This is a genomic window from Polaromonas sp. JS666 (genome assembly GCF_000013865.1).
Classification (GTDB): Bacteria; Pseudomonadota; Gammaproteobacteria; order Burkholderiales; family Burkholderiaceae_C; genus Polaromonas.
Genome location: NC_007948.1, coordinates 1,517,149 through 1,573,263 on the forward strand (window position 1 = coordinate 1,517,149; position 56,115 = coordinate 1,573,263).

Consider the following 56,115-nt stretch of genomic DNA (forward strand, 5'->3'; position numbering starts at 1 on the left):
GGTCGGTCATCAGCGGCGCGCTGCCCTTGTAAGGCACATGGGTCATTTTCAGGCCGGTGGCGCTGTTGAACATGGCCCCGGCAAAGTTGGAGCTGGTGCCGTTGCCGAAACTGCCATAGAGGAACTTGTCCGGATTGGCTTTGGCGGCGGCCACCAGCTGTGGCACGGTGCTCGCCGTGACGGACGGATGGGCCAGCACCGCCAGCGCCACCGAGCCGACCATGCCGATGGGCTCGAAGCCCTTGACCGGGTCGTACGAGAGCTTGGCCTGCAAGGCCGGGTTCAGCGTGAAGGTGGAGTTGGAGCTGACGAGCAGCGTGTAGCCGTCGGGTTTGGCGTTGGCCACGGCGGCCGCGCCAATGGCGGTGCCGGCGCCGGGCTTGTTCTCCACCACCACCGGCTGGCCCAGTTGCTCTTCGAGCTTGCGGGCCAGGAGGCGGGCCAGCACGTCGGCTGCGCCGCCGGCCGGGTAGGGCGCGACCAGCGTAAGAGGCCGCTCGGGGTAGCCCGCCGCGCAGGCCAGCCCGGCAAAGAGGAAGCTGCTGGCGACCAGTGCGCGGCGCAGTGGGTTGAAGAAAGTGCCTGAAGTACCTGGAGCTCTGAACGTGCTTGACATGATGACCTCTCGTAAAAAGAAAAGAAAAGAAAACGATTCAACCTGCAACGGGCAACAGCGCATGGCGTGCCGTAACCACGGCGTCCAGCGCCGCAACGAACTCATCAGCCTCGGCATCGCCGAAGGGCAGCGACAAGGCCACCAGCCCGCGCCGCGCCAGAAAAATGCCGCGCTCCAGCAGATCAAAAAACAGCAGCGCCTTGACGCGGTCGTCGGCACCGGCCAGGTCGGCCGCGTTGCGCAGGGGGCGGTCGGTGGCATGCAGTTGCATGACCGAGCCCAGACCGGTGAACTGCAGGCCCACCGCGTGGCGTTTGAACACGCCATTGAGCCGCTCGCGCAGGCGCTCGCCGCGCTGGTTCAGCGCATCGAGCGCGGCCGGCGTCAGCACCTGCGTGAGGCCCGCCAGGCCGGCGGCCATGGTCAGCGTGTTGTTGTTGAAGGTGCCGGCATGGCCCAGCGCGTCGGCGCGGCGCGGGTCAAAACGCGACATCACGTCCACCCGGCCACCGAACGCGCCAAACGAAAGTCCACCGCCGAAATATTTGCCCAGCGTGGTGAGGTCGGGCTTCAAACCCAGCAAGGCCTGCCGCCCACCGCCGGACAGACGCGAGGTCATGACTTCGTCGAGGATCAGCAAGGCGCCGCATGCATCGGCCAGCGCGCGCAGGCCGTGCAAAAAGGCGGGCTCTGCGGGAATGCAGCCACCCGCGCCCAGCATGGGCTCGACCAGGATGGCCGCCAGCTGCGGGCCATGCGTCTGGACCAGCCCGCGCACGGCGTCCAGGTCGTTGTAGGGCGCGACCACGAAGTCGTGCGGCACGTTCACCGGCGAGCCGCCACCGCCAAACGACAGCACGCCGCCGTGGTAGGCGCCATTGAACACCAGCACCTTGCGCCGGCCGGTGTGGGCGGTGGCGGCCGCCAGCGCCATCAGGTTGGCTTCGGTGCCCGAGTTGGTGAAGCGCAGCAGCGCCATGCCGGGAAAGCGGCGCTGGATTTCATGCGCCAGCGCGGCCTCGCGCGCGGTGTGTGAAGACAGGCTCAGGCCGTCCTGCAACGCGGCCACGATGGCTTGCCGGATCACCGGATTCGAGTGGCCGTAAATGCCTGCCGTGAACTCGCCCAGCGCGTCCAGGTAGCGGTGGCCGTCGGCGTCCCACAGATGGCAGCCTTCGCCCCGCGCCATGTAGAGCGGAAACGGCGTGTAAAACAGCACGCTGCGGGTATTGCCGGCGGGCAGTACGTCGGCCGCCTTACGCAGCAGCCGTTCGCTGCCGGGGTTGCGGGCGCGGTAGCGTGCGGTGGTTTCGGCCAGCGCCGAATCAAGCGCGGTTCCGGTGGCGGAATGCATGGAAGACGTGGACGGCTTGTTCATGGTCGTGATGTCCCGGTGTCAATCAACCTGGCGTTATCAACGCAGGCGGGCCGGTGACAGCGCGGCCGCTTCGACGCCGTGCCGGGCCAGCTCTGCCGGCAGGGCCACGTTGCGCAGCAGGGCATCGGCCAGTGCGCTGGCGCCGGCCGCGCTCTGGATACCGTAGCCGCCCTGGGCCGCCAGCCAGAAAAAGCCGGGGCAGGCGCCATCCCAGCCAATCACCATCTCGCCGTCGGGGACAAACGAGCGCAGCCCGGCCCAGGTGCTGCCGGGACGGCGAATGGTCAGGGTCGAGACGCTTTCGATCTGGTAAATGCCCGTGGCAATGTCCAGCTCTTCGGGCACCACGTCGTGCGCAACCGTCGGGTCGGCATTGGCGGGCGAGCCCAGCAACTGGCCGGCGTCGGGCTTGAAGTAATAGCTCTCGTCCATGCCCACCACGGCCGGCCAGCCGGACACGTCCACGCCCTCGGGCGCCTTGAAGGTGAAGGCGCTGCGCCGGTGCGGCACCAGCCCGATGGGGGCGGCGCCAAACAGGCCCGCCAGCTCGTCGGCCCAGGCGCCGGCGGCATTGACCACGGTGCGTGCCCGCAGCGTCTGGCCGTCGGCAAACTGCAGCGCCCAGCCCTGTCCGTCATGGCTGGCCTGGATCAGGGTGACGCTGGTGCGCAACTCGCCGCCGCGCTGCCGGAAGCCCCGCAAAAAGCCCTGATGCAGTGCATGCACGTCGATGTCCTGGGCACCGGGGTCGTACAGGGCACCGTGCACCATTTCGGGCCGCAGGCAGGGCACGCGCTCCAGGGTGGTACGGGCGTCCAGCACTTCAAGGTCGGGGCAGCTGGCGGCCAGTTCGGCGCGGGTCTGCGCCATCAATGCTTCCTGCCCGGGCGTGGCGAGGTACAGCGCACCCCGGGGCTGCATGAGCGGTGCGGTGGCAAAGCCTTCGGGCGGCTGTTCGTAAAACGTCCGGCTGGCACGGGTCAGCGCCCGCACCATGGGGGGGCCGTAGCTCTCCATGAACATGGCGGCCGAGCGGCCGGTGGAGTGGTAGCCGGGCTGGGCTTCGCGTTCGAGCAGCAGCACACTGCGCTGTCCGGCCAGGCGCCAGGCCAGGGATGCACCGGCGATGCCGGCGCCAAAGATAACAATGTCATATTCTCGCATTTGAGAATTCTCACATGCGAGAATCGTGCCTGTCCAGTGCCATTCATCCATTTTCTGTGTAACCAAGGGAAAACACCATGCCACGCTCCGCCCGAACCCCTGCCGCCGCGCCGGAGGCCGACCGGGTGCAGCTCGGCCTCAGGCTGCGCGAACACCGCAAGGCACGGCGGCTGACGCTCAAGGACCTGTCCGGCCGTTCGGGCGTGGCGCTCTCCACGCTGTCCAAAATGGAGCTGGGCCAGATGTCGGTCAGCTACGAAAAGCTGGCCGCCGTGGCGCGGGCGCTGTCGCTGGATGTGGGGCAGCTGCTGGATGCGCGGGCCGCAGCGCCGGCCGGTGCGGTAACGCCCGTCGTGGTGTGGTCCGAAGCTGACGGGGCACCGGCCTACAGTTCGGGCAATTACGACTACCGCATGCTCGCGACCGGCTTCCCGGGCAAGCGAATGACGCCGCTGCACGGCCGCATCCTGGCGCGCGAGCGGGGCCAGTTTCCTGATTTCATTCGCCACCAGGGGCAGGAATTCGTGACAGTGCTGTCCGGCCGGGTGCGCATCGAGTTCGAGACCGGCGACATCATCGAAGTCGGCCGTCATGAGTCGGCGTATTTCGACAGCGGTGTGGGCCACATCTACCTCTCGCTGGGCCGCGCTGATGCGCAGGTGTTGGTGGTGATGAGTGAATAGCGGACGGTCCGACCCTTGTTGCCATGCGTTGCGCTCCTGCAGAGGCATCAGGCTGACAGCTTCTCCCAGGTCAGGTCAAACTTCAGCAAGTACTTGCGCAGCCGGTCCGCGTCGTTCACCACGCTGCGCTGGGTGCGCGATACATTGAAGAGCGCTCGCCCGGCATCGCTGAGGGAAGCGCTTCTTCGGCAGACATCAATCACAGCCCGAAGTTGCAGCTGTTCAAAATAATCAAGCGTGTCCGCAGCGCTCCCCATCAATTCAGCAAGCGATACGGCAATGCCGCCGGTTTCCTGTGCCGTGGCCTGCCACTGCCAACGTAGCCGCGCTATCTCTGCCTCCACCAGGCCCACGCCGATACGGCCGTTGTCACCCAGCGTGGCAAGACGCGTGATCGATGCGCTCAGGTCCCGGAAATTGCCGGTCCAGATGGCTTCACCTGACTGCGCAAATCGCAGGTACGCTGCGCGTGCCTCGGTGGTCATGCGGGTTTTCCGGCCAAGGTCTTCGGACGCCAGCATGAGCTGGTGGTCCATATTGGGTTCAATATCCTCCCGGCGCTGGCCGAGGCCGGGCATGGTGTAGGTCCACAGGTTGATACGCGCGAACAGGTCTTCGCGGAAGCGCCCGTGCGAGACTTCCGAACGCAAGTCCTTATTGGTGCCGGCGATCAACTGGAAGCTGCTGTCGACCTCCCGGTCGGCGCCGACGGGCAAGAAGCGTTTTTCCTCGACGGCCTTGAGCAGCATGGCCTGTTCGTCCAGGCCCAGTTCGCCGATCTCGTCGAGAAACAGCACGCCCTTGTCGGCGGTGCGCAGCAGGCCGGGGCGGTCGCTTGCCGCGCCGGTGAACGAACCCCTTTTGTGGCCGAACAGCGTGGAGCCCGCGCCGTCGCCGTGTAAGGTCGCGCAGTTCACGTCGACAAAGCTGCCGCTGACCTGGTGGCGCGTCTTTTTGAGCTCAAAGATCCGCCGTGCCAGCATGGACTTGCCTGCGCCGGTGGGCCCGGTCAGCAAAATGGGCGCTTTGCTCTGGACGGCGATGCGTTCTATTTCCTCGATCAGCGAGTTGAAACGCGGGTTGCGTGTGGCGATGCCGCTTTTGAGGAAGGAGACGGCATCCTGTTGCGCGACCGCAAGCCGCGCGTTGATCGCGTCGTAGCGCGAGAGGTCGAGATCAATCAGCTCATAGCTGCCGATGCCCTGGGCCTGCCGGCCCCTGGGCGGCGCCGTTTGCAGCAGCACGCCGGGGATGAAGCGCGCCTCCACCAGCAAAAACAGGCAGATCTGCGCGACGTGGGTGCCGGTCGTGATGTGCGCCCAATACTCTTCGCGTTCGGTGTCGAAGGCGTAAGCGCTGACCCAGTCATACAGCGCGCCATAGACCTCGCCGAAATCCCAGGGATTGGCCAGGTTCATCTCGCTCAGGCGAACCTCGGTGCCGGGCGAGAGCTGAACGACGTCGTCACGAACCCGCTCGGCCAGCGGCTTGTTGCGCAGGTCGTGCATCAGCTCCAGTCGGTCGACGATCAGGTCTTCATGCTGCGCGATCGACACCGTGGGCCGCCACTTCTCCCAGCGCGCCGAACCCAGGCCCGAATCAAGCTGGGTGCCCAGAAAACCCATCACCACTTTCTTCTTCATATTTCTAATGTACTAGCTTCAAAGCTAAAAATCGAGAAATATGAGTGCGGTGATTTGGTTCATCGCTTGCATTGAATGGTAAAAATAATCAATGAAATCAATCATCTATCAAGGGTCTTGGGCGAGCAGCGAAACCCTGGCACGTTGCCTGCAATAAGGAAGGTGTCAGATGAGAAGGTTGTTCGCTTACAAGCTGGGGTTTCCGGGAAATCGGGCCCCACTGGTGCAGGAGGCTCAGGGTTGTCTTGAGTTTCCTGTATGCCGCGGCAACCGATGCGCTGGCACCAAGGCATGTGGTCAAGGGGCGGCTCGGGTAGAGGAGCCGCCCCGTCAGGTTCGATTCCTGATGCCAATGTTCTGTAGCTCAGAAGGTAGAGCACCGTGCTTATCACACGACTGTCGCGGGTTCGAATCCCGCCGAACGCTGACGTAAAAAATCAGCCTGATTGGAAGTAAAGCGTGCCGCGAGTGGGAAAAGTGGATGCAAGTTGCAACGGGAAGCCGCGGCAGTTTGCGGGGCCTGTACCCACCGGCAACAGTTGCCAGTGCGAAGGTACTGCGGCACCGGAAAGCGAAGACGCCGGACGTGACATCGCGAGGTCTCACGACCAGGCCCTTCACCTGAAAGTGCCTGCACCCCAAGTCCGCAGCTGTTGCCGATGCGGACCATGTTTTTGTTGAATGAAAAAAGAATAACGGAAAAGAAAACGGAGAAGAAAAATGTTTGGATTGAAGCAATACAAAGTCAAGAAAAACGAGCGCGGCCTGCTGCTGCGCAACGGCGATTTCGAACGCGTACTGCAGCCCGGGAAACACTGGGCGTACGCCGGCGCTGACCAGGTTCGGGTGGAAACCTTTGCGATGGAGCAAGCGGCTTTCACACACAGCCTGGCGGATTACTTCATGGCCAAGGAGCCGGCTGTCGTTGCCCAGGAGTTTGTGCTGGCCGCGCTGTCGGATTCGCAGGCAGGCCTGCGTTACGAGAACGGCTTGCTGGTGGAAGTACTGGCGCCCGCCACCCGCAAGCTCTACTGGAAGGGCCTGAACGAGGTTCGTGTCGACGTGGTCGATATCGACCAGGGCGTAGCGAACAGCGAAAAGCTGCCCGCCGGCCTGGTGGCGACGCTGGGCCAGACGCAGCTGCGCCAGCGACCGGTGAAGGGGCTGGACGGCGTGCTGCTGGTGCAGGTGCCGGACTTCCATGCCGGCGTGCTGACGCTGGACGGCAAGGTGACCGGGCTGCTCGGCGCCGGCGCGTATGGCTTCTGGCGCTACGGCCGCAAGGTCGAAGTCGAATGCATCGACCTGCGCTCGCAGGCGCTGGAGGTCAGCGGGCAGGAAATCCTCACCCGCGACAAGGTGAGCCTGCGGCTGAACCTGTCGGCCACCTGGCGTTATGAAGATGTGCTGAAGGCGTTTGCCCAGTGGGGCAAGCCGTCGGAGCAGATCTACCGCGAACTGCAGCTGGGTCTGCGCGCGGCCGTAGGGACCCGCACGCTCGACGAGCTGCTGGAGAACAAGGCCGCCCTGGACGACGTCATTGCCGAGCACACCCGTGTCCGGCTGGCGGGCGCTGGCCTGAAGCTGGAAAGCCTGGGCGTGAAAGACATCATCTTGCCCGGCGAGATGAAGACCATCCTGGCGCAGGTGGTGGAAGCCGAGAAGTCTGCCCAGGCCAACGCGATTCGCCGGCGCGAAGAAACCGCGGCAACGCGCTCGCTGCTCAACACGGCGAAGATCATGGAGGACAACCCGATTGTCCTGCGCATGAAGGAACTGGAGACGCTGGAGCGTGTGGCGGAACGGATCGACAAGATATCGGTGTTCGGAGGACTGGAGCAAGTGCTCAACGGGCTGGTGAAGCTGCGTTGAGTGTTGAAAAGATAGGAAAAGGGCGCGCTGGCACGGATGGGAGCGCCACGCCAAAAATGTTGAAATTATCGGCAGGCCGGGTAGTACCGGGCAGGGCGGGACAAGTGGGTTGGCAAGCAAGGTTGAGGATGCAGGTGTTCGCTCCGATGACGGGTGCCCACTGATGTGCGTTTCCAATTGCCGGCTCGACCAGCGGACTCAAAACCCTGGTCGCCCTGTTGATACGGGTTCGAATCCCGCCGCGTCCACAAAAATGGGATTAAAAAAATGAATAACACCTTGAGACGCGAACTCGCAGCTGGATAACTCCGCAAGAGATAGCAGAAACCGTATTTGATCTGATGACTGATTAGGATAAGAAAATGAACTACCAACAACATGACGTCCAAGGCGGCGTGCCCGTGAAGATGTGGACCAATGGCGTGCCGGTCGAGGCTCAGGCGCTCAGGCAGCTTGAGAACTCGGCGCGCCTGCCCATCGTGTTCAGGCACGTGGCCGTGATGCCCGATGTGCACTACGGCCTGGGTGCGACCATTGGCAGCGTGATCCCGACCTTCAAGGCCATCATTCCGGCGGCGGTCGGCGTGGACATCGGCTGCGGCATGATGGCCTGTAAGACCACGCTTCGCGCCGAAGACCTGCCCGACAACCTCGGGCCGCTGCGCTCGGAAATCGAAAAAGCCGTGCCGCACGGTTCCGCACCCAAGACCTACCGCAGGAACGGATCGACGCGGGAGGTCGGCGCCTGGACCAACCCGCCAGGCGCGGCCGATGCGGCCTGGGGCCAGCTGGTGGATGAGTTTGAAGCGCTATGCCTGGACTACCCACGCCTGAAGAACACCAACAACCACCGCCACATGGGAACCCTGGGCGGCGGCAACCACTTCGTCGAGGTGTGCCTCGACGAAAGCGGCGGTGTGTGGATCATGCTGCACAGCGGTTCGCGGGGGGTGGGCAACGCCATCGGTACGCACTTCATCGAACTTGCCAAGAAGGATGCCGAGCTGCACCAGCGCAACCTGCCGGACAAGGACCTGGCTTACCTCGAGGAAGGTTCGCAGTACTTCGGCGACTATGTGCGCGGCGTGGGCTGGGCGCAGAAGTTCGCGCGCCTGAACCGCGAGGTGATGATGCAGGCCGCGATAGGCGCGCTGCGCAAGGTGATCAGCAAGCCCTTCGAGACGCACCTGGAAGCGGTGAATTGCCACCACAACTATGTGCAGAAGGAAACGCACTTTGGGCAAGAGGTGTTTGTGACCCGCAAAGGAGCTGTGAGTGCCAAGGCGGGAGAGCTTGGGATCATTCCCGGGAGCATGGGCGCCAAGAGTTTCATCGTGCGCGGCAAGGGCAATCCGGACAGCTTCATGAGCTGCAGCCACGGGGCCGGCAGGACCATGAGCCGCACCCAGGCCAGAAAGCTGTTCACGGTGGACGACCAGATCAAGGCTACGGAAGGGGTGGAATGCCGCAAGGACGTCGAGGTGATCGACGAGATCCCGATGGCGTACAAGGACATCGATGCCGTGATGCTCGCGCAAAGCGACCTAGTGGAAGTGGTCTACACGCTCAAGCAGGTAGTGTGTGTGAAGGGCTAGCGTGAGACTCTCCCGAGAGGAAGGTTGCCTTGGCTCCCGGTAAGTAAGAACAAAAAAAGAAAGCAAAAAAAATGATTGAACTCGATGGCTCGCAAGGCGAAGGCGGCGGGCAGATTTTGCGCACGGCGCTGGCGCTCAGCCTGGTGACGGGCAAGCCGTTTCGCATGGACAACATCCGCGCCAAACGGCCCAAGCCTGGCCTGATGCGCCAGCATCTGGCCTGTGTGAACGCCGCTATGGCCGTGGGCGGCGGCCCGGGCCATAGCGCTGCCGTCAACGCCGCCGGCCAGCCCGTGCAGATTGGTGAAACTACGCTGCTGTTCACGCCCGGTGAGGTGCGCGCGGGCGACTACGAGTTTGCGGTCGGCTCGGCAGGCAGTTGCACGCTGGTGCTGCAAACCGTGCTGTGGCCGCTGCTGCACGCCAAGGAGGCCTCAACGCTGCTGCTCAGCGGCGGGACGCATAACCCAATGGCGCCGTCGATTTCGTTTCTGACCCTGCTGGCGCCTTATTTCTCCGGCAACGGCGAGGCGCTATTTGACATTGAACTGCGCCGCCACGGCTTTTACCCGGCGGGAGGCGGAGAGGCCCGCGTGCGCTTGCGTCCACCCGCCCAGGGCTTTGCCGCCCTCCACCTCATGGAGCGCGGCGCGCTGCTGGAGGCTTATGCCGAGTGCCTGCATGCGGGCCTGCCCCGAGGCGTGGCTGAGCGGGAACTGGCCGTGCTGCGCAAGGGGCTTGGCTGGGACGAAGACTGCTTGCGCGACCGCGGACTGCGCAGCAACGAGGGGCCGGGCAACGCGCTGCTGGCCGTCCTGCGCTATGAGCACATCACCGAGGTGTTTGCAGCCTATGGCGACAAAGGCATCGGTGCCGAGCAGGTCGCCCGCCGCGTGCTGCAGGAGGTGAGGGACTACCAGACTCACCGGGCGCCGGTGGGGCCGCATCTGGCGGACCAACTGATGATCCCCATGGCCCTGGCGAGCCTGCAGGGAAGGGTGGGACGCTACTGGGCGACGGAACTCACCGAGCACACCCGCACCAACGCGCGGACCATTGAAACCTTTCTGCCGGTGAAGTTTTCATGCGAGCCATTGGATGGCGGTACGGTGATTTCGCTGGAAGGCTGATGCGCTGACCGGAGCGATTCCGGTGGCCCTATTGATTTTGTAGCTGCACAGGCCCTCATGCAAAAGCAGCTCGCCCGCGAGGGCTTTGACCTGCAGGCCTTCCGGAAAAAGCTGGGCGTGCGCGGCGATTCGGGGCTGTACCGCGAGGCCTGATGTCAGGCCTTGATTCAGGCTTTGGCGCCGCCGAAACGCTGCCGCAGCTGCGAGGTCGACCGGGCCAACAGCCCCACGTCCACGCCCACCGCGGTAAAGCGGGTTCCCAGCGAGATGCAGCGCTGGGCAAAGGCCTCGTCGCCCGTCAGGATGCCGGCGGGCTTGCCACATTTCACGATGCGCCGGATGGCTTCTTCGATCCTCGCGACAACGGCGGCGTTGCCCGGCTCGCCGAGGTGACCCATGCTGGCGGCCAGGTCGCCCGGGCCGATGAAGATGCCGTCCACGCCCTCGACGGCCGCAATCGCTTCGATGTTGTCGAGCGCTTCCAGGGTTTCAATCTGCACCAGCAGGCACAGCTCGTCGCGGCAGGTTTGGGCGTAGTTCGGAACACGGCCGAAGCGCGAGGCCCGCGTCAGCGCCGACACGCCGCGCATGCCACCGCCGGGGTAGGTAATGCTCTGCACGGCCCGCCTGGCTTCCTCGGCGTTCTGCACATAGGGGATCAACAGGGTCTGCGCCCCGATATCGAGGTAGCGCTTGATCAGCACCGGGTCGTTCCAGGCGGGCCTGACCACGGCGGAAACCGGGTAGGGCGCGACGGTCTGGAGCTGGGCCAGCACGTTGGTGACGTCACTGGGGGAATGCTCGGTGTCCAGCAGCAGCCATTCAAAGCCGGAACCGGCTAGCAGCTCGACGCCGTAGGGGCTGGAGAGCGTGCACCACAGGCCTATCTGCTGATGGCCGCCCAGCAGCATTTTCTTGAATTGGTTGACTGGCAATTCCATGGTTCCGCCTTGTTGCTTGATGATTGCGCGCGTTGTTGCGACCGGGCGGCGAAGGGATTTCGCGCACCCGACGGCGAGTTTAGAGCGGCTCTTAGCTGAAAGACACGCCGATGGAGCCTAGCGGCCCGAAGTCGGCCTGGATGGTGTCGCCCGCGGCGACCGGCGTGGGCCGCGTGAACGAGCCCGCCAGCAGGATGTGGCCCGCTTGCATCGTGATGCCGTGCAGCGCCAGCTTGTTGGCCAGCCAGACGATGCCCATGGCGGGGTGCCCCATGACGGCGGCGGAAACGCCGGACTCTTCGATGATGCCGTTCTTGGACAGCGTTGCGCTGACCCATCGCAGGTCGACGTCCATGGGTTTGACGACACGCCCGCCCGTCACCATGGCCGCCGCTGCCGCGTTGTCCGCGATCGTGTCGCAAATCGCGCGCGGCACTTCGGTGCGGTAGTCGATGATTTCCAGCGCGGGCGTCACATAGGCCGTGGCGTCCAGCACGTCATAGATGGTGACGTTCTTGCCGCCCAGCGGCCGGCCCAGCACAAAGGCCAGCTCCACTTCCAGGCGCGGCGAATGAAAGCCGCTGGCCGGTATGCGGGCGCCGTCGGTGTACAGCATGTCGTCCATGAGCATGCCGTAGTCCGGCTCCGTCATTTTTGACGCCCTCTGCATCGCGCGTGAGGTCAGGCCTATCTTGTGGCCAACGATGCGCGCGCCCTGCGCCATCTTGCTGTCCGCCCAGAGTTTCTGGATGGCATAGGCGTCTTCAATTTCCATCGCGGGCCAGGTCTGGCTGACCTGGCGTATTGGTTGGCGGGTTCGGCCGGCTTCCAGCAGCGCGTCCGCGGCCTGCCGGTGTTCAGACTCGGTGATCATGTCTCGGGCTTCCTGTTGGTGTTGTTACGGTGGGTGGGCGTCGGCTCAGGCCGCAAAGCGCTGGATGAAGGGCGTTTCGGCTATGCCGTGCTCGTTGACCCAATGGGCCAACTCGTCATGCCGCGGCACCCAGACCTCGTCATGGGCCAGCATGTAGGTCAGCAGCTTGTCCAGCTGCGCCGACATCAGCGGCCGGCCGCCGAAGTTGCCGTGCATGGTGATGTTGATGAGCGAGCCCGACTCCTGGCGGTAGAGGTAGTCGAACATGTCCTTGTAGCAGTGGTACCAGTCGTCCGGCGCGCCGCGCAGCACGCGGTTGTCGGCATAGTCGCTGTGCGGAATCGCCACGATGCGGCCGGACGGCGTCGCCACCTGCTGCGGCTGGTCGATGTCGTTGTAGTCGCCGTGCCAGAGCAGGCCCTCCTGGGTCAGCAGGTCGGCCGTGCGCTCCGTGGTCGCGATGGTGGAGCTCAGCCAGCCGGTGGGGCGCACGCTAGAGACTTCCTGCAGGATGCGCAGGCTCTTCTGGATCAGCGCGCGCTCGTCGGCCTCGTTCAGGCCGGACAGCACCTCGTCTTGCGCATAGTTGTGGCCGCCCAGTTCAAAGCCCGACTTCACGATGTGCCTGACCGTCTCGGGAAACAGCTCCGCCGAGCGCGCGTTCACGCAGACCGTTCCTGACACGCCGTGGCGTTCGGCGATCCGCATCAGCCTGGCAATGCCGGATCGCCCGCCGTAATTGGCCCAGAGAATGCCGGCTCGGTCGATCTCGCCGGCCTTGGGCGGGCTGGTCATGGGCGAATAGGGCGGCGCCTTGCCGACGGACCAGTTCTCCATCAGGAAGGTCAGCACGACGGTCAAGCGGGGAAAGGCGGCGCTGGCCCTGCGGCCTGCGGGGGTGGTGGCTTGGGTTTTCATGTTTTCGTTGGTTTCCTGGTGCAATTCATTCGGGCGTGATGCCGGCTTTCTGGACGATGGACTTGTAGACCTGGGTGCTGTCGGCCAGCAGCCTGGCGAACTCTTCGGGCGAGGCTTCGACGGCGTCATAGCCGTTTTGCTGCAGTTGCGCCTTGACGTCCGGATTGCGGAGGATATTGAGGATGTCGGCATTGAGCCGCTGCACGATGGGTGCGGGAAGGCCGGCTGGCCCCATGACGCCCACCCAGGTGTCGGGCACCGAAAAGCCCGTGAGGCCGCCTTCGGCCAGCGTCGGGATGTTGGGGGCAGATTTGGAGCGGTGGCTTTCCACCACGCCCAGCGCGCGGAGTTTTCCGGCCTGGATGTAAGGCAGGGTGTTGGACAGCACCAGCAGGCCGGCGTCGATCTGTGCGCCGACGACGTCGGTCAGGGCCGGCGCGCCGCCCCGGTAGCCGACGTGCGTCAGCGCGAGTTTTTGCGAACTCGCCAGCAGCAGGCCGGCCAGGTGCTGCGAGGTCCCCGAACCGGAGGTCGCATAGGACAGGCCCTTGGGCGAGGCCTTGGCCGCCGCGACGAAATCGGCCACCGACTTGATCGGCGAGGACGCGGGCACTACCAGCGACTGCGGCGCGGTGGCCACGTGCGAAATGGCGGTGAAGTCCTTGACCGGGTCGTACTTGATCCCCTTGGTAAAGAACTGCACGGTCTGGTGCGGCGGGCCCAGGTTGAGCAGCAGGGTGTAGCCGTCCGGCGCTGCCGCCGCGACATAGGCGGAACCGATGGCGCCGCTCGCGCCGGCGCGGTTTTCAATGATGATGGGCTGGCCCAGCGATTCGGACAGCTTGGGCGCCAGGATGCGCGCCACCGTGTCGGCCGCGCCGCCCGCGGCAAAAGGCGCTATCAGCTTGATGGGCCTGGACGGGTAAGCCGCCTGGGCGGTTGCGGGCGGAACCCAGGCGGCCGACAAGGCCAGCGCCAGGGCGGCGAACTTCAGGCTGTGCGAGAGCAGGCGGCGCCGGCCGGAACCGGGGGGAAGGTGAGGGGTCATTTTGTCTCCAGAAGCAGTCGTTATGGAGTGGATGCTATGCCCCGCCTTTATTGCTGTCCAATGCATAATAAAGTCATTGGCTATACCAGAAAGGTATTCATGGACTTGCGCCAACTGTCCTACTTCGTGGCCGTGGCCGAAGAGCTGAGCTTTAGCCGCGCCGCCTCGCGCGTACACATTTCACAGCCGCCCCTGAGCCGCCAGATCGCCAAGCTCGAACAGGAACTGGGGGCGGTTTTGCTGATCCGTTCCTCGCATGAGGTGGCCCTGACGCAGGCGGGCCAGGCGCTGCTGGAGGAAGCCCGCCGCCTGCTGGCGCTGGCGGCGGGCATTCCCGAGGTCGTCGGCCGCGCCAGCCGCGGAGAAACCGGCTCGCTGCGCATCGGGTTTGTGGGCTCCACCATTTACACCTCGGTGCCTGCCCTGTTAAGCCAATACCGGCAGATCTATCCGCATGTGGCGGTGTCCGTGCAGCAGCTCACGGTGGCCCGGCAAACCGTCATGCTCAAAAACAGCGAGATCGACGTCGGCATCATTCGCCAGGCCGTCACCGAGCCCTGGCTGGCCACGCGCAGCCTGTTCAAGGAAGGCTTCATGGCCGCGCTGCCGGTGCATCACCGGCTGGCGGGGCAGGACAGGGTCATGCTGCAGTCGCTGGCGGAGGACGACTTCGTATTCTTCAGCCGCAGCGAGGCGCCGGCGATCCACGAACAGCTGCGCAAGATGTGCGAGGCCGCGGGCTTTTCACCGCGCATCGTGCAAGAGGCCTACCCGATGTCGACCGTGGTGGGTCTGGTGGCGGCCGGCGTCGGGATTGCCATCGTCCCCGAGTCGATGCAAAGGCTGCAGATGCAGAATGTTTTATACCGGGCCCTGCGCGGGACCCGGGCGAAAACCGAGTTCTTCCTGGCTTGGCATGTCGGCAACACGTCTCAAACCTTGCGGGGTTTCCTCGACATGAAGATGTGAGCAGGAATATCGGCAGGGCGGCCAAGCGCCGCCAGCACATGCTCGGGCGTGGCCGGTGCCTGCAGCACGACGGTCCGGTCCGGCCGGACTGAAGCGATCGCATCGCGCAAGGCCTCATACACGCTGATCGCCAGCATCAGCGGCGGCTCGCCCACAGCCTTGCTGCCAAACACGTTGTCTTCGCGGTTGGGTTCGGGCCACAGTGCGATGTTGAAGTGCTCCGGAATGTCGCCCGTGGTCGGGATTTTGTAGGTGCTGGGCGCATGGGTGCTGAGCTGGCCTTTGTCGCTCCACACCAGTTGCTCCGTCGTCAGCCAGCCCATGCCTTGCACAAAACCGCCTTCGATCTGCCCGATATCGATCGCCGGGTTGATGCTGGTGCCCACGTCGTGCAGGATGTCGACTTTTAGCACGCGGCTTTCGCCGGTCAGGGTGTCGATGGCGACTTCGGTGCACGCCGCGCCGTAGGCGAAGTAGTAAAACGGCCGGCCGGTCAGCGTGGTTTTGTCGTAATGGATTTTTGGCGTGCGGTAAAAGCCGTCGCTCCAGAGCTGGATGCGGTTGGCATGCGCGAGCTTGGCCACCTCGGTGAACGCACGCGTGCGGGCCGGTGTCGTGACTTCGCCGCCCGCAAAACGTACCGCCCCCACATCGCAGCGGTCCAGCCCGGCCACCAGCTGCGCCAGATTGTCTCGCACCTGGCGGGCGGCATACTGCGCCGCCCTGGCATTGAGGTCGGTGCCGGCGGATGCGGCGGTGGCGGAGGCGTTGGGGATTTTGCTCGTGTCGCTCGCTGTGGCCAGCACCTGCTCAAACGCCACGCCGAGTTCGTCGGCCACGATTTGCGCCACCTTGGTGTTCAGGCCCTGGCCCATCTCGGTGCCGCCGTGGTTCACCTGCACGCTGCCGTCGGTGTACACATGCACCAGCGCGCCGGCCTGGTTGAACAGGGTGGCGGTGAACGAGATGCCGAACTTGACGGGCGTGATGGCGATGCCGCGCTTGATCACCGGGCTTTGCGCATTCCATGCGGCCATGGCTTCACGCCGCTGGCGATAGTGCGCAGTCTGCTCCAGCCTGGACAGCAGGGGTTGCAGGATGTTGTCTTCGACCTGCATGCCGTAGTGGGTTGTGTCCCGGCGCCTTTCGGGCGTGGTGTCGGTCTTCGGCGCGACGACCTCGTCGCTGTACAGGTTGCGCTTGCGCACATCGAGCGGATCCAGCCCCAGCGTCCGGGCAATGTCACCCAGGATAGTTTCGATTGCGATCATGCCTTGCGGCCCGCCAAAACCGCGAAACGCCGTGTTGCTCTGCATATTGGTCTTGCAGCGGCAGGACGTGATCGTCACGTCTTCGAGAAAGTAGGCGTTGTCGGCGTGAAAAATCGCGCGGTCAGCCACCGGGCCGCTGAGGTCGGCGCTGAAGCCGCAGTTCACGGCCATCATGAGCTTGAGGCCGCACAGGCGGCCGCTGTCGTCAAAGCCCACCGTGTAGTCATAGGCAAACGGATGGCGTTTGCCGGTGACCAGGAAGTCGTCGTCGCGGTCCATGCGCAGCTTGACTGGCCGCCCGAGTTTGTGGGCCGCAAGCGCTGCCCACACGGCCATGTGGCCGCTTTGGGTTTCCTTGCCGCCAAACCCGCCGCCCATGCGGCGGCACTCGACGCGCACGGCGTGGCTGTCAATGCCCAGCGCGTGCGACACCCAGTGCTGGGCTTCGCCGGGGTGCTGCGTGCTGGAATAAATCAGCCACTGGTTTTGCTCTTGCGGCAACGCGTAGGCCACCTGGCCTTCGAGATAAAAATGCTCCTGCCCACCCACCTCGAAGGAGCCGCTGAGGGTGTGCGGCGCCGCTGCCAGCGCGGCCTCGGCATTGCCGCGTTTGACGACCACGGGCGGCAAGACAAAGCTTTGTGCTGCCAGCGCGTCCCGGACCTTGAGCACCGGCGGCAGCGCTTCTATGGTGAGTTGAACCTTGCGCGCCGCGCGACGGGCCTGCATCACGGTGTCGGCCGCGACCACGCCGATCACCTGGCCGATGTGCTCGACCTTGGTCGTCGCCAGCACGGGCTCGTCTTGCCCAAACGTGGGGAGCAGCGGGTTGCCCGGGATGTCGCCGGCCAGCACCACACCGCGCACGCCGGGCATGGCCAGCGCGGCGCTGGCATCGACACCCAGCAGCTTGCCGTGGGCCACGGTCGACAGGATGGGCGCCGCAAACAGCGTGCCCTTGACCTCGGGAATGTCATCGACATACATGGCTGCACCGGCCACCTGCGCGCGGGCACTTTCGTGAAAGTGCGGGCGTCCGGCGGCCGGCGGGTGTGCCGGTCCGGCCGCATGAACCGGCAGTATTTCAGGGGCGTTCATGCGAGCTCCTCCAGCCGGAAGGATTCCAGGTTGATCTGCTGCAGGCCCTGGCTTTCGAGCCAGTAGCGCTGCAGCAGGTTGCCCAGCACCGTGCTGCGGTAGGCGGCGGAAGCGCGCATGTCCGAGATCGGCGAGAACTCGGCGCGCAAGGTGGTGATGGCTTGTTGCACCGTCTCGGCAGTCCACGCCTGGCCGAGCAGCGCTGCCTCGGTCTTGACGGCGCGCACGGGTGTTGCGGCGACACCGCCCGCGCCTATCGACGCGCTGGTCACGATGCCCTTGTCGATGTGCAGGTTCAGGGCCAGGCAGACCGCGGAGATATCGTCGTCGTAGCGCTTGGAGATTTTGTAGATGCGCAGCAACTCCTGCCCCTCACCCCAGCCCTCTCCCCAGAGGGGCGAGGGAGCAATACCGTCTTTTTCTTCAATCCCCTCTCCCCCTGGGAGAGGGTTAGGGTGAGGGCTGGCCGGCCTCGGCACCTTCACCCAAGCCAGCACTTCATCCGGGGCCATCACGCTCTGGCGATAGCCGGTGTAGAGCTGCTCCAGCGGCATCTCGCGGTGGCCCATCACACCTTGCCGTTCATTCATCAGCACGACGTTGGCGCCCAGGGCAATTAGCAGCGGCATGGAGTCGCCAATCGGCGAGCCATTGGCGACATTGCCGCCCATCGTGCCCGCGTTGCGCACCGGCAGGCCGGCAAAGCGGGCGGCAAAGGTGTGCAGCTGGGGCCGGTCCTTCGCCAGCGCGGCATAGGCATCGGCCAGCGTCACCGCGGCGCCTATCGCAATGTGCTGCGGGTAGTCTTCAATGCGGCGCAGCTCCCGAACCCTGGTCACGTCCAGCACCCGGCTGAACTGCTGGTGCTGCTTGGTCACCCACAGGCCCACGTCGGTGCAGCCGGCCACCAGTTGGGCCTCGGGGTGCGCGGCTCGCGCTTTCAGCAGCGCAGCCAGCGTGGGGGGCGATTCATAAGAAAAATCCGAGGAGAAATCCGGGCCTGGCCGGTACGGTGCATGCGCGAGCTGCTTCATTTTTTTCAGCAGTCCGGCTTCGTCAACGGCCACTTGCGGGAGCTGGTCCATGGCTTGCGCGGCGTCGAGGATGGGCCGGTAGCCGGTGCAGCGGCACAGGTTGCCGGACAGTTCTTCCTGCGCCAGCGCGCGCGTGATGGGCTGGCCCCGTCCGACATGGTTGTGGTACATGCCGAACAGGCTCATCACAAAGCCCGGCGTACAAAAGCCGCATTGGGAACCGTGGAACTGGACCATGGCCTCTTGTGCGGGGTGTAGTGTTGGTTTACCCCTTTCTTCTTCGCCAGTAGGGGCCGCGGAACCGGCTTTGCCGGGCCGCAGGCGCAGCGCCCCCTCGGGGGGCAGCGCATTACACGAAGCCGAAGGCGAAGTGAAAAGCGTGGGGGCAATGTCTTCCACCGTCCACAGCGCCAGGCCGTCAATCGAATGCGCCAGCCGGATGCAGCTGTTGATGGCGCGGTAGCGGATGGTCTTGCCGTCGGCCTCGCCCAGCACCACGGTGCAGGCGCCGCAGTCGCCTTCGCCGCAGCCTTCCTTGGTGCCGGTGCAGGCGAGGTCTTCGCGCAGTACCTCCAGCAGGGTGCGGCTGGGTGGTACATTGGCAAGCGTTACCACTTCACCACGCCGGATGAACCGGATGGGCTTGACAGTGTTCTGGGTGTCAGATCGGATGGCCATGCTAGACATGAGTTTCAGGGTAAAACAGTCAGTCCACAGTCGGCATACAAAAGCGCGTATCAGGCGCATGGGCAAGAGCGTATGAAAGATCAGGCGCTTTTCGACAAGATAGACCTCCACCTCATCAGGGTCTTGAATACCGTGCTTACTGAACGCAGCGTATCACGCGCCGCCATGCGCCTGGGAATGTACCAACCCGCTGTCAGCGCGGCGCTCAAGCGCCTGCGCGAGCTGGCTGGCGACCCGATTCTTGTGCGCTCGGGCGCCGGCATGGTGCCCACCGATGCCGGCCTGCGCATGATCGAGCCCTCGGCCAGCATTCTTCGCGCATCCAGCATGCTGTTCAGCAACGCCAAGGGGTTTGAACCGGCCACCGCCGAAACCACCTTCCGCCTGGCGGCCAGCGACTACCTCGATCCCCTGTTCCTGCCGCAGCTGGTGGCGCAAATCAAGAAACAGGCGCCACGCTGCCATATTGAAATCCACCCGCTCACGGCCGAGTCCGACTACCGCGCCCACCTGGCGCAGGGTCAGGTGGACATCGTGATCGGCAACTGGGCCGCGCCACCCGATGACCTGCACATGGGGCGGCTGTTTGGCGACGAGGTGGTGTGCCTGGTCGCCAAAGACCATCCGGCCGTGCGCCGCGGCTGGAGCGCGGCGCACGTCGCGAACTGGCTGGAGGCCGAGCACATTGCACCGATGGCCACGCACCCGGGCGCCAAGGGCGTGATTGACGAGCACCTGGACACACTCGGGCTGCAGCGCAACATCACGGTGCGCTGCCCGCACTTTGGCCTGATGCCCTCCATGGTGGCATCGAGCTTGCTGATCATGACGACCGGCCGGCAGTACTGCGAGCGGTTTGCCGGGCTGCTGCCGGTCAAAATACTGCCGTGCCCGATCGAGTTTCCCCGCATGATGTACTACCAGCTCTGGCACGAACGCACGCATGCCTCCAATGCCGCCAAATGGCTGCGCGAGCGCGTCAAGTCAGTGGCTACTTCGCTCCGAAAAGAATAGCATTTGGTACCCATCAATCAACGTCAATCAACGGTGACAGGCCTGCAACATCCACCAATCAGACGATCAGCCAATCACACACAATCAGACAACCCGAGACAATGACTGCTTCACCTACCGTCACTGACAATCCCACCCAAAGCAGCGGTGCGGTGGGCGGGGGTGCGCCACCCCGGCTGCAGCTTGCGGGCATCACCAAGCGCTACCCCGGCGTGCTGGCCAACAGCGACATTGCACTGACGGTGCAGCCCGGCGAGATCCATGCCGTGCTGGGTGAAAACGGTGCCGGCAAATCCACCCTGATGAAAATCATCTATGGCTCGGTCAAGCCCGACGCCGGCAGCGTGGTGATGGACGGCCAGCCGGTGCTGGTGCGCAACCCGCACGAGGCGCGCGCCTTGGGCATCAGCATGGTGTTTCAGCATTTCAGCCTGTTTGACACGCTGACGGTGGCCGAAAACGTCTGGCTCGGGCTGGACAAGCTGCGCCTGGCCGAGGTGTCGCAGCGCATCACGCAAACGACGCAGGCCTACGGACTGGAGCTCGACCCGACGCGGCCCGTGCACACCCTGAGCGTGGGCGAGCGCCAGCGCGTGGAGATCGTGCGGGCATTGCTGACCCATCCCAAACTGCTGATCCTCGACGAGCCCACCTCGGTGCTGACGCCGCAAGCGGTGGAGAGCCTGTTCGTCACGCTGCGCCGGCTGGCGGAGCAGGGCTGCAGCATTTTGTACATCAGCCACAAGCTCCATGAAATCCGCGCGCTCTGTACCGCCTGCACCGTGCTGCGCGGCGGGCGCGTCTCGGGGGTCTGCGATCCGCGCCAGGAGTCCAATGCCTCGCTGAGCCGGCTGATGATTGGCGCCGAGCCGCCGGCCCTGGAGCACCGCGAGGTGCAGGTCGGTGCGACCGTGCTCGACGTGCGCGGGCTGAGCCTGGCCCGTGAGGAGCAATTCGGCGTGGACTTGCAGCGGGTCGCCCTGCAGGTCTGTGCCGGCGAGGTGGTCGGCATTGCCGGTGTGTCGGGCAACGGGCAAAAAGAACTGCTGTACGCCCTGTCCGGCGAAGACACGCGGGCTGCCGCGGGCACCATCCTGGTCAGAAACCAGGACGCCGGAAGGCTGGGCCCGATGCAGCGCCGCGAGCTGGGTCTGAACTTTGTGCCCGAGGAGCGGCTGGGGCGCGGTGCCGTGCCCACGCTGGGGCTGGCGCACAACCTGCTGCTGACGCGGGGCGATGCCGTGAAGGCGGGGGGCTGGATTCATCTGGCTGGTTTGCAGGCGCAGGCCGAGGGCATCATCGGGCGCTACAACGTGAAAGCCAACGGAGCCAATGCCGCGGCGATGTCGCTGTCGGGCGGCAACCTGCAGAAATTCATTGTCGGCCGCGAGATTGAGGCCAAGCCCAGCCTGCTGATCGTCTCGCAGCCGACCTGGGGTGTTGACGTCGGGGCCGCCGCGCAAATCCGTGGCGAGATTTTGAAACTGCGCGACAGCGGCTGTGCCGTGCTGGTGGTCAGCGAAGAGCTGGAAGAGCTGTTCGAAATCTGTGACCGCCTCTACGTCATGGCCAAAGGGCAGCTCTCGCCCTCGCTGCGGCGCGCCGACGCGACGGTGGAGCGGGTGGGGCAGTGGATGAGCGGGCTGTGGGATCAAGGTGCCCCAACGGGAAAAGGAGTTCCACATGCTGCGGCTTGAAGCCAGACCCCAGACTTCGAAGTTCTGGAGCTATGCCTCGCCACTGCTGGCGCTGCTGGTGACCGTGGTGATCGGCGTGCTGATGTTCACGGCGCTGGGCAAGGACCCGGTCAAGGGTTTGCTGGTGTTCTTCTGGGACCCCATCAAAACGCCCTATGCGATTGGCGAGCTGATGGTCAAGGCCACGCCGCTGCTGATCATTGCGTTGGGCCTGGCCGTGTGTTTTCGCTCCAACGTCTGGAACATCGGCGCCGAAGGGCAGTTTGTGATGGGCGCCGTGGTGGCCGGCGGCGTGGCCCTGCTGGCCGACAAAACCACCGGCAGCTGGATCGTGGCGGCCATTTTGCTGGCCGGGGTGGCCGGCGGCATGGCCTGGGCGGCGCTCACCGCCTTGCTGCGGGATCGCTTCAATGCGAACGAAATCCTGGTCAGCCTGATGCTGGTCTATGTTGCCGTGCTGGTGCTCAGCTACCTGGTGTACGGGCCCTGGAAGGACCCGGCCGGCTACAACTTTCCGCAGACGAAAAATTTCGAGGCCGTCACGCAAATTCCGCGGCTGGTGCAGGGCTCGCGCGTGAGCATCGGGCTGCTGCTGGCGCTGCTGGGCGCGGCCGCCCTGTGGGTATTTTTGTTTCGCACCCGCGCCGGCTTTGCCTTGCAGGTCGGCGGCCTGGCGCCGGCGGCGGCGCGCTATGCCGGCTTTTCCTCGCGCAAGGCCTTGTGGGTGGCGCTTCTGGCCTCGGGCGGTGCGGCCGGCCTGGCCGGTGCGCTGGAGGTGGCCGGGCCTATCGGCCAGCTCACGCCTCATGTCCCCGTGGGTTATGGCTTTGCCGCCATCATCGTGGCGTTCGTCGGGCGGCTGCATCCGGTGGGCATGGTGTTTTCGGCCCTGTTGATGAGCATGTTCTACATTGGTGGCGAGCTGGCCCAGTCGCGGCTGGGGCTGCCCAAATCGCTCACCGGCGTCTTCCAGGGCCTGCTGCTGTTCACGCTGCTGGCGGCTGACACGCTGATCGCCTACCGCATCAAATTCGTCAGGGCTGCGCGCCAGGCGCCCATCCCCGCCATCCCGCAAACAACCCCCCGGGAGGCGCACTGATGGAATCCTATGCACTGCTGTTTGCCGCCACGCTCAGCGCGGGCACGGTTCTGGCCATTGCCGGGCTGGGCCTGCTGATCAACGAAAAGGCCGGCATCGTCAACCTGGGTGCCGAAGGCATGCTCTTGTGCGCGGCGATTGCCGGCTTTGCCACTGTGGTGCACACCGGCAATACCTGGCTGGGTTTTGCCGCGGGCATGGCGGCCGGGGCCGTGCTGGCGGCCATCTTTGGCGTGCTGGTGATCTGGCTCAATACCAACCAGTACGCCACCGGGCTGGCGCTCAGTCTTTTCGGCGTGGGCTTTTCGGCTTTTGCCGGCATCCCCTATGTGCAGGCCAAGTTGCCCGAGCGCACACCGCTGGAGCTTCCGGTGCTCAGCGACCTTCCGTTGCTGGGGCCGGCGCTGTTTCGCCAGCACCCCCTGGTCTACCTGACCATTGCGCTGGCGTTTGGCTTGATCTGGTTTCTCTACCGTACACGCGCCGGCCTGGTGCTCAGGGCGGTGGGCGAATCGCCCGAGTCGGCCCATGCGCTGGGCTACCCGGTGCGGCGCATCCGCCTGGCGGCGGTGGTTGCGGGCGGTGCCCTGTGCGGCCTCGCCGGGGCCTACATTTCCACGGTCTACACCCCGTTGTGGGTTGAAGGCATGGTGGCCGGCCGGGGCTGGATCGCGCTGGCGCTGACCACCTTTGCCACCTGGCGCCCGGCCCGGGTTTTGCTTGGGGCTTACCTGTTTGGCGGTGTGACCATGCTGCAGTTCCACCTGCAGGGCGCGGGGGTGAATGTTCCCAGCCAGTTCCTGAGCATGTTGCCTTACCTGGCTACCATCGTGGTGCTGGCGCTGATTTCACGCAATCCCCAGTGGATACGCGTGAACATGCCGGGCTCCATTGGCAAACCGTTTTACCCTGGGTCCTGATTTTTCGGACTCATTTCCGGGCTCATAATGGCCTTTTTTTGCAAACCCGTCGCTACAGGAGACGACATGACTGACCTGAAAAAACGTTCCTTGCTCCAACTGGCTGCGACATCCGCAGTGGCTGCCATGGCCCTGGCAGGTTGCGGCAAGAAGGATGAGCCTGTACCCGCACCTGCGCCCGCCCCCGCGGCTTCGGCGCCGGCTCCAGCCAAGGCCGAGCCGCTGAAAATAGCGTTTGCCTATGTCGGGCCGGTGGGCGACGGCGGCTGGTCTTTTGCGCACGACAACGGCCGCAAGGCGGTCGAAAAGGAATTTGGCGACAAGGTCGTCACCAAGTTTGTGGAAAGCGTGCCCGAATCGGCCGACGCCGAGCGCGTGATCCGCGACCTGGCCGGTGAAGGCAACAAGCTGATTTTCGGCACCACCTTCGGCTACATGGAATCCATGCTCAAGGTGGCGGCCGACAACAAGGGCATCAAGTTCGAGCATGCCACCGGCTACAAAACCGCCGAGAACATGCGCACTTATGACAGCCGAACCTACGAAGGCGCCTACATGGCCGGCGTGATCGCCGGCAAGATGACCAAATCCAACACGCTGGGCGTGGTCGGCTCGGTGCCGATTCCCGAAGTGGTGCGCAACATCAACAGCTTCACGCTGGGCGCACAGAGCTCCAACCCCAAGATCAAGACCAAGGTGGTCTGGGTCAATGAATGGTTCAACCCCGGCAAGGAAACCGAGGCCGCGACGTCCCTGATCAATGGCGGCGCAGACGTGCTGTTCCAGAACACCGATTCGCCCGCCGTGCTCAAGACCGCCCAGGAAAAGGGCAAGCGCGCTTTCGGCTGGGATTCCGACATGACGGCCTACGGCCCCAAGGCCCACCTCGGTTCCGCCGTCATCAACTGGGGTCCGTACTACATCAAGGCCACCCGCGACGCGCTGGAAGGCAAGTGGCAGACTTCGCCGGACAAGATCTGGTGGGGCGTGAAGGAAGGCGCGATCGATATGGTGTCCATCGCCGAGGACGTGCCCGCCGAAACCAAAAAGCGCATCGACGAAATCAAGGCCGGCCTCAAGGACGGCAGCTTTGCCATCTGGAAGGGCCCGATCATGGACAACACCGGCAAGGAATTGCTGGGCAAGGACGTGGTGGCCGACGACAAGTTCCTGGGTGGCCTGAAGACCTACGTCAAGGGCGTGGAAGGCAAGGTTCCCGGCAACTGAGTCTTCACTCCCTCTCCCCTCGGAGAGAGCAGGGGTGAGGGCCACTCCTTCTCCCTCTCCCTCTCCCTCTGGGAGAGGGTTGGGGTGAGGGCCGCAGCGCAACTATTGCTACTGCTGTGTGCACCGCGAGCGCTCCCGTCCCGACCGTCCCCCGAAGGAGAAGGAGCAAAACATCATGCCTCGGCTGCCTAGTGCAGCTTTTTCTTTTGGAGCTGACATGAATCCTGCAAAACCTGTATCCGCCGACCGCCTGCCCGAGCTGCTCCGGAAAATGCCCAAGGCCGAGCTGCACATCCACATCGAGGGCTCGCTGGAGCCCGAGCTGATTTTTGCGCTGGCGCAGCGCAACGGCGTGGCGATTCCGTATCGCAGCGTGGACGAGTTGCGCAGCGCCTATGCCTTCACCAACCTGCAGAGCTTTCTCGACATTTATTACGCCGGCGCCAGCGTGCTGCTGAAAGAGCAGGACTTCTACGACATGGCGCGCGCCTACCTGCTGCGGGCGGCGCAGGACAACGTGGTTCATGCCGAGCTTTTTTTCGACCCGCAGACGCACACCGCGCGCGGTGTCGGCATGGACACCGTCATCAACGGCCTGCACCGCGCCTGTGTCGATGCCGGGGCCGAACTCGGCCTCAGCGCCACGCTGATCCTGTGTTTCCTGCGCCACCTCAGCGAAGAGGAGGCGTTTGAAACGCTGGAGCAGGCACTGCCTTACCGTGACAAATTCATCGGTGTCGGGTTGGACTCCGGCGAGGTGGGCAACCCGCCCGAAAAGTTTGCCCGCGTGTTTGCCCGCTGCCGCGAGCTGGGCTTTCACCTGGTTGCGCACGCCGGCGAAGAAGGGCCGCCCGCCTATGTCTGGACGGCCCTGGACCTGCTCAAGGTGGAGCGGGTCGACCACGGCGTGCAGTCCAGCAAGGACGCGGCCCTGATGCGGCGCCTGGCCCAGGACCGTATTCCGCTCACGGTGTGCCCCCTGTCCAATCTCAAGCTGTGCGTGTTTCCCGACCTGGCCAGCCACAACCTGCGCACGTTGCTGGATGCGGGGCTGGTGGCCACCGTCAACTCGGATGACCCGGCTTATTTTGGCGGCTACATGAATGACAACTTCACGCAAACCTTTGCCGCGGTGGACTTGAATGCAGGGCACGCCTACACACTGGCGCGCAACAGCTTCGAGGCCAGTTTCATCGGTGCACCTGCCCGACAGGCCCTGATCCAACGTCTGGACGAAACCTTTGAAACCTTTCAATGAGCGGGTCGCTGCGCCGGCCCAGCGAGAGGTGTCGTTGATGCTGTCGATGATGAATTTCCAGGCATGGCACTGATCCCGCAGCCGCAGCCGCAGCGGACGCCCGCATCGCCTGGCCCCATCGCCCTGGCCGGGCTGGTGTCGCTGGCCGTGGCCATGGGCATAGGCCGCTTTGCCTTCACGCCGCTCCTGCCCATGATGCTGAACGACGGCGTCGTCGATCTGCCATCGGCCAGCTGGCTCGCCAGTGCCAACTACTTCGGTTACATGCTGGGCGCCTTGCTGTGCACGCTGCAGCCCTGGCTGTGGGCCCGGTTCCGGGGCTTGCCGTCGCTGGCCTATGTGGCCCTGGTGCGCGCCGGGCTGGTGGCCACCGGTGCGCTGACCCTGGCCATGGCCTGGCAGCAGCCTGCGGCCTGGCCGGCGCTGCGCTTCGCCGCCGGCGTGACCAGCGCGGTGGTGTTTGTGTTCACCTCGGGCTGGTGCCTGTCGCGGCTGGCCCGGCTCGGCACGCCGGCGCTGGGGGGCTTGATATACGCCGGTCCGGGCGCGGGCATTGTGGTGAGCGGCCTGTTTGCCAGCGGCATGGTGGCCTGGCACTGGACGGCTGCGACCGGTTGGGCCATTTTTGGCGTGCTGGCTTTTGGGCTGGCGGCCGCCGTATGGCGCATCCTGCGAGGGGGCGACGAGCGTCTGGTGGCCCTGGGCGCGCGCGCGACCGGCTCGTCCGGCGACACGCCGGTCCGGCACGGCCGGGGCGAGATGGTGCTGTTGGCGCTGGCCTACGGGCTGGCGGGCTTCGGCTACATCATCACCGCCACGTTTTTGCCGGTGATTGCCCGCACCGCGCTGCCGGGATCGGCATGGCTGGACCTGTTCTGGCCCATCTTCGGGCTGGGGGTGATGGTGGGTGCGCTGCTGGCCACGCGCATTTCACCCCGCATCGACTTTCGTCTCTTGCTGGCAGGCTGCTATGTCACGCAGGCGCTTGGCATTGCAGCCAGTATCTGGAGCCCCAGCCTGGCCGGTTTTGCCGGGGGCAGCCTGCTGCTCGGCCTGCCGTTCACGGCGATCACTTTCTTCGCAATGCAGGAGGTACGCCGCCTGCGCCCCGTCACCGCGGCCAGTTTCATGGGCCTGCTCACCGCCACCTACGGTGTGGGACAAATCCTGGGGCCGCCACTGGTGGCCGTGCTGCTCAGGCACACCAGCAGCCCGGGTCAAGGCTTCACGCTGTCGCTGGAAATTGCGGCCGCCACGCTGCTGGCCGGCGCGGCCATCTACGGCTGGATGACCCGGGCCTACCCCCGGCCGGCGTGAACCCGGCCCCGGGTCGGGCGAGCGTCAGGGCGACGCGGGCGCCTGCCGCCGCCCCCGCCGCGGCGCCGGCACTGCCGCTGGTTCGGCGAACTGGTGCAGCAGGCTCACAAAAGTGGCGGCAATCTCCGACAGGGGCTCGCCCTTGCGCGTCAGGATGCCGAAGCCTTTGAGGTCGCTGCCGATGGGGATGGGCAGCGCCCGCAACAGGCCGGCCTTGACATGGTCGCGCACGACTGATTCGGGCAGCGCCGCCACGGCATCGCTGGTTTGCAGGAGCTGAAGCGTTGCGAAAACTGACGCACATTCGATGATGTTGGCCGGGGTCGACAGCCGGGCCCTGGCGAATTCTTCTTCGAGCAGATGCCGGGCCGGGCTGGTCACCGGCTGCAGGATCCACGGCCAGTCCATCAGCGCGGCCAGCGGCAGTTTCTTCTGGCGCACCAGCGCATGTCCGCGCCGCACGACCACTTGCATCACTTCATTGGACAGGGGTGTGAAGTCAAACAGGTTGTGCTGCAGCAGCGAGGAAAACCGGCCCACGGCGAGCTCGATGTCATGGCGTTCCAGCGACGTGCTGATCTGGTCACTGGTCTCGCCCACCATGCGGATGTTGAGCAGGGGCCTTTGCTGCTTGATCTGCGCCACGGCACGCGCCACCAGGTCGGGTGCCGCCCCCATGATGGCGCCAATCACCAACTGCCCATGCCCGCCGCGCCGCTTGACCTCCAGCCCTTCGATGAAGCGCGCCAGGCTGGCCTGCGATTGCCGCGCATAGCCCACCACCTCTTCGCCCAGCGACGTCGGCCGCAGCCCGCGGGAGTGCCGCTCGAACAGCGGGAACTGGAAGGCCTGCTCGATGTCGGCCAGCATCTTGGTCGCGGAGGGCTGCGTGACGCTGATGCGTGTGGCGGCTTCATGCAGCGTGCGCGTTTCGGCCAGTGCGGCCAGCAAGGCCCAGTGCTTCAGGCGCAGGCGGTTGATCAGCCTCGGGACCGCATTGGCAGGGATTTGTCGATATTCCATTTTGGAAATGCTTTTGCGAAATTTTCGATTGGATATCTATAACTGGAGATCTTACAGTGGCGCTCATCAATGACGACACAGGAGACGAAATGAAGCTGGTTCGCTACGGGCCGATGGGGCAGGAAAAGCCCGGATTGATCGACAACGCAGGGCGCCTGCGTGACCTGTCAGCCCATGTGGCCGACATTCGCGGCGACGCGCTGGGCGGCGCCTCGATGGCACGCCTCGCCGCCCTCGACCCCGCGGCCTTGCCGCTGGTGGCCGGATCGCCGCGCCTGGGGTCGTGCGTTGGCGGCGTGGGCAAGCTGATCTGCGTCGGTCTGAACTATTCCGACCACGCCCGGGAATCCGGCATGGCCATTCCCACCGAGCCGGTGCTGTTCATGAAGGCCACGAGTTCGATCATCGGGCCCAACGACAACGTCGAAATCCCGCCCGGCGCGCAGAAGGTGGACTGGGAGGTCGAGCTCGGCGTGGTGATTGGCCGCAGCGCGCGCTATGTGTCAAAGGAGCGGGCGCTCGATCATGTGGCCGGCTACTGCGTCATCAACGACGTCTCCGAGCGCGCCTACCAGCTCGAACGCGGCGGCCAGTGGGACAAGGGCAAGGGCTGCGACACCTTCGGCCCGCTCGGCCCGTGGATGGTGACACGCGATGAAGTGCCCGACCCGCAGGCCCTGGACATGTGGCTGGAGGTCGACGGCAAGCGCTACCAGAACGGCAACACCCGCACCATGATTTTCGATGTAGCCACACTGGTCGCCTACATCAGCCAGTTCATGAGCCTGCAGCCCGGCGACGTGATCTCTACCGGCACGCCGCCGGGCGTGGGCATGGGGCACAAGCCGACGCCGGTGTACCTGTCGGCCGGGCAGGTGATGCGCCTGGGCATCAGCGGGCTGGGCGAGCAGCGCCAGACGGCCGTTCCCTTCACGCCCCAGGATGCCGCACAGAAATCTGAACAGGAAGCAACGCAGGCATCAGCACAAAAAGCTACACAAGAAGCAACACAGGAATCAATATGAACCAGCTCGATCTGAATCAACGCGTCGCCGTCATCACCGGTGGCGCCCAGGGCATGGGCTACGCCACGGCGCAACGAATGCTCGCCTCCGGCGCAGCGGTGGCCCTGTGGGACATCGATGCGCAGCGCCTGGCGCAGGCCAGGGAGACGCTCAAGCCTTCCGGCAAGGTCATCACCGCGGTGGTCGAGCTGACGGACGAGGCCTCGGTGGAGGCGGCCACGCAGGCCACGCTGGCTGCGTTCGGGCGCATCGACATCCTCGTCAACAATGCCGGCATCACCGGCGGCAACGGCACGACCTGGGAACTGGCGCCCGAGGTATGGCGCCGGGTGATCGAGGTCAACCTGATCGGCCCCTATCTCACCAGCCGCGCCATCGTGCCGCACATGGTCAAGCAGGGCTATGGCCGCATCGTCAACATCGCCTCGGTGGCGGGCAAGGAAGGCAATCCGAACGCCTCGCACTACAGCGCATCGAAGGCCGGCCTGATTGGCCTGACCAAGTCGCTGGGCAAGGAGCTGGCGAAGACCGGGGTGCTGGTCAATGCCGTGACGCCTGCTGCGGCCAAGACGGCAATCTTCGACTCGATGAAGCAGGAGCACATCGACTTCATGCTGTCGAAAATCCCGATGGGCCGCTTCCTGCAGGTCGATGAAGCCGCATCGCTGATCGGCTGGCTGGCCTCCGAAGACTGTGCCTTCAGCACCGGCGCAGTATTTGACCTGTCGGGCGGACGCGCCACCTACTGATACCTGAGCCCAAGCGCGGCGCCGGCCCCCAGGCTGGCTTGCGCTGCCGCATGAGCAAGAAGCAGCCGCAGAGCTGCACCACACCCCAACCCCGGAGACACATTTCATGAACCCCCAAATCAACCCCGAACTCGAGCGGGTCACGGCCAAGGCCATTCGCCGGCTCGTGCCTTTTCTTTTGCTGATGTATGTGCTGGCCTTTCTGGACCGCGCCAACATCGGCTTTGCCAAGCAGGCCTTCCAGCTCGACACCGGCGTGTCGAACGCCGCTTATGCCTTCGGCGCCGGCATCTTCTTCATTGGCTACGCGCTGTTCGAAGTTCCCAGCAACCTGATCATGCACCGCGTCGGCGCCCGCGCCTGGATGTGCCGCATCATGGTCACGTGGGGGCTGGTGTCGGCGGCGCTGATGTTCGTCACCAGCGAGACCTCGTTTTACGTGCTGCGCTTTCTGCTCGGCGTGGCCGAAGCGGGCTTCTTTCCCGGCGTGATCTATTTCCTCACGAAGTGGTTCCCGGTCCATGCGCGGACCCGCGTGATCGGCATGTTTTATTTCGGCGCGCCACTGGCTTTCATTTTTGGCAGCCCGCTGTCGGGACTCCTGCTGGAAATGCAGGGCGCGTTCGGCCTGCACGGCTGGCAGTGGATGTTTCTCATTGAAGGCCTGCTGGCCAGCGCGGTCGGCGTCTGGGCCTTCTGGTACCTGGACAACCGGCCTGAAGATGCGAAGTGGCTGACGCTGGCCGAGCGTGCCACGCTGGCCACGGCAATTGCCCGGGAAGAGCAGCACAAGGCCGAGCATGGACCGCGCAGCGTGCTGGCCGCGCTGACCAATGGGCGCGTGCTCTTCCTGGCGGCAATCTATTTCATCATCCAGATGAGCGTTTACGGCGTCGTGTTCTACCTGCCCACCCAAGTAGCGACACTGCTGGGCAAGAAGGTCGGCTTCGACGTCGGCCTGGTGACGGCCATTCCCTGGATTTGCGCCGTCATTGCCGTCTACCTGATTCCCCGCCTGGCCGAGCGCCGGCAGCAGCACGCCGGCATGGCCTGCGCGACGCTGGTGGTTTGCGCCGCGGGCATTGCCCTGTCGGTGTCGGCCGGCTCACCGCTGCTGTCGTTGATTGCGCTGTGCTTTGCCGCCGCCGGCTTCATCGCCGTCCAGCCCCTGTTCTGGACCTTCCCGACGGCCTACCTTGGTGGCGCTGCAGCGGCCGGTGGCATTGCACTGATCAACTCGATCGGCTCGCTGGGCGGCTTCTTTGCACCGAACGTCAAGACCTGGGCCGAAAAAGCTTTCGAGTCGCCAAGCGCCGGGCTGTACCTGCTGGCCGGTACAACGCTGCTGGGCGCAGTGCTGTTCCTGGCGCTGCGCGCCCGGCAGCCCGTAGCAGTCGCAGTGGTCCGCTCGGCCTGACCCCGTTCACCTTCATCCAGCAGCAACTCCAGAAGCAACACAAGCAATCATGAACAACATGCCGACCATCAAGCACGTGCGTGCCTTCACCGTCCGCGGCGGCGGCGCCGACTACCACGACCAGGGCTCCGGCCACTGGATCGACGACCATATCTCCACACCGATGGGGCGTTACCCCGAATATCGCCAGAGTCGCCAGTCCTTCGGCATCAATGTGCTGGGCACGCTGGTGGTGGAAATCGAGGCCAGCGACGGCACGGTGGGGTTTTCGGTGACGACCGGCGGTGAACTCGGCTGCTGGATCGTCGAGAAGCACCTGGCGCGCTTTATCGAAGGCGCCAAGGTCACCGACATCGAGAAGATCTGGGACCAGATGTTCAACGCCACGCTGTACTACGGGCGCAAGGGCATTGTGCTGAACACCATCTCGGGCGTGGACCTGGCGCTGTGGGACCTGCTGGCCAAGGTGCGCAAGGAGCCGGTGCACGCCCTGCTGGGTGGCCCGGTGCGCGACGAATTGACCTTCTACGCCACCGGGGCCCGCCCCGACCTGGCCAAGAAAATGGGCTTCATCGGCGGCAAGCTGCCGCTGCACCATGGCCCCGCCGAGCGGGAGGAGGGCCTGAAGAAAAACCTCGAACTGCTGGGCGAAATGCGCCAGCGCGTAGGCGACGATTTCTGGCTGATGTACGACTGCTGGATGAGCCTGGATGTAGAGTACGCCACGCGCCTGGCCAACGCGGCCAGCGAGTACAAGCTCAAGTGGATCGAAGAAGCCCTGCCGCCCGACGACTACTGGGGCTACGCCGAGCTGCGCCGCAACGTGCCGCGCGGCATGCTGGTCACCACCGGCGAGCACGAAGCCACGCGCTGGGGCTTCCGCATGCTGCTCGAGATGGAGTGCTGCGACATTCTGCAGCCCGACGTCGGCTGGTGCGGCGGCATCACCGAACTGCTGAAAATATCGGCACTGGCCGATGCACACGGCAAGCTGGTGGTGCCCCACGGCTCGTCGGTCTACAGCTACCACTTCGTCATCACGCGCCACAACAGCCCGTTTTCCGAGTTTCTGATGATGGCGCCCAAGGCCGACGAGGTGGTGCCGATGTTCAACCCCATGCTGCTGGACGAGCCGGTGCCGGTGAACGGCCGCATGAAGGCCAGCGCGCTCGATGCGCCGGGCTTCGGCGTGCGGCTCAACCCCGAATGCGCCTTGCAGCGGCCATTCCCCCGCTGACGCGGGCTTTACCGGCTGATCGGGCGCTGTCCGGCGGGAGGCGTTAAAATTGCAGGTTGCCAGCATGCTGTCCCGGCGTGCTGGTGTTTGTTGTTCCTGATGTTTCCGGGGCCATGTAGAGGACTACCATGTATAAAAACCTCGCAGCCACTGTCATGTTGACGCGCGTGGCCGCCAGCTTTATTTCTCCCATTTCTTCCATTTCTCGCGCTTGCGCCCTGCCGCCCCCTCCCGTGTTCCGGAGGGCCGCATGAGCTACCAGGTCAAAGAGATTTTTTACACCCTGCAGGGCGAAGGCGCCAACGCTGGGCGACCGGCCGTGTTTTGCCGCTTTGCCGGCTGCAACCTGTGGTCCGGCCGCGAGCAGGACCGCGCCACGGCGGTCTGCCAGTTTTGCGACACCGATTTCGTCGGCACCGACGGCACGCTGGGCGGCAAATTTGCCGACGCCGATGCGCTGGCGCGCCTGATTGAAGCCCAATGGCCGGCAGATGACCGGGCGCACCGCCTGGTGGTCATGACCGGCGGCGAGCCGCTGCTGCAGGTCGATGTGGCGCTGATTGCCGCCTTGCATGCGCGCGGCTTTCAGATCGCGGTGGAGACCAACGGCACCATTGCCGCGCCGGCCGGCATTGACTGGATCTGCGTCAGCCCCAAGGCCGGCGCACCGTGGATACAGCGCGAAGGCCAGGAACTCAAGGTGGTGTGGCCGCAGGCCGGGTTCGAGCTGGCCGAGCTGGAGGCGGCCCGTTTTACGCACCGCTTTTTGCAGCCCATGGACAATGCCCGGCGCGCCGACAACACCCAGGCCTGCATCGCCCTGTGCATGCAGCGGCCCGCCTGGCGGCTGAGCCTGCAGACCCACAAGATCACGGGCATACGATGAGGCACGAACCCATGCGCTGCGAGATCAGCCAGACTTTCTACTTTGACGCGGCCCACACGCTCAAGCGCGCCATTGAGGCCGAGAGCAGCAAGCGCGTGCACGGCCATACCTACAACGCCGAGGTTTTCGTTGCCGGCGAGCCCGACGAGGCCACCGGCATGGTCATGGACCTCGGCTTGGTGCGGCGCGAAATCGCCGTGCTGCGCGAGGAACTGGACCACCACCTGCTCGACGACGTCAAAGGACTGGGCCCGCCCACGCTGGAGAGCCTCTGCCAGTTCATCTTCCGCAAGCTCGATGCCCGCCTGCCGGGGTTGACTTCGGTACGGGTCTGGCGCGCCTCGCTGGGCGATGGCTGCCGCGTAAGCCGTTGAGCGGAAGTCCCCGGGGGCCAAGCAGATAATGCTCATCCGGCGCGGCATATGCACTGCAGGCCGCGCTGCGGTAACCTTGCGGGCATGAAAGCCTATCGCGCCAGCCTCCTGTACTTTGCCGCACCTGAGAGCCTGCCGGGCCAGGTCACGTTCGAGCAGGATGGCCTGCTCGTGGTGGGCCCTGACGCCACGGGCCGGCAGGTGGTGCAGGCCATCGGCAGCTACCAGCAACTCGCTTCCCAGGTGGGCAGCCAGTACCCCGGCCTGCAGGTAGAACACCTGCCGGGCCGCATCATTGCGCCGGGCTTTGTGGACATGCACATCCACTACCCGCAGATCGACGTGATCGGCTCGCCCGCCGAGGGCCTGCTACCCTGGCTGGAGAACTACACCTTTCCACATGAAAAACGCTTCTCATCCCCCGAATACAGTGCGGAAGCGGCTACGTTTTTCATCGCAGAACTGCTGCGCCACGGCGTGACGACGGCGCTGGCCTTTGCGACCTCGCACCCCGAATCGGTCAACGCGCTGCTGGGCGAAGCGCAGCGGCAAAGCCTGCGCATGATCACCGGCAAGGTGCTGATGGACCAGAACGCGCCCGATGGCGTGCGGGACGAGACCCGGCAAAGCCTGATCGATACCGAGGCGCTGATTGAAAAATGGCATGGCGTGGACCGGCTGGGCTACGCCATTACGCCGCGCTTTGTGCCCAGTTGCAGCGAGGCCCAGCTGCGCGGCGCAGGCGAACTCGCCGCGCAATACCCGGATGTCTGGATTCAGTCGCACGTGGCAGAAAACAGGGACGAAGTCGCCTGGGTGCGCCAACTCTATCCCCAGGCCCGCAGCTACCTGAGCGTGTATGAGGATTTCGGCCTGCTCAGGCCGCGCGCCGTCTATGCACACTGCATTCACCTCGATGAAGACGACCGCGCCCTGATGCGCAGCACCGGCACCGCCGCGGCAGTCAGCCCGACCAGCAACCTGTTCCTTGGCAGCGGCTTCTTTGACCATGCCGGCGCCGACCGCGCAGGCTTTCTGTATGGCCTGGCCAGCGATGTGGGGGGCGGCACCAGCTTTAGTCCGTTTCACACCATGCTGGCGGCGTATTACGTGGGGAGGGAAGGGCAGACCAAACCCGGCGTGTCGCTCAAGCCCCAGCATCTGTGGTGGCAACACACCGCCGGTGCGGCCCGGGCACTGGGCCTGCAGGGCGTGGTGGGCAACCTGCTGTCCGGCTGCGAAGCCGACTTTGTGGTGCTCAATCCGCAGGCCACGCCGCTGCTGGCCCGCAAGACCAGCCAGGCCGGCAGCCTGGACGAGTTGCTGTTTTCCCTGATCGTGCTGGGCGACGACCGTTTGATCGAGAAAACCGTGATTTCGCAGGCAGGAACAGCCTGATTGCCGATGTTGTAAGCATAGACCCCTTGCAGTCCGTGCAAAAATTGCGCAAGAAGCTATACAAACGATGGCAAGTTCAATCGGCTGGTGGCACAGGCAGCGGGCTGCCATCTGCCGCCAGGGTCTCCCCCTTGCGCTCGACGATCAGGCCATAGGCATGGGGCTGGCGGTGCATATCGAAGTTGAAGGTGGTGCGCTTGTACACGGCGCAGAAGTCCAGGTCGCAACGGGCGATGGCCATTTCGTCGCCCTTGGTGAGGCAGCGGGCCACCACCTCGCCAGAGGGGGCGATGATGCAGCTGCCGCCTATGCTGTCCACGCCTTCTTCCACCCCGGCTTTGGCCACCCCCACCACCCAGGTGCCGTTCTGGTAGGCACCGGCCTGCATGGACAGCTGGTTGTGAAACAGTGAAAGGTCGTCATGCTCGGGAGCGGGGGCGTTGTGCACCGGGGTGTTGTAGCCAATCAGCACCATCTCCACCCCTTGCAGGCCCATCACGCGGTAGGTTTCGGCCCAGCGCCGGTCGTTGCAAATGGCCATGCCCATCACGCCGCCGAAAGCGTTTGTCACACCAAAGCCGGGTCCGGGTGTGAAGTAGCGCTTTTCCAGGTGCTGAAAGCGCCGCCAGGGTTCATGCTCTTTGTGACCTGGCAGATGCACCTTGCGGTACTTGGCCACGATCTGCCCAAAGCGGTCGACCAGAATGGAGGTGTTGTAGCGCAGCTCCGCGCCGGCCTCCTGTGCCAGCTCGGCGTAACCCAGGTAAAAGCCCACACCCAGCTCCTGCGCCAGGCTGAACAGGGGTTGGGTGGCGGCGCTGGGCATCTCACGCTCGAAGTACTGGTTGATCTCCTGTGGATCTTCGATGTACCAGCGCGGGAAAAAGGTGGTCAGCGCCAGTTCGGGATACACGATGAGCTGCGCCCCCACCGCGTGGGCCTGGCGCATGAGTGCGCACAGGCGCCCGACCACTTGGGCGCGGGTGTCATTGCGCTGGATGGGGCCCAACTGGCCCAGGGCGACGTTGATGTAGCGTGGCATGTTTAAAGACTATGAAGTTCGGTTGGCAAGTTCGGCCACCACCTGGAGCAGCAACTGGGCTCCGCGCAGCAGGTCGTCGGGTTCGGTGTGTTCGCGCACGTTGTGGCTGAGTCCGCCCGTGCTGGGCACAAAGATCATGGCGCTGGGACACACGCGAGCCAGCATTTGCGCATCGTGACCGGCACCGCTGGGCATGCGCTGGTGGGTGCAGCCCAGCGCTTGCGCCTGCCGCTGGACCAGATCAATCACCATGGGGTCAAATGCCACAGGCTCGAAGCGGGCCAGCGAGCGCGAACAAATGCGCACGCCCTCGGCCTCGGCCGCGCGCGCTGCAAACGCCTGCACGTCGGCCTCGGCCTGCGCCAGCGCCGCACTGTCGGTATTGCGCAGGTCCACCGTGAACACGGCTTTCTGGGCAATGACGTTGACCAGATTGGGGCTCAGTCGCACAGCCCCCACCGTGGCCAGCTGCCGCCCACCCATGCGTGCGCTGAGCTCACGCACATGCACTGCCACCTGCGCAGCCACCAGCGCAGCATCGTGGCGCATGGCCATGGGGGTCGTGCCGGCGTGGTTGGACTGCCCTTCCACGGTGAATTCAGTCCAGGAGATGCCCTGAACCCCTTCCACCACACCGATCTGCACACCCTCGCGCTCCAGAACCGGACCCTGTTCAATATGCAGCTCGACAAAGCTGTCCACTACGGGCAAGCCCACGGGCGCCGTGCCTTGGTATCCGATGCGCTGCAGCTCGGCCTGCACCGTCAAGCCCTCTGCGTCGCAGGTGGTCAGGGCCTCTTTCAGCGGCAGTGCGCCTACATAGACCAGGCTGCCCATCATGTCGGGCTGGAAGCGCGCGCCTTCTTCGTTGGTGAACACGGCCACGGCCAGCGGGCGGCGGGTTTGGACGCCGGCCTCACGCAGCGTGGCGACCACTTCCAGCGCAGCCAGCACACCGTAGTTGCCGTCATACAGGCCACCGGTGCGCACCGTGTCGATGTGCGAGCCCATCATCACCGGAGGGACATCTTCCGCACCAGCCAGGTGGGCAAATATATTGCCAATGGCATCAACCTCGACGCGCAACCCCAGCTCGCGCATCCGCGCCACGGTCCAGTCACGGCCCAGGCGGTCGGCATCGGTCAGCGCCAGGCGGTTCACCCCGCCACCCGGCAATGCCCCCATCTGGCCCAGCGCCTGCAAACTGGCCAGCAGGCGCGGGCCATTGATTGGTGCAAATGCTGGTGTGCTCATGCAGCTGCCCCATCCCGCAACACCTGGGCTGCGCTGCGGCCCACCAGTTGCTGGTACAGGGCCGGGTCGGTATCTCCCTCGCTGCCAAAAAGCAGCACGCGGCTGTCTGGCCCCAGCCCCAGCGTTGCCCTGGCGGCAGGGCCCTGCGAAATGAGCAGTGCAGCCGCCAGCCCAGCCACCGCTGACTCGCCCGCCACAATGACGGGATCGGCGCCGTCGGGACTGGCCAGCAGCCGCATGGCTTCCACGGCCGCCTGGTCAGGGATGGTGCAGAACGCGTTGGCACCGGTGGCCAGGATGTCCCAGGCCAGCAAGGACACCTCGCCACAGGCCAGGCCGGCCATCAGCGTGTCCAGATCGCCCTTGACGGCCACAACTTCGCCCGCCCGCGCACTTTGCAGCAGGCAGTCTGCGCGGTCTGGCTCGACCACGACCATGACCGGCCGGTGCCCGGTGCTTCGCTCCCAGAAATAGGCACAGACCGCCGCCGCAAAGCCGCCCACCCCGGCCTGCACAAACACATGCGTGGGCCATTGCGCCAGCGCACTCACGGCTTCGTGCACCATGAGTTGATAGCCCTGCATCACGTCGCGGGGAATGTCCATGTAGCCGGGGTAAGACGTGTCGGAAATCACGAACCAGCCATTGGCTTTGGCATCCCGATCGGCCTGCTGAACCGAGTCGTCGTAGTTGCCCGTGGTGCGCACCACCCGGGCGCCGTAGCGTTCTATGGCCTGCTTGCGCCCCTCGCTGACGGTGGCGTGGATGTAGATGACACAGCGGCAGCCCATCATCTGCGCGCCCCAGGCGACCGAGCGGCCATGGTTGCCGTCGGTGGCACAGGTGACGGTGATGTCGGCGCACGCCAGGCGCAGCGCGGGCTCGGTGCGCAACTGTTCGTGGCTGATGGCCCGACCCAGGCGCTGCTCCAGTTCGCGACACAGCAGCCTGGTCACGGCATAGGCACCGCCCAGCGCCTTGAAGCTGCCTAGGCCGAAGCGCGAGCCTTCGTCCTTGTAGTGGATGGACGCAAGCCCTGCTGCCTGGGCCAGTCCTGACAGAGAGTGCAGTGGCGTGACGCGGTAACCAGGCCATGTCGTGATCACCGCCAGTGCCTGCGCCAGTGCCGCAGCGCTGAGCAGGGTCTGGCGGTGGGCGCCATAGGGTTCTGCGGTCTGATGTTGTGGATTAACCAGCAGCGTGAAGGGCAGGTTTGGTAGCGGATTCATGGGTGTGGATATTTCAAAGTGGAGATTCCAGGTCTGCCAGTTGCGCATGGACCTGCTCGATGGCGGCCATGCGGGCACGGGCCTTTTTGGGTACCTGGGCCAGAGCGGCCGTGGCCAGGTAGTTGATCAGGCTGATGGCGCTCACATAGGAATCAAAAATAGGTCCGTCCTGGGGTGGGCAGATGAACAGGGCCTGGGCACGCGCTGCGAGGGCAGACACGCGCGCGTCGGTCACCAGCACCAGCGATGCACCGGCATCGCAGGCAATACCCACCACCTGCGACAGGCGGCGGGTGCGGCGGCGAAAGTCCATGGCCAGCAGCACGTCGTGGGGCTGGATGTCAGCCAGCCGTTCCGCATCTTCTCCCGATCCCTCGTTGAGCAGGTAGACCTCTGCACGCACCTGGGACAGCAATGCCTGCGCATAAAACGCCGTCATGTACCCGTTGCGGTAACCCACCACCCAGACGCGCCGCGCACGGACCAACAACTTGACTGCAAGCTTTACCCCCTGGTCTGTCACCTCATCGGCCAGGGCCTGCAGCTGCTGCGCATCCTGCGCAATGTGCTGTTGCAGCGGGCTTCCACGGGTGCCCTGGTGCTCCATGCGGTACAGCGGAGAGGGCTGGGGCGCTCCGTCCCGCTGGTGTTGGCGAAACGCCTGAAACCCCGAAAACCCCAGTCGCTGGAAAAAACGTGCAGCACTGGCCTTGGAAACGCCGGCCAACGCGGCGAGTTCGGTCGCGCTGTAGGCCAGAACGTCTTTTTCGCGGGCCAATACGACGTCAGCCAGCTTGCGGTCGACCAGGGACAACGCGTCGTATTGACCTTGAATGCGGTCGCGCAATGTAGGGGTCGGTGTCATGGCAAAGAGGATGGCAAGTTTTGGTGCTGATATCCCCAAAACAGGGTGGCTTGCGCACCAATGAGAAACATTGTTTTCATGTATTGTCAGTTAAGAAACTGAAGTTTCATATTGTCCGCCATCTGTTTGCAAATGCAATGCCAGGTGAAGCAGATGGCATACATCTTGCGCAAGCCTGGCTGTGTCCCATTTTTTTTTTGACAGGAATCCCCATGAAACTCAAAGCGCTTTCCACTCTGGCTGGCCTGTTTGCCAGCACCGTCCTGACCCTGGTTTCTCCCGCCCACGCGGCTGATGATTCGCTCACCTCCATCATGGCCAAGAAGTCGATTGCCCTGGGTGTTGCCTCCGACTTCCCGCCCTACGGCTTTATGGGCTCCGATTTCAAACTCACCGGCGTGGACGTGGCCACGGCGCAACTGATTGCCGACAAGCTGGGCGTGAAGGCCGAGTTTGTGCCGGTCAGCACACCCAACCGTATTCCCTACCTGCAGACCAAGAAGATCGACCTGATCGTCTCGGCGCTGGGCAAGAATGCCGAGCGCGAGAAGGTGATCGATTTCACCGTGGCTTACGCTCCGTTCTTTCAAGCCGTTTTCGGCCCCAAGGCACTGAGCATCAAGAGCTTTGGCGACCTGGCGGGCAAGACCATCGCGGTCACGCGCGGCACCATTCAGGACGATGTGCTGCAGCAAGTGGCACCGCCCACACTGAAGATCATGCGCTTTGAAGACGATGCCACCACGGTGGCGGCCTTTATCTCACAACAAACCCAGTTGCTCGCTACCGGTGCCGCAGTGGCCGCAGCCGCCGTTCAGAAAAATCCTCAGGTTCAGGCTGAATACAAGCTGTTGCTGAAAGACTCGCCCAACTTCATCGGTGTGCGCAAGGGTGAAACCGCGCTGCTGACCAAAGTGAACGACATCCTGCGCGCCGCCAAGGCCGACGGCACGCTGGAGCAGTACTCGCAAAAATGGCTGGGCCGCGGCACCGGCGTGCTGCCCGACTAAGCACACGCAGCGTCTACAACTACACCCCTCGCACAGCCAACCCGGATCGCCATGATCGAGTTCAACTTTGCCGTGGTGCTGGCCCAGTGGCCCATGCTGATGCGTGGGCTGGTTCTGACCGTGGCGCTCACTGCCTCCTCTGCGGCGCTGGGCGCGCTGTTGGGCACCGCCTGTGCCTGGGCACGGCTGCATGGCGGCAAGGCCTTGAAACGGGCGGTGGGCAGCTATGTGGAACTGGTGCGCAACACCCCGTTCATCATCCAGCTGTTCTTCATATTTTTCGGACTGCCTTCGCTCGGCTTGCGGTTGCCGGTCGAGTTGGCTTGCGTGCTGGCCATGGTGCTCAACCTGGGGGCTTATGCGTGCGAGATCGTGCGCGCGGGCCTGCAAGCCACGCCCGAGGGCCAACTGGAAGCCGCCATGAGCCTGGCGCTGACACCGAGGCAAACATTTTTTCACGTGGTGCTGCCCCCGGCGCTGGCCCGTATTTGGCCCGCACTGGTGAGCCAGATCATCATCGTCATGCTGGGCTCGGCGGTCTGCGGGCAGATCTCGGCTGAAGAACTGTCACAGGCCGCCAATCTCATTTCCAGCCGCACCTTTCGCAGCTTCGAGTCATACATTGTGGTCACCGTGGCCTACGTGCTGCTGGCCATTGGCCTGCGGCAATCGCTGTACTGGCTCGGTCCGCGCTTCATCTTTGCGAGCCGCTAAATAGCGCACACCCATGGTTCAGTTTTCACTCTGGGATATTTTTACCTTTCTGCTGGGGGCCATGCGCTGGACCGTGCTGCTCTCGCTCATTGCCTTCGTAGGCGGTGGGCTGGGGGGCATGGCCCTGCTGTTGCTGCGTTTCACGCGGGTGCGGGGCGTGGAAACGGCGGTGGCCTGGTATGTGCAAATTTTCCAGGGCACGCCGCTGCTGATGCAGCTCTTCCTGGTGTACTTTGGCCTGGCCCTGATGGGCATGGACACCTCTGCTCTGGTGTCTGCGGCGATTTGCCTTACTTTGTATGCCAGCGCCTACCTCACCGAGATTTGGCGCGGATGCGTGAACGCCATCCACAAAGGGCAATGGGAAGCCTCAACCAGCCTGGCCCTGAGCTATACGCAGCAGATGCGCCATGTGATCCTGCCGCAGGCATGGCGCGTGGCGATTGCGCCCACGGTGGGCTTTCTGGTCCAGATCATCAAGGGCACGGCCCTGGCCTCTGTTATCGGCTTTGTGGAGTTAACCAAGGCCGGTCAGATGATCTCCAACGCCACCTACCAACCCTTTCTGGCCTTTACTTTTGTGGGCCTTTTGTACTTTGCCCTGTGTTACCCGCTGTCGTGGTGGAGCCAGCGGCTGGAAAACCGCCCATGAGTAACGCACCCACCCCCGCCTTTGCCCTGGTCGACATCCGTGGCCTGCACAAGCGTTTCGGATCCACCGAAGTGCTCAAGGGCATCGATCTGCAGATCCGACGCAAGGAAGTGGTTTGCATCATCGGCAAGAGTGGCTCCGGCAAAAGCACGCTGCTGCGCTGCATCAATGGGCTGGAGACCTTTGACAGCGGCAGCCTGACCATTGACGGACAGCCCCTGCAGCACAGCAACCGGGAAGCCATGCGGGAGTTGCGTCAGCAGGTGGGCATGATTTTTCAGAGCTTCAATCTCTTTCCCCACCTCAGTACGGGGCGCAATGTGATGTTGGCTCCAACCTTGGTCAACGGCCTGCCCAAAGAAGAAGCGCGCTCGCGCGCCCAGACTTTGCTGGAACGCGTGGGTTTGGGCCGTATGTTTGACCGCTTGCCCGAGCAACTCTCGGGTGGGCAGCAGCAGCGCGTAGCTATCGCCCGGGCGCTTGCCATGGCACCGACGGTGCTGCTGTGCGATGAAATTACTTCTGCATTGGATCCGGAACTGGTGGGCGAAGTGCTGCAGGTGGTGGAAATGCTGGCCGAGGAGGGTATGACGCTGATCGTTGTCACCCATGAAATGGGTTTTGCCCGCAAGGTGAGCGACCGTGTGGTGTTCATGCACCAGGGGCTTATCCACGAAGCGGGCACGCCAGACGACATCTTCAACCGCCCCCAAACGCCCGAGCTACAGCAGTTTCTGTCGGCATTGCGCGACTGATCCTCTGTCATCCTCTGCCGTGCTGCTGCAGATGACGGCGAAATCGGCCTCCAGCTCTTGATTGGCGGGCGCAGGAGGCTACTAAATCAATAGCATCCTGGCGCTTTGGCTGGCAGCTTCCATGGCTTGCCTACAATCCGGTATGGTGTTTCGCGCTACCGGGGCGCAAGCGTGAACCCCCCAATCAGCAATTTGAGGAACCTTCCGAATGAGCATCAAAAGCGACAAATGGATACGCCGCATGGCAGAAAGCACCGGCATGATCGAGCCTTTCGAGCCCGGCCAGATCCGCGAGGCCGATGGCAAGAAGATCATCAGCTACGGCACCTCAAGCTACGGCTACGATATCCGTTGCGCGCCCGAATTCAAGGTGTTCACCAACATCCACAGCACGGTGGTGGACCCGAAAAATTTCGATGAAAAAAGCTTTGTCGATTTCCACGGCGACAGCTGCATCATCCCGCCCAACAGCTTCGCGCTGGCCCGCACGCTGGAGTATTTCCGCATCCCGCGCAACGTGCTGACCATCTGCCTGGGCAAAAGCACCTACGCCCGCTGCGGCATCATCGTCAACGTCACGCCGTTTGAGCCCGAGTGGGAAGGCTACGTGACGCTGGAATTCTCCAATACCACCCCGCTGCCCGCCAAGATTTACGCGGGCGAAGGCTGCGCGCAGGTCCTGTTCTTCGAGAGCGACGAAGTGTGCGAGACCAGCTACAAGGACCGCGGCGGCAAGTACCAGGGGCAGCAGGGGGTGACGCTGCCCAAGGCGTGAACCGGCATTTTGATGCGCTTGTCCCGGGTGGACCCGGCAGGCCGGCGACCCCCGTTCATGGCGCGGCGCCGGCGGCCCGCCGTCCAGGTTCAGTGCGTCGAGGCCTGGCGCTCCTGGCCAAACCCGGCCCCGCGAGCCAGCGCAAGCGCCTGCGCGCGGGTCTGCACAGTTTTCGGTAGCAAATACCGGCGCCAATACCAGCGTATCAAGAAAGGCAGGGGACGCTACCTGTGGGCACCCCGCGTACGGGGTGTAAATAATGGTAACGGTTACGTCCGCATGACTTGCAATTCTTGCGAGGTGCGGATGTTGGTGCTAGAAGTGACGGGGGGCAAATTTCTCAAGCTATTGATTCCTGCCGCTAGAGTTGAAAAATTAGCGTGCTGATTTTTTCTGGAGCCGTGATGGCTGCTGATTTATGCAGCGCATTGCCACAACTCCAGGCTGCAGGCGGGTTTGCAAGGAATCCCCGGTGCCATATCAGGGCGACAGGTGCCGCATGGGGAAGATGTTCGGAGTCGCCCAAACCGCTATTGTGAGTCGGGCGCCGCCAGCCCTACAGTACAACCAGGGAGTAAGCCATGACCAAATTGCAAGCCACCAGGATCGAGGCGCTAAAAGGAAATTTCAAGGGGCAAGTGATTCTCCCCGACGACGATCTTTACGAAAGCGCCCGCAAAGTCTGGAACGCGACGATCGACAAGCATCCAGCGCTGATTGCGCGCTGCGCCACCACGTCGGACGTCGTTGGCGCGGTGAACTTCGCGAAGGATAACGGCCTCGTGCTCGCCGTTCGTGGCGGCGGGCACAACATAGCGGGCAGTGCGTTGTGCGACGACGGTATCATCATTGACCTCTCGCAGATGAAGGCCGCGCACGTTGATGCCGGTTCGCTCCGGGGAACTATCGAGGGCGGCGCCACGCTCGCGGACTTCGATGCCGCTACCCAGGCTCACGGCCTGGCCCTACCGCTCGGCATCAACTCCACCACCGGTGTCGCGGGTCTGACGCTCGGCGGCGGCTTCGGCTGGCTCAGTCGCAAATACGGCATGACCATTGACAACCTTGAGTCTGCCGAGGTGGTCACCGCAGCCGGCGAGGTGGTGCGCGCCAGCGCGACCGAACACCCCGACCTCTTCTGGGCGCTGCGGGGCGGTAGCGGCAATTTCGGCGTTGTTACCCGCTTTGAGTTTCGACTCCACCCTGTCGGACCGAACGTTCTGAGCGGCCTGATTGTTTACCCGCTTTCCGAGGCGAAGGCGGTGCTGCAGCAGTACCGCGAATTCATGGCGAAGGCGCCGGACGAACTCTCGGTATGGGTCGTCCTGCGCCAGGCGCCGCCTCTGCCCTTCCTCTCCGAAAAGGTCCACGGCAAGGAGATCATTGCGCTGGCGTTGCTCTACGCGGGTGACCCCAAGCAAGGTGAGTCGCTTATCGAGCCGCTGCGCAAGTTCGGCACTCCCCTGGGCGAGCACGTCGGCGTGCAACCGTACACCGCCTGGCAACAGGCTTTCGACCCGCTGCTCACCCCCGGCGCACGCAATTACTGGAAGTCGCACAATTTCTCGGTGCTCGACGACGGGCTGTTCGAAGCCGTCATTGAGTACATCAAGAAGCTGCCGTCGCCCCAGTGCGAGATTTTCTTTGGCGCCATCGGCGGCGCGACGATGCGGCCAGCGCCTGATTCGTCCGCGTACGCCCACCGTGACGCCCGGTTTGTGATGAACGTCCACGGCCGTTGGACCGATCCGGCCGACGATGAGCGCTGCATAGGCTGGGCACGCGACTATTTCAAGGCATCTGCACCCTTCGCCAGCGGCGGCGTTTACGTCAATTTCCTTACTGCTGACGAGGGTGATCGCGTGAAAGCTGCCTATGGCCAGAACTACGATCGCCTTGCCCAGATCAAGCGCAAGTATGACCCTACGAACCTCTTCAGCACGAACCAGAATATTAAGCCCGCCTGATTCTTGGCACTGCTATCCACGCCGCGTGGCGCATCAGAAGTACGCGCCATCCGGCGTCGGCGCATCGGCCCTGCGTTGCGGGTTGGCCGGGAAGTGCTGAAAAAGGCGCTGCATCCCTTGATTTTCCGAGCGTGGGGTCTATAGTTCTGGTTGGCAAAGGGTTTGTACTCTGAGGCCGGGGCAATGGCGGTCTTCCTCGGCGCATCGGCAATACCCAAGCGACCGCCGGTTTATCCACGCATTCAATACAGCAAGGAGAACGGCAATGCCTGCCTACATCACGTTGATCAATTTCACTGACCAGGGTGCCCGCACGATCAAGGGTTCACCAGACCGCTTCGAGGCTTTCAAGACTGCGGCCGAAAGCAAAGGCGTCACGGTGAAAAGTGTTCACTGGACACTGGGCGCTTACGACCTGGTACTGGTTACCGAAGGCCCTGAAGACGCTCTCATGACCTTGAGCCTGCAAACCGCCAGCCTGGGGAATGTCCGCACGCAGACGCTGCGCGGATTCACGGTTACCGAAATGCGCAAGCTGCTCGCCGGCTTGCCATGAAAAGCGTTGCCGCGGTGATGCCCAGCGACGCATGGGTCCGGCAGGAGCCCTGGCTGAGCCCTTGAGCCACTGAGCGCGACAATTGGCCGAGGCCGCAGGCAGGGCCCTGGCTTATTTCAGAATCCCGAGCAGGTTTGAAAAGCTGTCGGTCCAGGGTTTGAAACCGGGACGGGGCACCAGGCGTTCGCCACCCTGCAGACTGGCCGGCAGGCTGGACTCACTCTCCGGGCGCATGAACAGCACCCAGATCGAGTGGCTGCAATAGGCATCGTTATCCTCCGGCTGCAGCTTGTAGAGCAGCGCGGTTCTGCCGAAGTGCTGCGCCGCGGCAGCCATCACCGGCCGCAGGTCCAGGTAATGGTTGGTGATATGGATGGCCAGCAGACCCTCGGGCTTCAAATGGCCGAGGTAGGTCTGTATCGCTTCAAGCGTCAGCAGGTGCGTCGGGATCGAGTCGCCGGAAAAGGCATCCATGGCCAGCAGGTCGAACTGCTGGGGTGCCTCGCGCTCCAGCATCAGCCGCCCGTCGCCCAGCACCGGCACGATGCGCGCGGGCGTGTCGGCCAGGTAGCTGAACTCGCTGCGCGCAAGGTCCAGCACCTGCTCGTTGATTTCGTAGATCCGCATCTCGTCGCCCGCGCGGCCATAAACCGACAGCGTGCCTGCCCCGAGCCCCACCACGCCGAGTTTGAGCGGCTGCGCCTGCGGCAGGCTGCGTATGGCACGGCCGATGCCGGATTTCTCGCAGTAGTAGGCCGTCGGCTGGCGCCGGTGCGCCAGCGCGGTGTATTGCTCTCCGTGGTTGATGCGGCCATGCAGCATGGTGCGCTGCGGCCCGAGCGCGGCATCGGTGCTGTCCTGCACGCGCAGTTGGCTGTAGAAGTTGCGCACCACCCGCCGGTAGCCCTGAACGTACTCCTGCGAAATATCGCCGAGCCGCCAGCCATAGCCCAGCAGTGTCACCAGCAGCAGTCCGCGCCAGACGGGACGCAGCTCGCGCCAGAGCACCGTCACCACCAGGGCTGCACACAGGAACAGGCCCAGCGGCAACTCGAAGTAGGCGGTGAAAATCGCGGGCGCCACCAGACCGACCAGCAAGCCACCCAGCGCCCCACCCACCGAAAGCATCAGGTAAAACAGTGTCAGGTGCCGCACCGGGGGCTTGCGCCTGACCAGCTCACCATGGCAGACCATGCAGAAGATGAACAGGCAGGCGCAGAGCAGCCCAATCAGGAGCGGAACATCCATGCCGCTGTCGAGCACACTGTCCATCGCCACCAGGGCCAGCGGCAGCGCGGCCAGAAACACCGGCCGGACGTAGTAGCGCGGTGCATCGAAGCACAGGATGAAGCTCAGCAAATAGATGCTCAGCGGCAGCACCCACAGGAAGGGCACCGGCGCCACATCCTGCGTCAGGTGGCGCGTCATGGCCAGCAGCAAAATCGAGGGTGTGGCCGACAGGCCGATCCACAGCAGGCATTCCCGCCAGCCTGGTGGCGGCGCTGCTGCCAACTCGGCCGGGTGGGCGACGGCGGGCGGCGCCATGCGGTGCCATGCAAGCACCGCGGTGGCCACGCAGGTCACGACAAACACGGCATAGGCGGCCGACCAGGACATGAGTTGTGCCCCGACAGGCAACAGCGGTTCGATCAGCACCGGGTAGGACAGCAGGCCCAGCATCGAGGCCAGGTTCGACAGCGCATACAGCCGGTAGGGCCTTGCCGTAGTGAGCGACGCTGAATGCGAGCGCGCATACCAGGCCTGCATCAGCGGCCCGGTGGTCGACAGCAGCAGGTACGGTGCGCCCACGGCCGTGGCCAGCACGGCCAGCACGCTCAGGCCCGGATGGGCCATTGCCGTGCCTTTCCAGACTGGATCGGCCACCACCGGCAGCGTCACCAGGCTGAGCAGCAGCAAACCGCCATGCACCAGCGCCTGCCGTCGCCCGGGCAGCTTCTCGTGCAGCCAGTGCACATAGGCGTAACCCAGCAGCAGCTCGGCCTGGAAAAAGACGATGCAGGTGCTCCAGACCGATGACGATCCGCCAAACCAGGGCAGGATCATCTTGCCCACGATGGGCTGGATCTGAAACAGCAGGAAAGCCGACAGGAATACCGTTGTGGCAAATAAAGGCATGTGACAGGCAGGCAGCGTCAGGCTGCACTCCTGCCCCCGAGTATCTGTGGGTCTGGCCGTTGTGGTCAATTGCCGGGTTTGGTCGGTCCTGACAATGATTGCCAGCTGCAGTCAAGCTGTAGTCAGCACGAAGAAGGCTCACTATCATTCACAGAGGCGGATATGGTTGGTTGGTCATGAACCTGCCATAGGGCACGTCATCGCCCCGTGTGCTTGTGTCCTTGTGTCCTTGTGTACCCACGGAAACCGGAGAAGCTCATGCAAGTCGAATCTTTTGATGCCATCGTCATAGGCGCCGGGCAAGCAGGGCCTGCGTTGGCTGAGCGTTGCACCAAAGAAGGCCTGCGCACGGCAGTGATTGAGCGTGCCCATTTCGGCGGCACCTGCGTCAACGTCGGCTGCATACCCACCAAGACGCTGGTGGCCAGCGCGCGGGCGATCCACATGGCCAGGCGCGGCGCTGAATTCGGATTTTCCGCCGGCGATATCCAGGTCAACATGCAGCGGGTCAAGACGCGAAAGGACGAGATCGTTCTCAAATCGCGCAACGGTATCCATCAGTGGATGCAGGGCCTGAAAAATGCCGAGGTGATTCAGGGCGATGCCGCATTCGTGGGGCCGCGCACTGTCAAGGTCGGCGAGCGCACGCTGACGGCCCCGCGGATATTCCTCAATGTGGGCGGCCGGCCTTCCGTCCCGGAGCTGGCGGGTGTCCATGATGTCCCCTATCTGGACAACGCGTCCATCATGGAGCTGACCGAGGTGCCGGAACACCTGGTGATTGTTGGTGGCAGCTATATCGGCCTCGAATTTGCGCAAATGATGCGGCGCTTTGGCGCCAGGGTCACCGTGGTGGAGCGCTCGGCCAAATTGCTGTCCCGCGAGGACGAGGATGTGTCGGATGGCATTCGCGCCATCCTGGAGGCAGAGGGCGTCGGGTTCCAGCTGGAGGCGGAGTGCCTGTCGCTGGCGCGGGAGGGGAGCGGGATTTTGGTCGGCACCGTGTGTGCCACGGAGTCGCCCGCCCTCATTGCCAGCCATGTACTTCTGGCCGTCGGCAGGCGTCCTAATACAGACGGCATGGGGCTGGACGTCGCGGGCATCGAGCTCGATGAGCGCGGCTACATCATCGTTGACGATCAGCTTCGCACCAGTGCCGAAGGGGTGTGGGCCATGGGTGATTGCAATGGCCGGGGCGCGTTTACCCACACGTCCTGGAATGACTACGAGATCGTCGCCGCCAACCTGTTTGATGGCGACCCGCGCCGCGTGAGCGACCGGATACCGTGCTATGCGCTCTTCATTGACCCCGCGCTTGGTCGTGTGGGCCTGACCGAGCGCGAAGTGCGCGCCAGCGGGCGTGCGGCGCTGGTGGCGCGCATGCCCATGCAGCGCGTAGGCCGTGCCCGCGAAGCCGGCGAGACGCAGGGGTTCATGAAGGCCCTCGTCGACGCAGACACGAAGCGCCTGCTGGGCGCCGCCATCCTGGGCCTCAACGGCGACGAAGTGGTTCACGCACTGGTCGACATCATGGCCGCCGACCAGCCTTACACGGCCATCAGCCGTGCGATGCACATCCATCCCACCGTCAGCGAATTGATTCCAACATTGCTGCAGCAGCTGAAGCCGCTGGAAGCGCAATAAAGCAATAAAGCAATAAAGTAATAGAGGGGTGTTTCACCTGCACCCGCAGGTGCTGCAAACAAAGCTGCTTGCGCCGGCATGGCGCGAATGCCGCCTCGCCACATCCCGACGCACCCCGTTGCTGCTTCCAGACAGCCTGAGGTTGCGATGCGCCGGACTGCAAGCCTGCTTCGCGTTTCCATCCTACAGCGTCACGGGCGCTGCACCGAGTGGCCTTTTGAAAGCTTCGCCTCAGCATGGAGTCGTCAGACAAGAATGGGAGCGAGCGATGTTTTCAGATCATTTGCGAAAAATCAAAGAGATCCCGCACAACACCTTGCTCGGCGTGGCGGGTGGCTTCGTGATACTGTGCCAGCTGGTTGCCCTGGCGATGGTGGCGGATGAACAGGTCAAAAAAGCGCAGGTACGCGAGACCCAGCGGATTTCGGAGCGAATCGCCACTGCCCACTGCATGGAAGGCAGCATGGGGGCTGCGCGCCACAGTTGCCTGCAGCAGGCGAAGACCGCCAACTTCCCTTCCGAGCTCGTCGACCTCAGGCAGAACAGCCAGGCGGTGGCCAGCAATTTTGACGTTGAAAGCGGCGCCCTCGCGACCCATCAGATGCAGGACTTCAGGCCCGCGATGTTTACGCCCCGCTGATGACGCCTCGCTGAAGCGCGGGAAGCCGGGAGGGGAGAAGCGATCGGGCCGGTGCGGACCAGCCGTGCTCAACAGCGGGTAGCATGGACTCCCATGAAGTTCTCCCGCCTGTTCCAGCCACGCAACCCCCTGTTCTGGATCATGCTCGTGCTCAATGGTCTGTCAACGGCACTGGCGTGGATAGCGCACAATCGCCCGCTCAATGCCTGGGGCGCCTTGCTCGTGAGTGGCTTCGCCATCGGCAATGCGGCCATCGGCATCTGGCTGGCCTGGCGGCTGATGCGCAATGACCCCGCCGCCGATGCGCCGGAGCAGCGGGGCAGCCCGACGCCGCCGACCTAGCTGACTGCGCCCGCGCTTTTTGTGATGTCGTTCGGCGTTGCCAGCGCAGCGGCTATCGCCACTTGCAGCCCGTGCACCATGTCTTCCAGCGGCAGGCTGGGCGCGCCTTGTTCCGGCAGGTAAGGCACATGGACGAAGCCACCGCGCGTGCGCCTGAAGCCGCGCTGCGTGGCCAGCGCGTGCATCAGTGCATAAAACGCGTGGTTGCAGACAAAGGTGCCCGCTGTCTGCGACACCTCGGCGGCCAGCCCGGCGTCCTGCAGAGCCTGCAGCATGGCCTTGATGGGCAGCGTGCTGAAGTAGGCCGTCGGGCCTCCTGCCACGACGGGCGTGTCGACGGGTTGCATGCCCGCGTTGTCGGGGATGCGGGCATCGTTGACGTTGATGGCGATCCTTTCCAGCGACAAGGCGTTTCGCCCGCCTGCCTGCCCGACGCAAATCACAAGCGCTGGCCGGTAAAGACGCAACAGGCGCATGAGTTCCGTCACCGATGTGTCGAACCGGGTCGGCAACTGTGCCGCAATCACCTCGTGACCCGCGATGCGTGTGGCGTGCAGTGCCTGGACGGCCAGCCAGCTGGGGTTGAGTGCGGGGCCAGCCAGCCTGGCTTCGCCAAACGCATCAAAACCGGTGAGCAGCACGCGGGGAGGGGTGGAGGCTGTGTCCATGTTGCCATTGTGAAGTATGGCTGGGGTGTATCGCTGTGGTCTGCGAAATGGCGCTCCCCGTTGCGCGGTGGGTCTGGTTGTGGCTAACATGCAGCCATGAGTTCCCCACTCCTGTTTTCCAGCCTCGTGTCCGACCTGTCGCGTGCCCGGCTTCACGCGGAGCCTTTGCGCTGGCCCGCGACGGTACCGTCTGATGTAGGCACAGCCTACGCTGCGGCGCTGGCTGTGCGCGAGGAGCGCTGTGCCGCCGGAGAGCGCGCCGCAGGCTACAAAGTCGGCTTTACCAACCGCAACCTGTGGCCGCGCTATGAGGTCTATGCGCCCATCTGGGGCACTGTTTGGCAAGGTGGCTTGACGCTGATTGATGCAGGGGCGCCGAACATCGGCAAGGTGCGATTGGAGGGCCTCTGCGAGCCCCGCATCGAACCCGAGATCGTGTTTTGCCTGCGCTTCCCGCCACCGCCCGCATGCACGCTGGCGCAGCTGGTGGACGCCATTGACTGGATAGCCCACGGCTTTGAGATTGTGCACACCCATTTCCCGGGCTGGAAGTTCACGGCCGCACAGGCGGTGGCGGATGCCGGCCTCCATGCCCACCTGCTGGTGGGCCATCCCGTGAAATTGACCGCAGGTATTGCGCCGGACGCGCTGGTTCAGGCGCTCGCCGGCTTGCGGCTGAGGCTTTACGTGGATGGGGAGCTGAAGGAAGAAGGCGTGGGCGCCAATGTGCTGGATGGGCCGTTGCAGGCTTTATTGCATTTTGTGGAGGCGCTGCGCGCCACCCCGGGCGCACCACCACTGCTGGCCGGCGATCTGATCACCACGGGCAGTCTGACCGATGCCTGGCCGGTACAGGGCGGACAAATATGGCACACGGACATTCAATCGCCAGACCCGGTGGCAGAAGACCTCGAGGGGTTGTGCCTGCGTTTTGAATGACATTGATGGCCTCAAGCCTTGATCCCCTGAAGCCCTGATCCCCTGAAACCTGAAACCCTTTGGCTGGCACGCGCTGGAGCGCGGAGCCGCTGGCAACCCGGCGCAGCCTTAAGAGGAGTAGCGGGATTATTTTTTGATCAACGCACCGGTTTCGCTGTCAAAGCTCACGTTGCGTGTCCGCCCGTTCTGGCCGGGAAAATCGTCGAATACCGCCCGCACCAGGTAAGGCACCAGTGCCGGCAGGTCGTCGCTGTCGCCTTCATAACTGGCCCGCGACTCGAACACCGTGTGCGGCTTGCCCGGCGGGCTTCCCCGTGTGTCCAGCAGGCGCAGGCGCAAGTTGCTGATCCGCATGGTGCGGCTCACCTGGCGGTCGCCCACATAACGCGGCCCGAACGGATCGGGCGCCCAGGCCCCCGGGAACACACGCCCCGCTGCGTCGCGGTACGGGGGCAAGAAAACATGGTGGTCCTGGTAAACCGGTTGCAGCCAGGTTTTTTGTTCGCTGTGGCTGCCCACCAGCACCTCGGCCTGGATGCGCCCCACCTGCCCGGGCGGTGCCCGCCTGAGGCCCTGCTTTTCAAGCGCGGCTTGCACATGGCTTTCATAGGTGGCCTGTTCCAGCTCGCGGCTCGTGTCGACGGGGCTGATGAAGCTGAACGTGCTGCCCGCCACATCGGCGGGCCACTGGTTAAAGCTGGTGACCCTGGTTGTGATCGGACTGGCGCAGCCACCCAGCAAGGCCACAAAGAGCAGCGCCATGCCAAGGCGAACCGACAGCAGAGGAGGGCGGAAATGTGCGGAAAATGCCATGAAAGATGGATACATCGGGGTTCAATTTTGTTCCACGCGGCGGATGGCTCTCAAGTAAAGTTGGCCCCCTGTGCTGAAGCGTTCGATCATGGCGTTCGGCAGCGTCAATACGCTAATAATTTGCAACTGGGGCAATCATGAAATGGGAAGGCAATCGGGAGTCCGACAACGTTGAGGACCGGCGCGACGAGGGCGGCGGGGGCGGTGGTTTTGGCGGCGGCCTGCTGGGTGGCCGCAGCATCGGCATTGGCACCATTGTGGTGGCGCTGGTCGGTGGCTGGATTTTCGGCATCAATCCGCTGACCATCCTCAGCCTGCTGAGTGGCGGCTCGCCGCCGGCGCAGGTGCAGCAGCTGCCGCAACAACGGCCCGCCCAGCGGCCGCCCGCCGATGACCGCATGGCCCGGTTTGTCTCCACCGTGCTGGCCGATACCGAGGACGTCTGGAAAGACGTGTTTGCCAAAGGAGGCGCAAGCTACCAGGAGCCGCGGCTGGTGCTGTTCAGGGGCGCCACGCCAACCGCCTGCGGCCAGGGCCAGGCCGCCATGGGGCCGTTTTACTGCCCGAGCGACCGGAAGGTGTATATCGACCTCGGCTTTTACGAAACCCTGAGGAGTCGCCTGGGCGCACCGGGCGATTTTGCCCAGGCCTATGTGATTGCACATGAGGTGGGCCACCACGTGCAGAACCTGCTGGGCATCACCGGCAAGATGGAGCAGATGCGCGGCCGCGTCAGCCGGGCCGAATACAACGCCCTCAGCGTGCGGCTGGAATTGCAGGCCGATTGCTTTGCCGGCCTGTGGGCGCACAACGCGCAGAGCGCGCGCCAGATCCTGGAGCAGGGTGACGTCGAAGAGGCCATGAATGCGGCCGCCAAAATCGGCGACGACGCGCTGCAGCGCTCCGGCGGCGGCGCGGTCGTGCCCGAGAGTTTCACCCACGGCACCAGCGCCCAGCGCCAGCGCTGGTTTGATACCGGCCTGAAGACGGGCAATATCAAGGCCTGCGACACTTTCAGTGCCCGGAATTTATAGGAAATACGGTTGAAGTCCTTATTTTTACTGCGTGTGTTGCTATTAAATTGATAGCTATCAGGGGCTTTGGGCTTGCAGTCCGCGTCTCTATGCCCGGGTGACTGCACCCCCCTTGGCCGGCAAAAAGAGGGATTTCGCCCAAAGTGCGACAATAGTGGGTTAAATGACATCATCTTTTTCCAATCTTTCGCTGGCAGAACCGCTGGCCCGCGCCGTAGCCGAAATGGGCTACGAAACCATGACACCCATTCAGGAACAGGCCATTCCGGTCGTCCTGCAGGGCAAAGACGTGATGGGCGCCGCGCAGACCGGTACCGGTAAAACCGCTGCTTTTTCGCTGCCGCTGCTGCAGCGCATGCTCAAGCACGAGAACGCCTCGACCTCGCCGGCGCGGCACCCCGTGCGTGCGCTGGTGCTGCTGCCTACCCGCGAGCTGGCCGTCCAGGTGGCCGAACAGGTCAAGCTCTACGCCAAGCACACCAACCTGCGCAGTGCCGTGGTGTTTGGCGGCATGGACATGAAGCCGCAAACGCTGGAGCTCAAACAAGGCGTTGAAGTGCTGGTGGCCACGCCGGGCCGCCTGCTCGACCACATCGAAGCCAAAAATACCGTGCTCAACCAGGTTGAATATGTGGTGCTCGACGAAGCCGACCGCATGCTCGACATCGGCTTCCTGCCGGATCTGCAGCGCATTCTGAGCTACCTGCCCAAGCAGCGCATCACGCTGCTGTTTTCGGCGACCTTCTCGCCTGAAATCAAGCGCCTGGCCTCAAGCTACCTGCAGGATCCGGTGACGATTGAGGTGGCGCGTTCCAACGCCACCGCCTCGACAGTCGAGCAGCATTTCTACAGCGTGGGCGCTGACGACAAGCGCCGCGCCCTGCACCAGATCCTCAAAGAGCGCGGCATGAAGCAGGCCTTTGTGTTCGTCAACAGCAAACTCGGCTGTGCACGCCTGGCCCGCTCACTGGAACGCGAAGGCCTGAAAACCACCGCGCTGCACGGCGACAAGAGCCAGGACGAACGCTTGAAGGCGCTGGATGCCTTCAAAAAAGGCGAGGTAGACCTGCTGGTGTGTACCGACGTCGCAGCGCGCGGCCTGGACATCAAGGATGTGCCGGCGGTGTTCAACTTCGACGTGCCCTTCAATGCCGAAGACTATGTGCACCGGATTGGCCGCACCGGCCGTGCCGGGGCTTCAGGCCTGGCCGTGAGTTTTGTCGCCAGCAGCGACCAGCGCCTGGTGGCAGATATTGAAAAGCTGATCAAGACCAAGATCGAGCTGGAGCCGATCGAGTTTGACGAGGACCGCCCGCGCATCAGCGAGCAGGGCCGCATCAACGACGGCCGCCGCATGTACCGTCAGGGCAACGAAGGCGAGGAGGGCGCGGGGCGTGAAGCGTTTGTTTCGCGGGAACCGCGCGACCGGGAACGCAGGGAGCGTCGCGAGTACACGCCGCATCGCCAGCCGGCGGCGCCGCGTGATCCGTTTTTTGACCAGCCCTACGAGGCAACAAC

50 protein-coding genes and 1 tRNA gene (2 of these 51 cut by a window edge) are annotated in these 56,115 nt (G+C 64.1%); 33 read left to right on the forward strand and 18 right to left on the reverse strand.

Annotation, left to right across the window (positions count from 1 at the left end; translation table 11 throughout):
- The 3 genes in view from BPRO_RS07305 to BPRO_RS07315 are tightly spaced (at most 37 nt apart) and all read right to left on the reverse strand, a layout consistent with a single transcriptional unit that may run on beyond the window.
- Window positions 1-616, reverse strand: partial view of a Bug family tripartite tricarboxylate transporter substrate binding protein gene (locus BPRO_RS07305; RefSeq protein ID WP_011482413.1) — the 5' portion only. 392 nt of this gene lie to the left of the window's left edge; only the first 616 of its 1,008 coding nucleotides appear in the window; its start codon is at window positions 614-616; its stop codon lies off the left edge, out of view.
- A 37-nt stretch (window positions 617-653) separates the two neighbouring features.
- Window positions 654-1,994, reverse strand: coding sequence for an aspartate aminotransferase family protein (locus tag BPRO_RS07310; RefSeq protein WP_011482414.1), 1,341 nt, complete (start codon window positions 1,992-1,994; stop codon window positions 654-656).
- Window positions 1,995-2,030: 36 nt separating this feature from the next.
- Window positions 2,031-3,158 carry an NAD(P)/FAD-dependent oxidoreductase gene (locus BPRO_RS07315; RefSeq protein ID WP_011482415.1) on the reverse strand — a complete coding sequence of 376 codons (1,128 nt, stop codon included), beginning with the start codon at window positions 3,156-3,158 and terminating at the stop codon, window positions 2,031-2,033.
- 77 nt (window positions 3,159-3,235) lie between these two features.
- On the opposite strand from BPRO_RS07315, the gene BPRO_RS07320 reads away from it, so the two are divergent.
- Window positions 3,236-3,841, forward strand: a complete 606-nt coding sequence (locus tag BPRO_RS07320; RefSeq protein ID WP_011482416.1) for a helix-turn-helix domain-containing protein — start codon at window positions 3,236-3,238, stop codon at window positions 3,839-3,841.
- Between the two features lie 47 nt (window positions 3,842-3,888).
- Here the strand turns inward: BPRO_RS07320 and rtcR are convergent, their stop codons facing one another.
- Window positions 3,889-5,484, reverse strand: coding sequence for an RNA repair transcriptional activator RtcR (gene rtcR / locus BPRO_RS07325; RefSeq protein ID WP_011482417.1), 1,596 nt, complete (start codon window positions 5,482-5,484; stop codon window positions 3,889-3,891).
- 352 nt (window positions 5,485-5,836) lie between these two features.
- On the opposite strand from rtcR, the gene BPRO_RS07330 reads away from it, so the two are divergent.
- From BPRO_RS07330 to rtcA, 4 genes are all read left to right on the forward strand, one after another.
- Window positions 5,837-5,907, forward strand: a tRNA-Ile gene (locus BPRO_RS07330).
- 297 nt (window positions 5,908-6,204) lie between these two features.
- Window positions 6,205-7,356, forward strand: a complete 1,152-nt coding sequence (locus BPRO_RS07335; protein WP_011482418.1) for a slipin family protein — start codon at window positions 6,205-6,207, stop codon at window positions 7,354-7,356.
- 362 nt (window positions 7,357-7,718) lie between these two features.
- Window positions 7,719-8,951, forward strand: coding sequence for an RtcB family protein (locus BPRO_RS07340; protein WP_011482420.1), 1,233 nt, complete (start codon window positions 7,719-7,721; stop codon window positions 8,949-8,951).
- Window positions 8,952-9,022: 71 nt separating this feature from the next.
- Window positions 9,023-10,081 carry an RNA 3'-terminal phosphate cyclase gene (gene rtcA / locus BPRO_RS07345; RefSeq protein ID WP_011482421.1) on the forward strand — a complete coding sequence of 353 codons (1,059 nt, stop codon included), beginning with the start codon at window positions 9,023-9,025 and terminating at the stop codon, window positions 10,079-10,081.
- Between the two features lie 167 nt (window positions 10,082-10,248).
- Here the strand turns inward: rtcA and BPRO_RS07350 are convergent, their stop codons facing one another.
- From BPRO_RS07350 to BPRO_RS07365, 4 genes are all read right to left on the reverse strand, one after another.
- The gene (locus BPRO_RS07350) at window positions 10,249-11,022 is read right to left on the reverse strand and encodes an aldolase/citrate lyase family protein (protein WP_011482422.1); all 774 of its coding nucleotides are present in this window, start codon (window positions 11,020-11,022) and stop codon (window positions 10,249-10,251) included.
- A gap of 91 nt (window positions 11,023-11,113) precedes the next feature.
- The gene (gene hpaH / locus BPRO_RS07355; protein WP_011482423.1) at window positions 11,114-11,896 is read right to left on the reverse strand and encodes a 2-oxo-hept-4-ene-1,7-dioate hydratase; all 783 of its coding nucleotides are present in this window, start codon (window positions 11,894-11,896) and stop codon (window positions 11,114-11,116) included.
- Between the two features lie 45 nt (window positions 11,897-11,941).
- Window positions 11,942-12,814, reverse strand: coding sequence for a polysaccharide deacetylase family protein (locus BPRO_RS07360; protein ID WP_198140993.1), 873 nt, complete (start codon window positions 12,812-12,814; stop codon window positions 11,942-11,944).
- A 25-nt stretch (window positions 12,815-12,839) separates the two neighbouring features.
- Complete coding sequence (locus BPRO_RS07365; protein ID WP_011482425.1) at window positions 12,840-13,862, reverse strand: Bug family tripartite tricarboxylate transporter substrate binding protein; 1,023 nt, start codon at window positions 13,860-13,862, stop codon at window positions 12,840-12,842.
- Window positions 13,863-13,961: 99 nt separating this feature from the next.
- Between BPRO_RS07365 and BPRO_RS07370 the strand changes: the two genes are divergently transcribed.
- Entirely contained in the window at window positions 13,962-14,831 is an 870-nt protein-coding gene (locus tag BPRO_RS07370) for a LysR family transcriptional regulator (protein ID WP_011482426.1), read from the forward strand.
- Here the strand turns inward: BPRO_RS07370 and xdhB are convergent.
- Entirely contained in the window at window positions 14,795-17,200 is a 2,406-nt protein-coding gene (gene xdhB, locus BPRO_RS07375; RefSeq protein ID WP_011482427.1) for a xanthine dehydrogenase molybdopterin binding subunit, read from the reverse strand. The two genes, BPRO_RS07370 and xdhB, sit on opposite strands and share 37 nt — an antisense overlap.
- The gene (locus tag BPRO_RS07380; RefSeq protein ID WP_011482428.1) at window positions 17,197-18,912 is read right to left on the reverse strand and encodes a xanthine dehydrogenase small subunit; all 1,716 of its coding nucleotides are present in this window, start codon (window positions 18,910-18,912) and stop codon (window positions 17,197-17,199) included. The genes xdhB and BPRO_RS07380 overlap by 4 nt, the downstream gene beginning before the upstream one ends.
- A gap of 81 nt (window positions 18,913-18,993) precedes the next feature.
- Here BPRO_RS07380 and BPRO_RS07385 point away from each other — a divergent pair, with 81 nt between their 5' ends.
- From BPRO_RS07385 to BPRO_RS07415, 7 genes are all read left to right on the forward strand, one after another.
- The gene (locus BPRO_RS07385; RefSeq protein WP_011482429.1) at window positions 18,994-19,935 is read left to right on the forward strand and encodes a LysR family transcriptional regulator; all 942 of its coding nucleotides are present in this window, start codon (window positions 18,994-18,996) and stop codon (window positions 19,933-19,935) included.
- A 101-nt stretch (window positions 19,936-20,036) separates the two neighbouring features.
- The gene (locus tag BPRO_RS07390; protein WP_081430494.1) at window positions 20,037-21,632 is read left to right on the forward strand and encodes an ABC transporter ATP-binding protein; all 1,596 of its coding nucleotides are present in this window, start codon (window positions 20,037-20,039) and stop codon (window positions 21,630-21,632) included.
- Window positions 21,619-22,731, forward strand: coding sequence for an ABC transporter permease (locus BPRO_RS07395; protein WP_011482431.1), 1,113 nt, complete (start codon window positions 21,619-21,621; stop codon window positions 22,729-22,731). The genes BPRO_RS07390 and BPRO_RS07395 overlap by 14 nt, the downstream gene beginning before the upstream one ends.
- Window positions 22,731-23,651 (forward strand): ABC transporter permease, encoded by a 921-nt coding sequence (locus BPRO_RS07400; RefSeq protein WP_011482432.1) that lies wholly within the window; start codon window positions 22,731-22,733, stop codon window positions 23,649-23,651. Before BPRO_RS07395 ends, BPRO_RS07400 begins: the two co-directional genes overlap by 1 nt.
- 66 nt (window positions 23,652-23,717) lie before the next feature.
- Window positions 23,718-24,878: a BMP family ABC transporter substrate-binding protein gene (locus tag BPRO_RS07405; protein ID WP_011482433.1), complete on the forward strand. Its 1,161-nt coding sequence runs from the start codon at window positions 23,718-23,720 to the stop codon at window positions 24,876-24,878.
- Between the two features lie 217 nt (window positions 24,879-25,095).
- Entirely contained in the window at window positions 25,096-26,136 is a 1,041-nt protein-coding gene (locus tag BPRO_RS07410; RefSeq protein ID WP_041388515.1) for an adenosine deaminase, read from the forward strand.
- 63 nt (window positions 26,137-26,199) lie between these two features.
- On the forward strand, window positions 26,200-27,453 hold the full coding sequence (locus BPRO_RS07415) for a YbfB/YjiJ family MFS transporter (protein ID WP_011482435.1): 1,254 nt from the start codon (window positions 26,200-26,202) through the stop codon (window positions 27,451-27,453).
- Window positions 27,454-27,477: 24 nt separating this feature from the next.
- Here the strand turns inward: BPRO_RS07415 and BPRO_RS07420 are convergent, their stop codons facing one another.
- Window positions 27,478-28,476: a LysR family transcriptional regulator gene (locus BPRO_RS07420; RefSeq protein WP_011482436.1), complete on the reverse strand. Its 999-nt coding sequence runs from the start codon at window positions 28,474-28,476 to the stop codon at window positions 27,478-27,480.
- An 89-nt stretch (window positions 28,477-28,565) separates the two neighbouring features.
- On the opposite strand from BPRO_RS07420, the gene BPRO_RS07425 reads away from it, so the two are divergent.
- The 7 genes from BPRO_RS07425 (at window position 28,566) to guaD (ending at window position 35,562) form a co-directional block, all read left to right on the forward strand.
- Window positions 28,566-29,501 carry an ureidoglycolate lyase gene (locus tag BPRO_RS07425; RefSeq protein WP_011482437.1) on the forward strand — a complete coding sequence of 312 codons (936 nt, stop codon included), beginning with the start codon at window positions 28,566-28,568 and terminating at the stop codon, window positions 29,499-29,501.
- Window positions 29,498-30,250, forward strand: a complete 753-nt coding sequence (locus BPRO_RS07430; RefSeq protein WP_011482438.1) for an SDR family NAD(P)-dependent oxidoreductase — start codon at window positions 29,498-29,500, stop codon at window positions 30,248-30,250. The genes BPRO_RS07425 and BPRO_RS07430 overlap by 4 nt, the downstream gene beginning before the upstream one ends.
- A gap of 106 nt (window positions 30,251-30,356) precedes the next feature.
- Window positions 30,357-31,667 carry an MFS transporter gene (locus BPRO_RS07435; protein WP_011482439.1) on the forward strand — a complete coding sequence of 437 codons (1,311 nt, stop codon included), beginning with the start codon at window positions 30,357-30,359 and terminating at the stop codon, window positions 31,665-31,667.
- Window positions 31,668-31,716: 49 nt separating this feature from the next.
- A complete protein-coding gene (gene rhmD, locus BPRO_RS07440) occupies window positions 31,717-32,904 on the forward strand; it encodes an L-rhamnonate dehydratase (RefSeq protein WP_011482440.1) in 1,188 nt (395 codons plus the stop codon).
- A 250-nt stretch (window positions 32,905-33,154) separates the two neighbouring features.
- Complete coding sequence (gene queE / locus BPRO_RS07445; RefSeq protein ID WP_011482441.1) at window positions 33,155-33,790, forward strand: 7-carboxy-7-deazaguanine synthase; 636 nt, start codon at window positions 33,155-33,157, stop codon at window positions 33,788-33,790.
- Between the two features lie 11 nt (window positions 33,791-33,801).
- Window positions 33,802-34,164: a 6-pyruvoyl trahydropterin synthase family protein gene (locus BPRO_RS07450; protein WP_011482442.1), complete on the forward strand. Its 363-nt coding sequence runs from the start codon at window positions 33,802-33,804 to the stop codon at window positions 34,162-34,164.
- 84 nt (window positions 34,165-34,248) lie between these two features.
- Window positions 34,249-35,562: a guanine deaminase gene (guaD, locus tag BPRO_RS07455; protein WP_041388517.1), complete on the forward strand. Its 1,314-nt coding sequence runs from the start codon at window positions 34,249-34,251 to the stop codon at window positions 35,560-35,562.
- Between the two features lie 76 nt (window positions 35,563-35,638).
- Here guaD and BPRO_RS07460 read toward each other — a convergent pair whose 3' ends face one another.
- Genes BPRO_RS07460 through BPRO_RS07475 form a run of 4 tightly spaced genes read right to left on the reverse strand, consistent with a single transcriptional unit; the run spans window position 35,639 to window position 39,952 of the window.
- Entirely contained in the window at window positions 35,639-36,604 is a 966-nt protein-coding gene (locus tag BPRO_RS07460; protein ID WP_011482444.1) for an N-carbamoyl-D-amino-acid hydrolase, read from the reverse strand.
- Window positions 36,605-36,613: 9 nt separating this feature from the next.
- The gene (locus BPRO_RS07465) at window positions 36,614-37,858 is read right to left on the reverse strand and encodes a Zn-dependent hydrolase (protein WP_011482445.1); all 1,245 of its coding nucleotides are present in this window, start codon (window positions 37,856-37,858) and stop codon (window positions 36,614-36,616) included.
- Complete coding sequence (locus BPRO_RS07470; RefSeq protein WP_011482446.1) at window positions 37,855-39,087, reverse strand: diaminopropionate ammonia-lyase; 1,233 nt, start codon at window positions 39,085-39,087, stop codon at window positions 37,855-37,857. Before BPRO_RS07470 ends, BPRO_RS07465 begins: the two co-directional genes overlap by 4 nt.
- Before the next feature lie 13 nt (window positions 39,088-39,100).
- Complete coding sequence (locus BPRO_RS07475; protein WP_011482447.1) at window positions 39,101-39,952, reverse strand: MurR/RpiR family transcriptional regulator; 852 nt, start codon at window positions 39,950-39,952, stop codon at window positions 39,101-39,103.
- Window positions 39,953-40,164: 212 nt separating this feature from the next.
- On the opposite strand from BPRO_RS07475, the gene BPRO_RS07480 reads away from it, so the two are divergent.
- The 7 genes from BPRO_RS07480 to BPRO_RS07510 all read left to right on the forward strand — a co-directional run bounded on the left by BPRO_RS07480 (window position 40,165) and on the right by BPRO_RS07510 (window position 46,381).
- A complete protein-coding gene (locus BPRO_RS07480; protein ID WP_011482448.1) occupies window positions 40,165-40,962 on the forward strand; it encodes a transporter substrate-binding domain-containing protein in 798 nt (265 codons plus the stop codon).
- A gap of 51 nt (window positions 40,963-41,013) precedes the next feature.
- Window positions 41,014-41,676, forward strand: a complete 663-nt coding sequence (locus BPRO_RS07485; RefSeq protein ID WP_011482449.1) for an amino acid ABC transporter permease — start codon at window positions 41,014-41,016, stop codon at window positions 41,674-41,676.
- A 13-nt stretch (window positions 41,677-41,689) separates the two neighbouring features.
- On the forward strand, window positions 41,690-42,328 hold the full coding sequence (locus tag BPRO_RS07490) for an amino acid ABC transporter permease (RefSeq protein WP_011482450.1): 639 nt from the start codon (window positions 41,690-41,692) through the stop codon (window positions 42,326-42,328).
- A complete protein-coding gene (locus tag BPRO_RS07495) occupies window positions 42,325-43,083 on the forward strand; it encodes an amino acid ABC transporter ATP-binding protein (protein WP_011482451.1) in 759 nt (252 codons plus the stop codon). The genes BPRO_RS07490 and BPRO_RS07495 overlap by 4 nt, the downstream gene beginning before the upstream one ends.
- 208 nt (window positions 43,084-43,291) lie before the next feature.
- On the forward strand, window positions 43,292-43,858 hold the full coding sequence (gene dcd, locus BPRO_RS07500) for a dCTP deaminase (protein ID WP_011482452.1): 567 nt from the start codon (window positions 43,292-43,294) through the stop codon (window positions 43,856-43,858).
- A gap of 581 nt (window positions 43,859-44,439) precedes the next feature.
- Window positions 44,440-45,825 carry an FAD-binding oxidoreductase gene (locus tag BPRO_RS07505; protein ID WP_011482453.1) on the forward strand — a complete coding sequence of 462 codons (1,386 nt, stop codon included), beginning with the start codon at window positions 44,440-44,442 and terminating at the stop codon, window positions 45,823-45,825.
- 265 nt (window positions 45,826-46,090) lie between these two features.
- On the forward strand, window positions 46,091-46,381 hold the full coding sequence (locus tag BPRO_RS07510) for a GYD domain-containing protein (protein ID WP_011482454.1): 291 nt from the start codon (window positions 46,091-46,093) through the stop codon (window positions 46,379-46,381).
- A gap of 111 nt (window positions 46,382-46,492) precedes the next feature.
- On the opposite strand, the gene BPRO_RS07515 is transcribed toward BPRO_RS07510, so the two are convergent.
- The gene (locus BPRO_RS07515) at window positions 46,493-48,517 is read right to left on the reverse strand and encodes a spermidine synthase (RefSeq protein ID WP_011482455.1); all 2,025 of its coding nucleotides are present in this window, start codon (window positions 48,515-48,517) and stop codon (window positions 46,493-46,495) included.
- Between the two features lie 258 nt (window positions 48,518-48,775).
- Here BPRO_RS07515 and BPRO_RS07520 point away from each other — a divergent pair, with 258 nt between their 5' ends.
- The 3 genes from BPRO_RS07520 to BPRO_RS07530 all read left to right on the forward strand — a co-directional run bounded on the left by BPRO_RS07520 (window position 48,776) and on the right by BPRO_RS07530 (window position 51,143).
- The gene (locus BPRO_RS07520; protein ID WP_011482456.1) at window positions 48,776-50,161 is read left to right on the forward strand and encodes an FAD-containing oxidoreductase; all 1,386 of its coding nucleotides are present in this window, start codon (window positions 48,776-48,778) and stop codon (window positions 50,159-50,161) included.
- A gap of 28 nt (window positions 50,162-50,189) precedes the next feature.
- Entirely contained in the window at window positions 50,190-50,801 is a 612-nt protein-coding gene (locus BPRO_RS29485; RefSeq protein WP_157045748.1) for a hypothetical protein, read from the forward strand.
- Between the two features lie 93 nt (window positions 50,802-50,894).
- Window positions 50,895-51,143: a hypothetical protein gene (locus BPRO_RS07530; RefSeq protein WP_011482458.1), complete on the forward strand. Its 249-nt coding sequence runs from the start codon at window positions 50,895-50,897 to the stop codon at window positions 51,141-51,143.
- On the opposite strand, the gene pcp is transcribed toward BPRO_RS07530, so the two are convergent.
- The gene (gene pcp, locus BPRO_RS07535; RefSeq protein ID WP_041388520.1) at window positions 51,140-51,811 is read right to left on the reverse strand and encodes a pyroglutamyl-peptidase I; all 672 of its coding nucleotides are present in this window, start codon (window positions 51,809-51,811) and stop codon (window positions 51,140-51,142) included. The two genes, BPRO_RS07530 and pcp, sit on opposite strands and share 4 nt — an antisense overlap.
- Before the next feature lie 96 nt (window positions 51,812-51,907).
- Here pcp and BPRO_RS07540 point away from each other — a divergent pair, with 96 nt between their 5' ends.
- Window positions 51,908-52,750, forward strand: coding sequence for a 2-keto-4-pentenoate hydratase (locus BPRO_RS07540; protein ID WP_011482460.1), 843 nt, complete (start codon window positions 51,908-51,910; stop codon window positions 52,748-52,750).
- A gap of 126 nt (window positions 52,751-52,876) precedes the next feature.
- On the opposite strand, the gene BPRO_RS07545 is transcribed toward BPRO_RS07540, so the two are convergent.
- On the reverse strand, window positions 52,877-53,563 hold the full coding sequence (locus tag BPRO_RS07545) for a DUF4136 domain-containing protein (protein WP_232291507.1): 687 nt from the start codon (window positions 53,561-53,563) through the stop codon (window positions 52,877-52,879).
- Window positions 53,564-53,700: 137 nt separating this feature from the next.
- Here BPRO_RS07545 and BPRO_RS07550 point away from each other — a divergent pair, with 137 nt between their 5' ends.
- Complete coding sequence (locus BPRO_RS07550; RefSeq protein ID WP_011482462.1) at window positions 53,701-54,597, forward strand: KPN_02809 family neutral zinc metallopeptidase; 897 nt, start codon at window positions 53,701-53,703, stop codon at window positions 54,595-54,597.
- A gap of 163 nt (window positions 54,598-54,760) precedes the next feature.
- Window positions 54,761-56,115: the 5' portion of a DEAD/DEAH box helicase gene (locus BPRO_RS07555; protein ID WP_011482463.1), read on the forward strand. It continues 124 nt past the right edge of the window; 1,355 of the gene's 1,479 nt are visible here — the first part of the coding sequence; the start codon lies at window positions 54,761-54,763; its stop codon lies beyond the right edge, outside the window.

Bases quoted from the DNA above. Each gene is read 5' to 3' on its own strand.
- BPRO_RS07465 (WP_011482445.1), bottom strand. From the start codon at position 37,858: ATGAGCACACCAGCATTTGCACCAATCAATGGCCCGCGCCTGCTGGCC.
- BPRO_RS07490 (WP_011482450.1), top strand. From the start codon at position 41,690: ATGGTTCAGTTTTCACTCTGGGATATTTTTACCTTTCTGCTGGGGGCC.
- BPRO_RS07395 (WP_011482431.1), top strand. From the start codon at position 21,619: ATGCTGCGGCTTGAAGCCAGACCCCAGACTTCGAAGTTCTGGAGCTAT.
- BPRO_RS07505 (WP_011482453.1), top strand. From the start codon at position 44,440: ATGACCAAATTGCAAGCCACCAGGATCGAGGCGCTAAAAGGAAATTTC.
- BPRO_RS07545 (WP_232291507.1), bottom strand. From the start codon at position 53,563: ATGGCATTTTCCGCACATTTCCGCCCTCCTCTGCTGTCGGTTCGCCTT.
- BPRO_RS07415 (WP_011482435.1), top strand. From the start codon at position 26,200: ATGGCACTGATCCCGCAGCCGCAGCCGCAGCGGACGCCCGCATCGCCT.
- BPRO_RS07315 (WP_011482415.1), bottom strand. From the start codon at position 3,158: ATGCGAGAATATGACATTGTTATCTTTGGCGCCGGCATCGCCGGTGCA.
- BPRO_RS07480 (WP_011482448.1), top strand. From the start codon at position 40,165: ATGAAACTCAAAGCGCTTTCCACTCTGGCTGGCCTGTTTGCCAGCACC.
- BPRO_RS07360 (WP_198140993.1), bottom strand. From the start codon at position 12,814: ATGAAAACCCAAGCCACCACCCCCGCAGGCCGCAGGGCCAGCGCCGCC.
- BPRO_RS07365 (WP_011482425.1), bottom strand. From the start codon at position 13,862: ATGACCCCTCACCTTCCCCCCGGTTCCGGCCGGCGCCGCCTGCTCTCG.
- BPRO_RS07420 (WP_011482436.1), bottom strand. From the start codon at position 28,476: ATGGAATATCGACAAATCCCTGCCAATGCGGTCCCGAGGCTGATCAAC.
- BPRO_RS07400 (WP_011482432.1), top strand. From the start codon at position 22,731: ATGGAATCCTATGCACTGCTGTTTGCCGCCACGCTCAGCGCGGGCACG.
- BPRO_RS07335 (WP_011482418.1), top strand. From the start codon at position 6,205: ATGTTTGGATTGAAGCAATACAAAGTCAAGAAAAACGAGCGCGGCCTG.
- BPRO_RS07510 (WP_011482454.1), top strand. From the start codon at position 46,091: ATGCCTGCCTACATCACGTTGATCAATTTCACTGACCAGGGTGCCCGC.
- BPRO_RS07390 (WP_081430494.1), top strand. From the start codon at position 20,037: ATGACTGCTTCACCTACCGTCACTGACAATCCCACCCAAAGCAGCGGT.
- BPRO_RS07475 (WP_011482447.1), bottom strand. From the start codon at position 39,952: ATGACACCGACCCCTACATTGCGCGACCGCATTCAAGGTCAATACGAC.
- rtcR (WP_011482417.1), bottom strand. From the start codon at position 5,484: ATGAAGAAGAAAGTGGTGATGGGTTTTCTGGGCACCCAGCTTGATTCG.
- BPRO_RS07530 (WP_011482458.1), top strand. From the start codon at position 50,895: ATGAAGTTCTCCCGCCTGTTCCAGCCACGCAACCCCCTGTTCTGGATC.
- BPRO_RS07550 (WP_011482462.1), top strand. From the start codon at position 53,701: ATGAAATGGGAAGGCAATCGGGAGTCCGACAACGTTGAGGACCGGCGC.
- BPRO_RS07540 (WP_011482460.1), top strand. From the start codon at position 51,908: ATGAGTTCCCCACTCCTGTTTTCCAGCCTCGTGTCCGACCTGTCGCGT.
- BPRO_RS07460 (WP_011482444.1), bottom strand. From the start codon at position 36,604: ATGCCACGCTACATCAACGTCGCCCTGGGCCAGTTGGGCCCCATCCAG.
- xdhB (WP_011482427.1), bottom strand. From the start codon at position 17,200: ATGAACGCCCCTGAAATACTGCCGGTTCATGCGGCCGGACCGGCACAC.
- BPRO_RS07310 (WP_011482414.1), bottom strand. From the start codon at position 1,994: ATGAACAAGCCGTCCACGTCTTCCATGCATTCCGCCACCGGAACCGCG.
- pcp (WP_041388520.1), bottom strand. From the start codon at position 51,811: ATGGACACAGCCTCCACCCCTCCCCGCGTGCTGCTCACCGGTTTTGAT.
- queE (WP_011482441.1), top strand. From the start codon at position 33,155: ATGAGCTACCAGGTCAAAGAGATTTTTTACACCCTGCAGGGCGAAGGC.
- BPRO_RS07520 (WP_011482456.1), top strand. From the start codon at position 48,776: ATGCAAGTCGAATCTTTTGATGCCATCGTCATAGGCGCCGGGCAAGCA.
- BPRO_RS07495 (WP_011482451.1), top strand. From the start codon at position 42,325: ATGAGTAACGCACCCACCCCCGCCTTTGCCCTGGTCGACATCCGTGGC.
- BPRO_RS07350 (WP_011482422.1), bottom strand. From the start codon at position 11,022: ATGGAATTGCCAGTCAACCAATTCAAGAAAATGCTGCTGGGCGGCCAT.
- rhmD (WP_011482440.1), top strand. From the start codon at position 31,717: ATGAACAACATGCCGACCATCAAGCACGTGCGTGCCTTCACCGTCCGC.
- BPRO_RS07340 (WP_011482420.1), top strand. From the start codon at position 7,719: ATGAACTACCAACAACATGACGTCCAAGGCGGCGTGCCCGTGAAGATG.
- BPRO_RS07435 (WP_011482439.1), top strand. From the start codon at position 30,357: ATGAACCCCCAAATCAACCCCGAACTCGAGCGGGTCACGGCCAAGGCC.
- BPRO_RS07515 (WP_011482455.1), bottom strand. From the start codon at position 48,517: ATGCCTTTATTTGCCACAACGGTATTCCTGTCGGCTTTCCTGCTGTTT.
- BPRO_RS07470 (WP_011482446.1), bottom strand. From the start codon at position 39,087: ATGAATCCGCTACCAAACCTGCCCTTCACGCTGCTGGTTAATCCACAA.
- BPRO_RS07385 (WP_011482429.1), top strand. From the start codon at position 18,994: ATGAAAGATCAGGCGCTTTTCGACAAGATAGACCTCCACCTCATCAGG.
- hpaH (WP_011482423.1), bottom strand. From the start codon at position 11,896: ATGATCACCGAGTCTGAACACCGGCAGGCCGCGGACGCGCTGCTGGAA.
- BPRO_RS07320 (WP_011482416.1), top strand. From the start codon at position 3,236: ATGCCACGCTCCGCCCGAACCCCTGCCGCCGCGCCGGAGGCCGACCGG.
- rtcA (WP_011482421.1), top strand. From the start codon at position 9,023: ATGATTGAACTCGATGGCTCGCAAGGCGAAGGCGGCGGGCAGATTTTG.
- BPRO_RS07450 (WP_011482442.1), top strand. From the start codon at position 33,802: ATGCGCTGCGAGATCAGCCAGACTTTCTACTTTGACGCGGCCCACACG.
- guaD (WP_041388517.1), top strand. From the start codon at position 34,249: ATGAAAGCCTATCGCGCCAGCCTCCTGTACTTTGCCGCACCTGAGAGC.
- BPRO_RS07405 (WP_011482433.1), top strand. From the start codon at position 23,718: ATGACTGACCTGAAAAAACGTTCCTTGCTCCAACTGGCTGCGACATCC.
- BPRO_RS07430 (WP_011482438.1), top strand. From the start codon at position 29,498: ATGAACCAGCTCGATCTGAATCAACGCGTCGCCGTCATCACCGGTGGC.
- BPRO_RS07380 (WP_011482428.1), bottom strand. From the start codon at position 18,912: ATGGCCATCCGATCTGACACCCAGAACACTGTCAAGCCCATCCGGTTC.
- BPRO_RS07425 (WP_011482437.1), top strand. From the start codon at position 28,566: ATGAAGCTGGTTCGCTACGGGCCGATGGGGCAGGAAAAGCCCGGATTG.
- BPRO_RS07410 (WP_041388515.1), top strand. From the start codon at position 25,096: ATGAATCCTGCAAAACCTGTATCCGCCGACCGCCTGCCCGAGCTGCTC.
- BPRO_RS07370 (WP_011482426.1), top strand. From the start codon at position 13,962: ATGGACTTGCGCCAACTGTCCTACTTCGTGGCCGTGGCCGAAGAGCTG.
- dcd (WP_011482452.1), top strand. From the start codon at position 43,292: ATGAGCATCAAAAGCGACAAATGGATACGCCGCATGGCAGAAAGCACC.
- BPRO_RS07485 (WP_011482449.1), top strand. From the start codon at position 41,014: ATGATCGAGTTCAACTTTGCCGTGGTGCTGGCCCAGTGGCCCATGCTG.